Origin of the sequence: Acinetobacter cumulans (assembly GCF_003024525.3) — a bacterium.
GTDB classification, from domain to species: Bacteria; Pseudomonadota; Gammaproteobacteria; order Pseudomonadales; family Moraxellaceae; genus Acinetobacter; species Acinetobacter cumulans.
In genome coordinates this window covers 575,325-632,995 of record NZ_CP035934.2, presented here as the reverse complement: position 1 = coordinate 632,995, position 57,671 = coordinate 575,325, and the positions used below count along the sequence as shown (strand labels likewise).

49 protein-coding genes and 2 pseudogenes (2 of these 51 cut by a window edge) are annotated in these 57,671 nt (G+C 41.0%); 19 read left to right on the top strand and 32 right to left on the bottom strand.

The features are described 5' to 3' along the window. The 5 genes from C9E88_RS03025 to secF all read left to right on the top strand — a co-directional run. Window positions 1–273, top strand: the 3' end of a protein-coding gene (locus C9E88_RS03025) for a DUF4303 domain-containing protein (RefSeq protein WP_106984623.1). Its footprint begins 585 nt before the window's first position; only the last 273 of its 858 coding nucleotides appear in the window; the start codon falls outside the window, past its left edge; it ends in the stop codon at window positions 271–273. Window positions 274–390: 117 nt separating this feature from the next. Further along, window positions 391–1,521 carry a tRNA guanosine(34) transglycosylase Tgt gene (gene tgt / locus C9E88_RS03020; protein ID WP_106984622.1) on the top strand — a complete coding sequence of 377 codons (1,131 nt, stop codon included), beginning with the start codon at window positions 391–393 and terminating at the stop codon, window positions 1,519–1,521. A 104-nt stretch (window positions 1,522–1,625) separates the two neighbouring features. Further along, window positions 1,626–1,955: a preprotein translocase subunit YajC gene (gene yajC / locus C9E88_RS03015; RefSeq protein ID WP_106984621.1), complete on the top strand. Its 330-nt coding sequence runs from the start codon at window positions 1,626–1,628 to the stop codon at window positions 1,953–1,955. Between the two features lie 54 nt (window positions 1,956–2,009). Next, a complete protein-coding gene (gene secD / locus C9E88_RS03010; RefSeq protein WP_106984620.1) occupies window positions 2,010–3,908 on the top strand; it encodes a protein translocase subunit SecD in 1,899 nt (632 codons plus the stop codon). 7 nt (window positions 3,909–3,915) lie between these two features. After that, entirely contained in the window at window positions 3,916–4,890 is a 975-nt protein-coding gene (secF, locus tag C9E88_RS03005; RefSeq protein WP_171356329.1) for a protein translocase subunit SecF, read from the top strand. A 110-nt stretch (window positions 4,891–5,000) separates the two neighbouring features. Here secF and C9E88_RS03000 read toward each other — a convergent pair whose 3' ends face one another. The 5 genes from C9E88_RS03000 to cysM form a co-directional block, all read right to left on the bottom strand. Beyond that, window positions 5,001–5,612, bottom strand: coding sequence for a hypothetical protein (locus C9E88_RS03000; RefSeq protein ID WP_106984618.1), 612 nt, complete (start codon window positions 5,610–5,612; stop codon window positions 5,001–5,003). Window positions 5,613–5,780: 168 nt separating this feature from the next. Continuing rightward, complete coding sequence (locus C9E88_RS02995; protein WP_106984617.1) at window positions 5,781–8,087, bottom strand: RelA/SpoT family protein; 2,307 nt, start codon at window positions 8,085–8,087, stop codon at window positions 5,781–5,783. Window positions 8,088–8,104: 17 nt separating this feature from the next. Beyond that, on the bottom strand, window positions 8,105–9,520 hold the full coding sequence (gene rlmD / locus C9E88_RS02990) for a 23S rRNA (uracil(1939)-C(5))-methyltransferase RlmD (protein ID WP_106984616.1): 1,416 nt from the start codon (window positions 9,518–9,520) through the stop codon (window positions 8,105–8,107). Window positions 9,521–9,526: 6 nt separating this feature from the next. Beyond that, on the bottom strand, window positions 9,527–10,345 hold the full coding sequence (locus C9E88_RS02985; RefSeq protein WP_106984615.1) for a 3'-5' exonuclease: 819 nt from the start codon (window positions 10,343–10,345) through the stop codon (window positions 9,527–9,529). A gap of 21 nt (window positions 10,346–10,366) precedes the next feature. Continuing rightward, window positions 10,367–11,287, bottom strand: a complete 921-nt coding sequence (gene cysM / locus C9E88_RS02980) for a cysteine synthase CysM (protein WP_106984614.1) — start codon at window positions 11,285–11,287, stop codon at window positions 10,367–10,369. Window positions 11,288–11,440: 153 nt separating this feature from the next. On the opposite strand from cysM, the gene C9E88_RS02975 reads away from it, so the two are divergent. From C9E88_RS02975 to rsfS, 5 genes are all read left to right on the top strand, one after another. Next, window positions 11,441–14,254 (top strand): GacS-like sensor histidine kinase, encoded by a 2,814-nt coding sequence (locus C9E88_RS02975; RefSeq protein ID WP_106984613.1) that lies wholly within the window; start codon window positions 11,441–11,443, stop codon window positions 14,252–14,254. A 104-nt stretch (window positions 14,255–14,358) separates the two neighbouring features. Then, complete coding sequence (locus C9E88_RS02970; RefSeq protein WP_106984612.1) at window positions 14,359–15,147, top strand: crotonase/enoyl-CoA hydratase family protein; 789 nt, start codon at window positions 14,359–14,361, stop codon at window positions 15,145–15,147. A 34-nt stretch (window positions 15,148–15,181) separates the two neighbouring features. Further along, on the top strand, window positions 15,182–16,051 hold the full coding sequence (locus C9E88_RS02965) for an NAD(P)-dependent oxidoreductase (protein WP_106984611.1): 870 nt from the start codon (window positions 15,182–15,184) through the stop codon (window positions 16,049–16,051). Between the two features lie 46 nt (window positions 16,052–16,097). Next, window positions 16,098–16,886, top strand: coding sequence for a hydroxypyruvate isomerase family protein (locus C9E88_RS02960; protein ID WP_106984610.1), 789 nt, complete (start codon window positions 16,098–16,100; stop codon window positions 16,884–16,886). Between the two features lie 82 nt (window positions 16,887–16,968). Next, window positions 16,969–17,367, top strand: coding sequence for a ribosome silencing factor (gene rsfS / locus C9E88_RS02955; protein ID WP_106984609.1), 399 nt, complete (start codon window positions 16,969–16,971; stop codon window positions 17,365–17,367). A 55-nt stretch (window positions 17,368–17,422) separates the two neighbouring features. On the opposite strand, the gene C9E88_RS02950 is transcribed toward rsfS, so the two are convergent. From C9E88_RS02950 to C9E88_RS02935, 4 genes are all read right to left on the bottom strand, one after another. Then, on the bottom strand, window positions 17,423–17,674 hold the full coding sequence (locus C9E88_RS02950) for a hypothetical protein (protein WP_106984608.1): 252 nt from the start codon (window positions 17,672–17,674) through the stop codon (window positions 17,423–17,425). Between the two features lie 283 nt (window positions 17,675–17,957). Beyond that, on the bottom strand, window positions 17,958–19,412 hold the full coding sequence (locus C9E88_RS02945; RefSeq protein ID WP_106984607.1) for an NAD(P)(+) transhydrogenase (Re/Si-specific) subunit beta: 1,455 nt from the start codon (window positions 19,410–19,412) through the stop codon (window positions 17,958–17,960). 3 nt (window positions 19,413–19,415) lie between these two features. Next, a complete protein-coding gene (locus C9E88_RS02940; protein WP_106984606.1) occupies window positions 19,416–19,736 on the bottom strand; it encodes a proton-translocating transhydrogenase family protein in 321 nt (106 codons plus the stop codon). Window positions 19,737–19,747: 11 nt separating this feature from the next. Beyond that, a complete protein-coding gene (locus C9E88_RS02935; RefSeq protein ID WP_106984605.1) occupies window positions 19,748–20,875 on the bottom strand; it encodes a Re/Si-specific NAD(P)(+) transhydrogenase subunit alpha in 1,128 nt (375 codons plus the stop codon). An 889-nt stretch (window positions 20,876–21,764) separates the two neighbouring features. Here C9E88_RS02935 and C9E88_RS02930 point away from each other — a divergent pair. Then, the gene (locus C9E88_RS02930) at window positions 21,765–22,682 is read left to right on the top strand and encodes a DMT family transporter (RefSeq protein ID WP_106984604.1); all 918 of its coding nucleotides are present in this window, start codon (window positions 21,765–21,767) and stop codon (window positions 22,680–22,682) included. A gap of 43 nt (window positions 22,683–22,725) precedes the next feature. On the opposite strand, the gene soxR is transcribed toward C9E88_RS02930, so the two are convergent. Beyond that, the gene (gene soxR, locus C9E88_RS02925; protein WP_106984603.1) at window positions 22,726–23,226 is read right to left on the bottom strand and encodes a redox-sensitive transcriptional activator SoxR; all 501 of its coding nucleotides are present in this window, start codon (window positions 23,224–23,226) and stop codon (window positions 22,726–22,728) included. 69 nt (window positions 23,227–23,295) lie between these two features. Here soxR and C9E88_RS02920 point away from each other — a divergent pair, with 69 nt between their 5' ends. Both C9E88_RS02920 and C9E88_RS02915 read left to right on the top strand, forming a co-directional pair. Beyond that, window positions 23,296–23,721: a RidA family protein gene (locus C9E88_RS02920; RefSeq protein WP_106984602.1), complete on the top strand. Its 426-nt coding sequence runs from the start codon at window positions 23,296–23,298 to the stop codon at window positions 23,719–23,721. A gap of 18 nt (window positions 23,722–23,739) precedes the next feature. Further along, entirely contained in the window at window positions 23,740–24,933 is a 1,194-nt protein-coding gene (locus C9E88_RS02915) for an MFS transporter (RefSeq protein ID WP_106984601.1), read from the top strand. Window positions 24,934–25,005: 72 nt separating this feature from the next. On the opposite strand, the gene C9E88_RS02910 is transcribed toward C9E88_RS02915, so the two are convergent. After that, a complete protein-coding gene (locus C9E88_RS02910; RefSeq protein ID WP_106984600.1) occupies window positions 25,006–25,647 on the bottom strand; it encodes a HEPN domain-containing protein in 642 nt (213 codons plus the stop codon). 454 nt (window positions 25,648–26,101) lie between these two features. On the opposite strand from C9E88_RS02910, the gene C9E88_RS02905 reads away from it, so the two are divergent. The 3 genes from C9E88_RS02905 (at window position 26,102) to C9E88_RS02895 (ending at window position 29,314) form a co-directional block, all read left to right on the top strand. Further along, window positions 26,102–26,932, top strand: coding sequence for a hypothetical protein (locus C9E88_RS02905; RefSeq protein WP_106984599.1), 831 nt, complete (start codon window positions 26,102–26,104; stop codon window positions 26,930–26,932). 541 nt (window positions 26,933–27,473) lie between these two features. Continuing rightward, complete coding sequence (locus tag C9E88_RS02900) at window positions 27,474–28,157, top strand: hypothetical protein (protein ID WP_057049767.1); 684 nt, start codon at window positions 27,474–27,476, stop codon at window positions 28,155–28,157. A 20-nt stretch (window positions 28,158–28,177) separates the two neighbouring features. Continuing rightward, window positions 28,178–29,314, top strand: a complete 1,137-nt coding sequence (locus tag C9E88_RS02895; protein ID WP_227865852.1) for a helix-turn-helix domain-containing protein — start codon at window positions 28,178–28,180, stop codon at window positions 29,312–29,314. A 97-nt stretch (window positions 29,315–29,411) separates the two neighbouring features. Here C9E88_RS02895 and C9E88_RS02890 read toward each other — a convergent pair whose 3' ends face one another. The 7 genes and pseudogenes from C9E88_RS02890 to C9E88_RS17895 form a co-directional block, all read right to left on the bottom strand. Continuing rightward, on the bottom strand, window positions 29,412–32,516 hold the full coding sequence (locus C9E88_RS02890) for a type I restriction endonuclease subunit R (protein WP_106984597.1): 3,105 nt from the start codon (window positions 32,514–32,516) through the stop codon (window positions 29,412–29,414). 22 nt (window positions 32,517–32,538) lie between these two features. Then, window positions 32,539–33,444 (bottom strand): Kiwa anti-phage protein KwaB-like domain-containing protein, encoded by a 906-nt coding sequence (locus tag C9E88_RS02885; RefSeq protein WP_106984596.1) that lies wholly within the window; start codon window positions 33,442–33,444, stop codon window positions 32,539–32,541. Between the two features lies 1 nt (window position 33,445). Then, on the bottom strand, window positions 33,446–34,003 hold the full coding sequence (locus C9E88_RS02880; protein WP_106984595.1) for a hypothetical protein: 558 nt from the start codon (window positions 34,001–34,003) through the stop codon (window positions 33,446–33,448). Beyond that, window positions 33,984–35,384 carry a restriction endonuclease subunit S gene (locus tag C9E88_RS02875; protein ID WP_106984594.1) on the bottom strand — a complete coding sequence of 467 codons (1,401 nt, stop codon included), beginning with the start codon at window positions 35,382–35,384 and terminating at the stop codon, window positions 33,984–33,986. The genes C9E88_RS02880 and C9E88_RS02875 overlap by 20 nt, the downstream gene beginning before the upstream one ends. Window positions 35,385–35,386: 2 nt before the next feature. Then, entirely contained in the window at window positions 35,387–36,787 is a 1,401-nt protein-coding gene (locus C9E88_RS02870; RefSeq protein ID WP_106984593.1) for an AlbA family DNA-binding domain-containing protein, read from the bottom strand. Then, the gene (locus C9E88_RS02865) at window positions 36,777–38,507 is read right to left on the bottom strand and encodes a class I SAM-dependent DNA methyltransferase (RefSeq protein ID WP_106984592.1); all 1,731 of its coding nucleotides are present in this window, start codon (window positions 38,505–38,507) and stop codon (window positions 36,777–36,779) included. The genes C9E88_RS02870 and C9E88_RS02865 overlap by 11 nt, the downstream gene beginning before the upstream one ends. Before the next feature lie 243 nt (window positions 38,508–38,750). Next, window positions 38,751–38,939: pseudogene (locus tag C9E88_RS17895) on the bottom strand (hypothetical protein); the annotation flags it as partial. A gap of 196 nt (window positions 38,940–39,135) precedes the next feature. On the opposite strand from C9E88_RS17895, the gene C9E88_RS02855 reads away from it, so the two are divergent. Continuing rightward, a complete protein-coding gene (locus C9E88_RS02855) occupies window positions 39,136–39,915 on the top strand; it encodes a TorF family putative porin (RefSeq protein ID WP_106984591.1) in 780 nt (259 codons plus the stop codon). Window positions 39,916–39,960: 45 nt separating this feature from the next. On the opposite strand, the gene C9E88_RS17940 is transcribed toward C9E88_RS02855, so the two are convergent. The 7 genes from C9E88_RS17940 to kdpA all read right to left on the bottom strand — a co-directional run bounded on the left by C9E88_RS17940 (window position 39,961) and on the right by kdpA (window position 49,794). Then, entirely contained in the window at window positions 39,961–40,176 is a 216-nt protein-coding gene (locus tag C9E88_RS17940; RefSeq protein ID WP_106984590.1) for a hypothetical protein, read from the bottom strand. 10 nt (window positions 40,177–40,186) lie between these two features. Further along, complete coding sequence (locus C9E88_RS02845; protein WP_106984589.1) at window positions 40,187–41,602, bottom strand: glutamine synthetase family protein; 1,416 nt, start codon at window positions 41,600–41,602, stop codon at window positions 40,187–40,189. Window positions 41,603–41,798: 196 nt separating this feature from the next. Further along, on the bottom strand, window positions 41,799–42,512 hold the full coding sequence (locus C9E88_RS02840; RefSeq protein WP_010115588.1) for a response regulator: 714 nt from the start codon (window positions 42,510–42,512) through the stop codon (window positions 41,799–41,801). A 27-nt stretch (window positions 42,513–42,539) separates the two neighbouring features. Then, on the bottom strand, window positions 42,540–45,188 hold the full coding sequence (locus tag C9E88_RS02835; protein ID WP_106984588.1) for a sensor histidine kinase: 2,649 nt from the start codon (window positions 45,186–45,188) through the stop codon (window positions 42,540–42,542). Window positions 45,189–45,393: 205 nt separating this feature from the next. Further along, the gene (gene kdpC / locus C9E88_RS02830) at window positions 45,394–45,990 is read right to left on the bottom strand and encodes a potassium-transporting ATPase subunit KdpC (RefSeq protein WP_227865915.1); all 597 of its coding nucleotides are present in this window, start codon (window positions 45,988–45,990) and stop codon (window positions 45,394–45,396) included. A gap of 25 nt (window positions 45,991–46,015) precedes the next feature. Beyond that, window positions 46,016–48,058, bottom strand: a complete 2,043-nt coding sequence (kdpB, locus tag C9E88_RS02825) for a potassium-transporting ATPase subunit KdpB (RefSeq protein WP_106984586.1) — start codon at window positions 48,056–48,058, stop codon at window positions 46,016–46,018. An 11-nt stretch (window positions 48,059–48,069) separates the two neighbouring features. After that, window positions 48,070–49,794: a potassium-transporting ATPase subunit KdpA gene (kdpA, locus tag C9E88_RS02820; RefSeq protein ID WP_106984585.1), complete on the bottom strand. Its 1,725-nt coding sequence runs from the start codon at window positions 49,792–49,794 to the stop codon at window positions 48,070–48,072. Between the two features lie 313 nt (window positions 49,795–50,107). On the opposite strand from kdpA, the gene C9E88_RS02815 reads away from it, so the two are divergent. Beyond that, complete coding sequence (locus tag C9E88_RS02815; protein WP_004281622.1) at window positions 50,108–50,905, top strand: undecaprenyl-diphosphate phosphatase; 798 nt, start codon at window positions 50,108–50,110, stop codon at window positions 50,903–50,905. Window positions 50,906–50,960: 55 nt separating this feature from the next. Here the strand turns inward: C9E88_RS02815 and C9E88_RS02810 are convergent, their stop codons facing one another. The 5 genes from C9E88_RS02810 to C9E88_RS02790 all read right to left on the bottom strand — a co-directional run bounded on the left by C9E88_RS02810 (window position 50,961) and on the right by C9E88_RS02790 (window position 55,670). Then, on the bottom strand, window positions 50,961–51,896 hold the full coding sequence (locus C9E88_RS02810) for a recombination directionality factor (protein ID WP_106984584.1): 936 nt from the start codon (window positions 51,894–51,896) through the stop codon (window positions 50,961–50,963). Between the two features lie 195 nt (window positions 51,897–52,091). Then, the gene (locus C9E88_RS02805; protein WP_106984582.1) at window positions 52,092–53,150 is read right to left on the bottom strand and encodes a YqaJ viral recombinase family nuclease; all 1,059 of its coding nucleotides are present in this window, start codon (window positions 53,148–53,150) and stop codon (window positions 52,092–52,094) included. A gap of 175 nt (window positions 53,151–53,325) precedes the next feature. Further along, entirely contained in the window at window positions 53,326–54,357 is a 1,032-nt protein-coding gene (locus C9E88_RS02800; RefSeq protein ID WP_106984581.1) for a DUF932 domain-containing protein, read from the bottom strand. Window positions 54,358–54,379: 22 nt separating this feature from the next. Beyond that, window positions 54,380–54,658 carry a hypothetical protein gene (locus tag C9E88_RS02795; RefSeq protein ID WP_106984580.1) on the bottom strand — a complete coding sequence of 93 codons (279 nt, stop codon included), beginning with the start codon at window positions 54,656–54,658 and terminating at the stop codon, window positions 54,380–54,382. A gap of 103 nt (window positions 54,659–54,761) precedes the next feature. Further along, on the bottom strand, window positions 54,762–55,670 hold the full coding sequence (locus C9E88_RS02790; RefSeq protein WP_106984579.1) for a YagK/YfjJ domain-containing protein: 909 nt from the start codon (window positions 55,668–55,670) through the stop codon (window positions 54,762–54,764). A gap of 463 nt (window positions 55,671–56,133) precedes the next feature. On the opposite strand from C9E88_RS02790, the gene C9E88_RS02785 reads away from it, so the two are divergent. Beyond that, on the top strand, window positions 56,134–57,030 hold the full coding sequence (locus C9E88_RS02785; protein ID WP_106984578.1) for a hypothetical protein: 897 nt from the start codon (window positions 56,134–56,136) through the stop codon (window positions 57,028–57,030). Window positions 57,031–57,341: 311 nt separating this feature from the next. Here the strand turns inward: C9E88_RS02785 and C9E88_RS17730 are convergent. Next, window positions 57,342–57,467: pseudogene (locus C9E88_RS17730) on the bottom strand (tyrosine-type recombinase/integrase); the annotation flags it as partial. 47 nt (window positions 57,468–57,514) lie between these two features. Beyond that, a protein-coding gene (locus C9E88_RS02775; protein ID WP_227865850.1) for a hypothetical protein crosses the window boundary here: on the bottom strand, window positions 57,515–57,671 show its 3' portion. It continues 1,013 nt past the right edge of the window; only the last 157 of its 1,170 coding nucleotides appear in the window; the start codon falls outside the window, past its right edge — the gene reads right to left on this strand; its stop codon occupies window positions 57,515–57,517.

Here is a 57,671-nt window from a genome sequence, read left to right as displayed (position 1 = left end):
CAAGCCGATAAAGACATGCTAATTGATATTGCACAGCTGGTCGAAGTTGAACCTTATGACTATCTACAAGTTGCACAAGCGGCCTACATGCTGACGCTTGAGCCTCACTTTATCGACACCAATATTTATATACAAAAGTTAGTGCAAACCATTGCCGCTATGCCATCTGGTGAACGCGGGAGCTGTGAAATGCCCAAAAAAGAGATTTTGGCACGCCTGAGCCAGTTTTATCATTTGTCAAACTTTGCTCAACACCCAGCAGATTCACTCTAAGAAAATTACATCGACTAAACGATGCAAAGCTGGTGTTTAGTTGCAGAATCAAGGAAAATAGCGCGTTTTAGCATTAACAATCAGCGAACTGTTTTTTCGCCTTGATTTGGAACACCTATGAAGTTTGAAAAATTAGCGCAGTCGGGCCGTGCCCGTCGTGGTCGCTTAACCCTAGAACATGGCGTCGTTGAAACGCCAATGTTCATGCCTGTAGGTACTTACGGTACAGTTAAAGGCGTGTTACCACGTGATATTAAAGAAATTAAGTCACAAGTTATTTTGGGTAATACCTTCCATTTATATTTACGCCCTGGCTTAGAAGTGATTAAGCAACATGGTGGCTTACATCAGTTTATGAAATGGGATAAACCTATTTTAACTGACTCAGGTGGCTTCCAAGTCTTTAGCCTTGGCGCAATGCGTAAGATTAAAGAAGACGGCGTAACCTTCCGTTCTCCAATTGACGGATCTAAAGTATTTTTATCACCAGAAATCTCAATGGACATTCAACATACGTTGAACTCTGACATTGTGATGATTTTTGATGAATGCACGCCATATCCAGCAACACATGAAGAAGCGCAAAAATCTTTGCAGCTTTCACTTCGCTGGGCTAAACGCTGTAAAACGCAACATCACGAAGTCCTCAAAAACCGTAATGCCCTATTTGGTATTATCCAAGGCGGTATGTATGAAGACCTACGTGATGAATCTTTAAAAGGTTTACTCGACATTGATTTTGACGGCTATGCGATTGGCGGTCTTTCAGTGGGTGAACCTAAAGAAGAAATGATCAAAGTATTGGATTATCTTCCTGAGAAAATGCCAGCAGACAAACCACGTTACCTGATGGGTGTGGGTAAGCCTGAAGATATTGTGGAAGCTGTACGTCGTGGTGTCGATATGTTCGACTGCGTAATGCCAACTCGAAATGCACGTAATGGTCATTATTTTGTGACCGATGGTTTGGTGCGTATTCGTAACAGCCAATATCGCCATGACCAAGGTCCACTTGACCCATATTGCGATTGCTACACATGTACCAACTTCACTCGCTCGTATTTATTCCATTTAGAGAAATGCGGTGAAATGTTGGGTTCAATGCTCGGCACCATTCATAACTTACGCTATTACCTGCGTTTAACTGAAATGATGCGCGACGCACTCGACAACGGTACATTTGATGAATTTGTGCAAGACTTTTATGCCCGCCGTGGCCTAGAAGTACCGCCTTGTCCTGAAGATTAATCCTTCAGCATTTGCGCTAATGAAAAAGACAAGGTAAATTGCAGAACAAGCCAATTTATTGTCATGTAATTGATATACAATTTTATTCGTTTTAGGAAATACAAATGAGCCTTTTTATTTCTACCGCTCACGCAGCTGGTGAAGCAGCACAACAACCAAGCATGATGGCAAACTTGCTCATGATCGCTGTGTTTGTTGCTATTTTTTACTTCTTGATCTGGCGTCCACAGTCTAAACGTGCGAAAGAGCACCGTGCACTAGTTGATAGCTTAGGTCTAGGCAGTGAAGTTGTTTTTGCTGGTGGCCTCATGGGCAAAATCGTTAAAATTGAAGGTGATTTTGCAGTGGTTGAATTGAGTCGCGGTGTCGAAGTGAAAATCCAACGTGCAAGCGTGATTTCAGTTCTACCTGAAGGCACTTTAAACAACCTTTAATCAAAAAAACAGTCGTGCATTTGCACGGCTTTTTTCATTTTAAGAAGAAAACAGATGCGTTACCCAGCATGGAAATATCTGCTGATCATCGTTGTTCTCGTGATCAGTACATTATATGCCCTGCCAAGTTTGTATCCAGATGAACCTGCCGTTCAAATTTCGGGTGCCAAAGCCGGTACTCAGATTGACCAGAGCATCGTGCAAAAAGCAGAGCAAATATTAAAAAGTGACAATATTGCATCGCATGACAATAGTTTCACCAACAATGCTGCACTCTTACGTGTAGATTCAAGTGAAGCACAATTAAAAGCAAAAGACGCTCTACGCCGTGGTTTAGGTGATGACTATGTTGTCGCACTGAACTTGGCACCGACAACACCAGAATGGCTACAAAAAATTGGTGCTAAGCCAATGAAGTTAGGTCTGGACTTACGTGGCGGTGTTCACTTCCTGCTTGAAGTTGACATGAACAAAGCCATCTCTCAGCGTATGGAAACATCAGCTGCAGATTTGCGCCGTCAATTGCGTGACAATAAATTAAAATTCAATAGTCTGACTCTGAACAATAATTCGCTTACTTTGCAATTTGCAAACAATGACGACCGTTCAGCTGTGATGGATTTTCTACGCCGTAACGGTAACGAATATACACAACAAGCGATTGCCACTGATAATGGCTCAACTTTGCGTTTGACGTATACCGATGTGCGTAAGCAAGAAATTCAATCTTATGCAGTAAACCAAAACTTAACCACACTCCGTAATCGTATTAACGAGTTAGGTGTGGCCGAAGCATTGGTGCAAACCCAAGGTAGCAACCGTATTGTGGTTGAATTACCAGGCGTACAAGATACTGCAGAAGCTAAACGTGTTTTAGGTCGTACTGCAAACCTCGAGTTCCGTTTAGTCTCTGATCAAAATGATCAATACATTGATCCGTATACGGGTCAAGCAAAAGGCTCAGTTCCACCAGGCACAGAAGCATTTGCTTATGAGTCTTTAGATAGTGGTCGTCAATTACTACTGAACCGTAACCGTATTCTTACGGGTGAACGTGTACAAAATGCCTCTTCAGGCTTTAGCCAAGACACTGGTGGTGCTGAAGTAAACATTACCTTAGATACTGCGGGCGGTAAGCTCATGTCTGAGGCAACACGCGCTGCCGTTGGTAAACGTATGGCGGTTCTGTTTATTGAAAATAAACAAAAAATTAGCTATGTAACAGATCCTGCTACAGGTGTTCAAACAGAAGTTCGTACACCATATACTGAATCTGTTGTGATTAATGCTGCAACGATTCAAGCGGTATTAGGCTCACAATTCCGTATTACAGGTTTAGCATCACCACAAGAAGCAGCAGAGCTTGCATTAATGCTACGTGCTGGTGCTTTGGCTGCACCAATGTACTTTGTTGAAGAACGTGTTATTGGTCCAAGTCTTGGTCAAGAAAACATTGATAAAGGCGTGCTATCTACACAAATCGGCTTCTTGCTTGTTGCCATTTGGATGGTGGTCTTCTTCCGTCTATTTGGTTTAATTGCCAATTTCGCCTTGGTGGTGAACTTAGCGATGATCTTGACAGTTATGTCATGGATTGGTGCTTCCCTCACCCTCCCAGGTATTGCAGGTATTGTCATTACCATTGGTATGGCCGTCGATGCCAACGTGTTGATCTGTGAGCGAATACGAGAAGAAATGAAATGGGGTGCCTCACCCAAGCAGGCCATTATGGCCGGCTATGATCGTGCCTATAACACCATTTTCGACTCGAACCTCACCACATTCTTGGTTGCATTTATTCTTTTTGCCATCGGTACGGGCCCAATTAAAGGTTTCGCCGTAACACTGATGATTGGTATTGTTTGCTCAATGTTTACTGCTATTACAGTAACACGTGCAATCGTACAGCTCATTTATGGCAAAAAACGTAACTTAACCAAGCTGAGCATTTAGGAGATCGATCATGACTGACAATACTCAATTGGATCCTAAAAAATACGGCCGACCAGACAATGAACGTGTAATTCCGTTCATGAAGATTTCAGTGCCTGCTGCCATCATTTCAATTCTGCTCACCGTTGCCAGTGTTTTCTTTATTACGACCAAAGGTCTAAACCTCGGTTTAGACTTTACGGGTGGTGTATCTGCGGAACTCAACTATAGCAAGCCTGTGCAAGCTACGGATGTAACAGCTGCACTTGCTCAGGCTGGCTTCAAAGACTCTGTAGTACAGACATTAGGCTCAAACCGTGACCTTATGGTCCGTATGCCTGTACAAGAACATGCAGAAGCAGCTGATTTAACCAAAGAGATTACAGCAGCAGCACAGTTACCTGGTAACAAAGCTGAAGTGCATAAAGTAGATGTCGTGGGTGGCCAAGTTGGTAACGAGCTTTATCTACGTTCGGGTGGTGCTGTTGCACTTGCTCTGTTGTTAATGCTGGTTTACGTCACGATTCGTTTCGAATTCAAACTTGCAATGGGCGCAGTGCTCTCTTTGTTTCACGATATTATCGTGACACTGGGTATTTTTGCCCTCATGCAGTGGCCATTCGACTTAACAGTATTGGCGGCAATTTTGGCCATTATCGGTTTCTCTCTTAACGATAACATCGTGGTATCAGACCGTATCCGTGAAAACTTCCGTAAGATTCGCGGTGCTGAGCCTGTTGAGATCATCAACATTGCCTTAACTGAAACTTTACGTCGTACAGTTCATACCTCAATGACATTATTATTGGTTGTTTTAGCCATGATGTTCTTGGGTGGTGATGGCCTTAAATGGTTCTCTGTTGCGATGTTTGTTGGTGTATTTGTGGGTACTTACTCATCTATTTACATTGGTACGGCTTTCGCTTTATGGCGTGGTCTCAACCGTCAAGACTTTATCGTACAAGTTAAACCTGAATTTGATGAAGAAGAAATTCCTCACTAATTGAGCTAACCACATAAAAAGCCCATCTTCGGATGGGTTTTTTATTGCGTTATTGCAATCCTATCAAATATTTTACAGCCCTAAAAATGGCCAATATTACTATGCCAATTTCAATCAGAACGTGTATAAATCATAACGATTGGATCGATATGTCGCACATCAGCACAGGCAAAACTCACCGCTTTTTTCTGGTCTAAACTTTGAAAATAATGCTCTGTCGTGGTCGTTCGTACAAACTGTAAAAATAAACATAACTCATTGACCAATTTTACACAGACCCAATCCTGTGCCTGCGCGTCTAAAGCCCGATTACACAGCACCGTCCAGCCTGCATTTAACATGGGGGCATAATCCGAGCCCGTAATACCGATCTGATATAAATCCTTAGAACTTTTCCCATGTAAGTCTACATTTGCGCTGAGTACATCCGAGCTTATTTCCAAAGCGAAAACCTGCGCTTGCACACTCGCCATTGCATAATGCTCAATTTTTTGACCAATGCTTATATGATGTAAAGGTTGCGATACTTGTACCTGCTGAGTGCAGTATTGAAGCATTTCCTCTAAATCTAAAGCCCCCTCAGCCAACTGCAATTGCTGCTCAAGCAAGCGTGCTGTTTTTTGTGAAATCGGTCGGTGGCTATTTAACATTTGAGAAACTTCAGCCACACTCAAACCATAATGCTCACAAATGGCTTTTCCGGTTTGAAACTGCGTTTGCATTAAATATTCAAACCACTGATTTAGATTATCTCTGCGTCGTTCTGAAAGCGTCATAAATCGCAATATGTATTGTTTTAATGATCATTGATAATACATTACATGAAAAAACCCGCATTGACATGCGGGTTTTTTCATCAATTTATGAAGCTATTATATTAAATGAGAAGCTTAATTCCCTTGAACTAAACGTCGTGCACTAATAATGCCAGGCTGCTGCTCAAGTCGTGCGAGTAGACGTGAAAGCTGTGCCAAACCCTTAACTTCAATTAACAATTTCATGTTGGCAATACCATCAGACTCTGAAATGGTATTCACCTGACGAATGTTAATTTGGTCTGAGAAAATCACCTGCGTTAAGTCTTTCAGTAAACCACGGCGGTCGTATGCTTCCACCACAATTTGTACGCTTTGACCACGCGTTGGTTGCATTTCCCAATCTGCTTCTACTGCACGTTCAGGCTCTTGCTGAATCATACGCATGTAGTCAGGGCATGCAACTTTATGAATACTCACGCCACGATTAAGTGTGATATAGCCCCCAATCGATTCACCATGTACAGGCTGACAGCACTGAGCCACATGTAGCTCTACATTGTCTAAACCATCAATTAAAATACCATGTGCAGACAGTGTATGGCTGGCACGCGGGTTTAATGTCGGCTTCAGCACCAGTTCAGGCTCATCCTGATCTAAGTGCATGTGACGGTTCACCTGATTAATCAGCGCATGCAGGCTAATATCGCCACTCACCAATCCAATCAGAATATCTTCGCCCGTTTTGACATTGAAGTGACTGCAATAGTCATTTAGATCAATACTTTTCGGGTGAATCGCCAAACGTGCAAGTTCTTTATTTAGAATCTCACGTCCAACTTCTAAGTTCTTACTTCGATCTTGTTGGCGGAACCAATGACGTAACTTATCACGCGCGCGGGCAGTTTTAATGTAACCCAGCGAATTGACAATCCAATCACGGTTTGGTTCACGGTCTTTCTTGGTTAAGATCTCAACTTGCTCACCTGTTTTTAAAGTGTAAGTGAGAGGAACATAACGCTGATTGACCCGTGCGGCATAACATTTATTGCCGACCTGCGTATGCACGTGATAAGCAAAGTCTAATACAGTTGCGCCACGAGGTAATTCTTTAATGTCACCATCACGACTAAACACATAAATTTTTTCAAAGCCTTCGAAGTCTTGAATTTGCTCAAAACTTTCTTCACCTTCTTCATCTTTATGTGCACTAGCATCATTACGTTCTTGATAATGTTCTAAAACCGAACGTAATGAATGTAAACGATGGTTAAAAGAATGGTCGGTGTTTTTCGACCCTTCTTTGTAGTTAAAGTGTGAACACACACCCAATTCAGCTTCTTGGTGCATAGTTTGGGTACGAATTTGCACTTCGAGTGATTTATTTTCAGCAATCACAGCCGTATGCAATGAACGGTAACCATTGGCTTTCGGATTGGTAATATAGTCATCAAATTGATGTGGAATATGACGCCAGATTTGATGAACAATCCCTAAGGTGTGATAACACTCTGGAACGCTCTTTACCAATACACGCACGGCACGAATGTCGTAGAGCTGATCAAAACTCAAGTTCTTGCTTTTCATTTTTCGATAAATCGAATAAATGTGCTTCACTCGGCCGTTAATTTCCGCTTCGATATCATGATCGAGCAGTTCTTGGCGCAATTTATCGGTAACGAATTGAATATATTGTTCGCGCTCTAAACGCTTTTCATTCAATAAGGACGCAATTTCTTTATAACGCTCTGGTGCCAGATAACGAAAAGCCAGATCTTCTAGCTCCCATTTGAGCTGAGCAATGCCTAAGCGATGCGCCAATGGCGAGTAAATTGTTAAAATTTCACGTGCAACACGTTCCTGACGCTCTTTTGAAGAATGCGCCAATTCACGTAAAGCATAGGTACGTTCTGCCAACTTAATTAAAACAACTCGAACATCTTCCGTCACGGAAATCAGCATTTTATAAATGCCAGTTAAGTGTTCACGTTGGTTATTATTAAAATGATCTTCCAGACGTTTATTTTGTTCAATCAGCTCTGAAAGCTTACCCATGGCCAAAGTACCTTTGACCAAGGCGAAAACTTGTTCACCGAATTTTTCATGTACTTCATCCAGCGACATAACACCTTCACGTACGCCACGGTAAAGCATCGCTGCCGACAAGGTATCTTCGTCTACGTGTAAATGCGCTAAGATATCAGCCATCTCAATACCTGTATAAAAGGTATTGGAACGATGATGAATCGTCGACTCAAGCTCTTTTTGTAGCGTTAGATGTGCAACTTCTTCAAGCTGTGATAATGATTCACCATCTAGTATGCCACGCACACGATCTAGCCATTCGTCTAGATCATGTAGTGCTTGATCGGCATGTTCTACAGTCGTTTCCTGAGACAACTCATTGAGACGCCCCGGGAGCTGTTCACGTACTGTGACCATACCCTACTCCTATTTTTTTACTCTTCATCACTTCTTACATCGTCAATCTGAGTGGTTGGTTCAATCTGTTCAAATAACGCGATAGACTCTACGTGCCCAGTATGCGTAAACATATCCATAACACCTGCCCGGCTCAGCTGATAACCCTGCTGTGCTAACACACCTGCATCGCGTGCGAGTGTTGCGGGATTACATGAGACATAAACTATTCTTTTTGCACCAAACTTGGGCAGATAATGCATAACCTCTTCTGCACCTGAGCGTGGAGGATCAATCAATAATGCATCAAATCCCTGATTTGCCCAAGTTTGATGCGAAAAATCTTTTGTTAAATCTTGTGAATAGAAGCTCAACCAAGAAATTGCATTGTTTTTTGCATTTTCTGTACCTCGAGCGACCATTTCTTCACTTCCCTCAACCGCTACCACTTCACCTTGTGCACCAACACAGCGCGCCAAAGGTAAAGAGAAATTACCCAAACCACAAAATAAATCCAAAACACGCTCACCTGGCTTCAATTGAAGCAAATCACATGCCAGCTTCACCATTTTCGGGTTAACACTTGAATTTACTTGAGTAAAATCTAATGGACTAAAGGCAAAAGTCGTATCAAATTCTTCTAATCTGTAATGCAAACGCATTTCAGTCCCTTGGCCGTCCTCTCGAACTAAGCTTTCAGGCCCTGCTGCTTGTAAATAAAGTTGCCACTGTTTCTGTAACGTAAATTTTCGTAATTCGTTGACATCTGCGTCACATAATTTATCGGTATGACGAATCAGCAAAGCAACTTCAGCATCCCCCATCGCTAATTCTACATGACCGATGTCAGCTTTGCCTTTTAGACTTTGGAGTAATTGTTTTAAACGTGTAATCGAACCAAATTGCTGATCTAAGACCATACATCGGTCAATAGAAGTCAATTTATTGCTGGCATTTTCACGAAAACCCACCACCAATTTATCTTTATGAGGCAAATAGCGCACACCAATACGTGCTTTACAGCGATAGTCCTCACGACCTGAGCGTAAAGGCGAAAGCCATTCTTTCGGGCTTAATCCTGCAAAATGGGTTAAATGTGATTTTAGTACATCTTGCTTTAAACGAATTTGTTCGTCTGGGTGAATGTGTTGCATATTACAACCACCACAAATCCCAAAGTGCGGACACGGCGCAGGCACACGCATTGTAGAGGCTGCACTCAGAAGCTCTAGACTATCCGCTTCTTCTAAACGCTTTGCGGTATGAGTAATCACTGCGCGTACAGTTTCACCAGGTAAAGCATAACGAATAAAAACTTTTTTACCCTGTTTTTCAATCGGATGCTCAGGGTGTGAACCATAATGAGCAATGCCACGCCCCTCATGTGACAGCGACTCAACTTGAAAAATATAGCTTAGTGCTGGTGCTTTTGGGGACTTGGCTTTGTATTTCATGTGAACCTAATGTGTGGAAGATGGGAAATCAAATTGGGTAAAATCGGTTTGTTTCGAATTTTCTCGCCAAACCGCTAAAAATTCAGCCTGTTGTGGCTGTGTCGCTAAATACTGAATGGTCGATTGCACCAAGTGTTGATGATCGGAGGCTAAAATTTGCCCCTTCAACAATTGCCAGCGCAAATAAATCAACCATGTATTGAGCACATCACCTTCGCAATAGCTGGTCAGCTGTTGCCACTGTTCAGTACGGACATATTCAGGCACATGATATGCCCCATCACCACGCTTACCAGGAAAACCCAATAAATGTGCAATGTCATCCAGCTTTTGAAAATGACGACCATTAAACATCGCCATGACATCCATTAAATCGACATGACGGTGGTGATAGCGATTTTGGTAGTTATTATAACGCTTTTGTGAATCAATCTCGCCCTGATCAAATAAACTTGGCGCAGATAGACCATGATACATCGCACGAAATAAAATCACGGGGACATCAAATTGCGAGCCATTCCAACTTACCAATGTCGGTTGGCGTTTATCAAAAATAGATAAAAAGCGCTTTAAAATTTCAGCTTCACTATAGTTTTCACGGCTAAATGAAAACAGTTTCATGCCATTTTCATCTAACCAAAAACCTGAAATACAGACAATTTCATGCAAAGCCAAACGCTGAAAGTCTGTACCACTTTCTTGGCGTCTTAACTTTGCCAAAGCCGCGTCTAAATCGGCTTCGGGTAAATCGAGTCCGTATAAATGCGCACCTGATTTTAAATCAGTCAAAGTTTCAATATCGAAAGTTAAAATAGGTAAACGCATAAAGACTCTTCAACCCCGAAATTATTCAGCATCAACCACAGAGAATAAACCTGTAGATAAATAGCGATCGCCACGGTCACAGATAATGCAAACAATCACAGCATCTGGATTCTCTTCAGCCAATTTCACTGATGCCCATACTGCACCACCTGAAGATGTACCTGCACTAATGCCTTCAACACGTGCCATTTTACGGGCAGTTTTTTCAGCTTCAATTTGCGGAATATCCATAATACGGTCGACACGACTCGGATCAAAAATCGTCGGCAAGTATTCTGTAGGCCAGCGGCGAATACCTGCAATATTTGAACCTTCAGAAGGCTGTAAGCCAACAATTTGAATCTCTGGATTTTGTTCTTTGAGGTATTTTGAAATCCCCATGATGGTGCCTGTGGTGCCCATCGCGCTCACAAAGTGAGTAATTTTACCGCCTGTTTGCTCCCAAATTTCTGGGCCAGTGGTCAGGTAATGTGCTTCTGAATTATCTGGGTTACCAAATTGATTAAGAACCAAGCCCACGCCGTCTGCTTGCATTTGCGCGGCCATATCACGCGCTTCTTCCATGCTTGCAGATTCAATTAATTCTGCACCGTAGGCACGCATCGCGTCTTTTCGTTCTTGGCTTGAGTTGGCTGGCATAATCAGCTTCATCTTATAACCACGCATGGCAGCAACCATTGCCAATGCAATACCTGTATTTCCGCTTGTCGCTTCAATTAACGTATCACCCGGCTTGATCTGTCCACGCTTTTCAGCTTGCATAATCATATTATATGCTGGACGGTCTTTGACTGAACCTGCTGGGTTATTGCCTTCTAACTTGGCCAATACAGTTGCTTGAGTGTGACATGCCAGACGCTGTAAACGCACCAACGGAGTCTTTCCGACATAATGGTCTAACAAAAAATCGTCTGCTTGGAAATCAGGGGTTGTATTACTCATTATTTGTACCTATATCGAGGTGCGCCTATTGTATGAAAAAATGACTGCGCCTGCACCCATTTGCAGGGCTTTTTCGTGAAAGTGATTAAAGCGCAGTCAGTTTCAAATAAAGCATGCTAATATGCAGTGCATAAGGAATAAACTGCTTGAATCATGTCAAATATCAACAAAAAGCTTTTTAAACGCCTACACTTAAATCATGCCTATGGACAGCTCATTGCGTTAATTTTTGTGCCCATTACAATTTTGGCATGTGTGGGTGCAACCTTGGTCATTAGCGAAACTTCCAATGCCGCCAAAGCACAACAACGCCAAATGGCGATTGCGATTTTGACGCGTTTTCAGCCTGCATCCGAAGATGCGCTCAACTTATTGGCACAATATCCATGGCAATTCGATCAAGCACGAAATGCCATGCAAAATATGTTTAGCGAAAAACATTTGATTCGTGCTGCAATCTTAGACAGCCAAGAAAAAAATAGAATTAGTTTTGGCTTCCAAGATGATGCGCCATGGCCAAAGCTTGCAGAGAACAAAAAATCAGAGTTTATTGGGCCTATTCGTTTAAATCACAGTAATGTGTATGCCACACAAATTCATGATGAAATGAATACGCCTTACTGGCTGGTGATTGAGCTCGACAACCAACCTCTAGAAATTGCACACTATCGCGTGCTGATGGTGTTGGTCGCAACAGGTTTACTGACCCTACTTTTATTATTGTTATGCCTCAATTTCTATTCGCGTCGCTGGATTGCACCGATGTACGAAATTCGTATGCAATTACAACGCCTCAATGCTGACACCTTAGATCAGCACATGATTATTAACAGTACAGGTGAGCTTCGCCTTTTACAGCGTGACATTGCCAACGTGGTCAATCGTCTGCATTTTAGTTTTTTAGAATTACGCGAACATACAGAACAAACCGAAGACGATTTACGCCGTACGCTCGATACTTTAGAAGTGCAAAATATCACTTACCGTCAAGCACGCGACCAAGCGATTCATGCCAATCAATCTAAATCGGTTTTTTTAGCCAATATTTCCCATGAACTCAGAACACCCTTAAACAGTATTGATGGCTTTATTCATCTGTTACTGCGCCAAGGTAATTTGAGCAATGAACAAAACTTATATTTACAAACCATTCGCAAATCTTCTGCACATTTGCTGGCACTCATTAACGATGTATTAGATTTTTCTAAAATTGATGCCGGAAAACTCGAACTCGAAACTGCACCTTTTGATCTAGAAGAAGCCGTTTTTGATGTTATGGACATGCTTTCGCCTTTAGCGGCACAAAAGCATATTGATATGACCTTTTACTATGCGGACAACGTGCCCGTGCATGTGATTGGTGATGCCTTACGTTTTAAACAAATTTTGACCAATTTAATTTCTAATGCGATTAAGTTCACCCCTGATGGTGAAATTATTGTTCGTGTGCGAATGGAACATGATGATATTGGCCAGTGCCTACTTCATTTTAGCGTACAAGACAGTGGTATTGGCCTAAGTGGCACAGACCGTAAAAAGCTGTTTGAATCCTTCTCACAAGGTGATGCCTCCGTTACACGTCAATTTGGCGGTACAGGTCTTGGTTTGGCAATTTCTAAACAATTGGTCAACCTCATGCATGGTCAAATTGGCTTTGAAGACAACCAAGAACGTGCACCGACCGAAAAAGGGTCAACCTTTTGGTTTACCGCAATGTTTAGCGTGAATGAAGATGAAGAAGTCATCCATCCACAATTTGAACATTTAACTGTGGTATCATATTTAGCACATCCTGCTACAGCCAATGTACTACGCCACTACCTTGAAGATTATGCTGTACAACACGTCGAAGCACAGTCGATTTTAGATTTATTTAGCCGTCTAAATCAGTTTGAACATGCTGAAAATACTTGGCTCATTTTAGACCATAGTGGCGATACCGAAGCCATGCTCAAAGAAATTCGCTCACGTTATCACGGCAATTTGGCGATTTATGGCTATCAAATGCTACTCGATCCAAGCATGCTAAATGAATACCGTGCTCGTCCATTACATCAACCGCTGAGTCGTAGTGCATTGGCACAATTGTTGGGTAATGAGCCCTTGTTTGAACATGACGCCATGGATAACTTTGATGGCCAAGGCTTACATATCTTAGCGGTCGATGACCATCTACCCAACTTGATTGTATTAGAGGCGCTCTTATCTGAACTTAACGTGACCACCACCAAAGCACTCAGCGGTCAAGAAGCCTTAGATATTATTCAATCTCGCCATGCGCAAGGGCTCAAAGATTTTGATTTGGTCTTCATGGATATTCAAATGCCCGTAATGTCTGGCATTGATACCACGCGTGCGCTGCGTTCATTAGAATCCACCAAAGAAGAACAAAAACGTCTGCCGATTATTGCGCTCACGGCACATGCACTTTCGGATGAAAAGCAAAAGCTGTTGCAAAGTGGTATGGATGATTACGTGACTAAACCGATCCAAATGGAACAGATTATTCAAATCTTGACCCATTGGACCGCTGAAAACTTTAAAAAGCCTGTTGCTGTAGAACGTACTGCTGTTATTGATTCACTCGACAGCAATATTTTAGATTGGCAACAATGTCTTATGCTAGCGGCCAATAAAGAGGACTTGGCGGTCGATTTGCTCAAAATGCTTACTGACAGTTTCGAAATAGAAGTGAATGAAATTGAACAGCTGATTGAGCTTGAAGATTTCCCACAACTCGAACATGTGCTCCATCGTTTATACGGTGCAACTCGCTATGTCGGCACACCCAATTTGCAAAATGTTACGGGTAGCTTTGAGCAATTTGTTTCAACCTTACGTAAAGAACGCCGCAGAGCCGATGATGCCTTCATTCAAGAAGTCCACAAACGCTTTGATGAAATGAAAGCCATCATTGCGCAAGTTGAACTGGCAGCCCAACATATTTTAAGTCAGCACAATACTTAAACAGGTCGTCATGCCCGATTTAAATAGAAGGATGACTGAGCTGTCATGCATGCAAGATAAGCTCATGCTATGCTCGTCGCAAAGAAACAAAAAGAGTGTACAACATGGCTTTGGTCAAATTTGAAAATAACAACGGCATTGCAACCGTTAGCCTAAATCGCCCAGATAAACGCAATGCCATGAGTTTTGCCCTGCTCAAAGAGCTGGTAAACATTGCCAATCGTATTAAAAAAGACCGTACGATTCGCTGTGTGATTTTAACTGGCGAAGCACAAGTATTTAGTGCAGGCATTGATTTAAGTGATTTAAACAACCCGAAAAACACCGCTTATGCTGCATGGGAACTGATCCGCCCTGGTCAAAGTCTTTTTCAAAAAGCATTTTTGATTTGGCAAGAACTGCCTGTTCCAGTGATTGCCGCGATTGAAGGCTATTGCTTTGGTGCAGGTATGCAACTTGCTCTGGCTGCCGATATTCGTATTGCACATCCAGAAACACAAATGTCGATTATGGAAAGTCGCTGGGGTTTGGTTCCAGATATGGGGCTCAGCCGTTCGCTTAAAGGCATTATTGGCTTAGATTTGGCGAAAGAATTGACACTTACTGCCCGTATTTTTGACGCCAACTATGCCAAAGATATTGGTTTGGTCACGCATCTCAATGCAACACCGCTTCAACAAGCTCAAACACTCGCTGAAGAGATGCTTGGCCGCTCACCTGATGCCTTAACCGCAGCCAAACGTGTACTAGATGCTATGGAACATCAACCAAGTAAATCTTTACGTTTAGAAAAAATTTGGCAACTTAAATTATTGCTCGGCAAAAACAGCAAACTGGCACGTAAAAAAGACAAGAACCCTGAAGTTCAATTTTTACCGCGCCAATTCCGCTAAGCTTAAAACAGTATGATCATCTAATGGAACACGCATGAACTTCGACCTTCAAACTAAAATTGCATTTTTGGGCATGGGACTCATGGGAAGCCGTATGGCAACTCGTCTCTTGCAAGCTGGCTTTGCAGTCGCAGTTTGGAATCGTAGTCCGAGTGCTTGTGATGCCCTGATTGAACAAGGTGCAACTGCACTCGATTTGAGCCAACTTGGCCAATATCCTGCCATTTTAACCTGTTTGGCCGATGATCATGCTGTGCAAAATGTCTTTAGCTTAATTCAACCACACTTAAGCAAAGGGCAAATTATTGCAGATTTTTCAAGTCTATCCGTAGAATGTACAAAGCAACTTGCTCAAGCAGCACAGCAACAAGGCGTCAATTGGATTGACTGCCCTGTCTCTGGTGGAACAGCTGGTGCCGAACTTGGCACTCTGGTTATTTTTGCAGGTGGTGATGCACCAAGCATTCAACGCCTAGAACTGATTTATAATGTGTTATCACAGCGTGTTACCCGCATGGGAGAAACAGGCGCAGGCCAAGCCACAAAAATTTGTAATCAGCTCATCGTCGCAGCCAACAGCACCCTCATTGCAGAAGCTGTTGCACTGGCCGAACACGCGGGTGTCGACACAACACTTCTCGCACCTGCTTTGGCAGGTGGGTTTGCTGACTCAAAACCTTTCCAGATCCTCACACCTCGTATGGCGAGCCAAAGCTTTGAACCCGTGCAATGGAAAGTACAAACTTTATCTAAAGACCTAAACAATGCCTTAAAGCTGGCAGCTTCATATCAATTGCATATTCCTGTTGCCATACAAGCCCTTGATCAATTACAACAACATCAAGCCAATGGTTATGCCGAGGCAGACTTATCTACCATACGTTTACAGGTCAAATCTAACTAACTGTGTGCTGTCATCATTTTTCGCTTAATTTCAGAGGGTGCCAACCATGATTAAATTGGCCGTTAATCTGTCCATGATTTTTACCGAAGTGCCCTTGCTTGAGCGCTTTGCGCTGGCACGTGCTCATGGTTTCGATCATATTGAAATCCAATTTCCATATGAGCTAAGTATTGAGCAAATTCAAACCCAACTCACCATACATGACTTAAGCCTATGTTTGATTAATGCGCCTGCAGGTGACTTGATGACTGGTGGCAATGGCCTTGCTGGTATTCCAGGTCAAGAAATTGAATTTCATCATGGTTTAGAAAAAGCCATTCGCTATGCCAAAGCATTACAAGTACCTAGCATTAATATCCTTGCGGGTAAACAACCCCTAGATGCAGATTTACTACCCTGCTTAAAAACCTTGGCGACCAATTTAAAACTGGCATGCCACATGTGCAGTGATCACGATATTCAACCAGTATTTGAAATGATCAACGGCACCGATATGCCCCGCTTTTTGGTGCAAAACATTGCTCAAGCACAGGAAATGCTTGAGGCTGTACGTCACCCTGCCTTAAAAATGCAATTTGACTGCTACCACATGGCCATGATGGGCGAAAATTTATTGGAAAGCCTACAAGAAAATATCGATGCGATTGGTCATATTCAATTTGCAGACAATCCAGGTCGACATGAACCTGACACAGGAAACATTGATTATGCAGTCATTTTTGATTGGCTCAAACACAGCCAATATACAGGTTTCAGTGCTGCCGAATATCGCCCACAAAATTTGTCACAAAATTCTTTTGCGTGGAAAGACAAATACTTCTCATCAATAAACTGAAGAGATCAAGGTGCTGATTTGAAATTCAGCACCAAAACCGCTATATTAGATGATGAATAATTGTCTGGAAACCATACCCTCCATGAATTTAGAACCATCGCCCGGCGCTTCAAACTTTCAAGAACCTGCATTAAGTTCAAAAAAAGACGTACAAGCTTGCTTAGAAGTGGTACGTGAAGCTCTCGAAGATGTAAAAGCGAAAGAAATCGTCGAAATTGATGTTAGCGCGATCAGCAACGTTGCAGATGCAATCGTGATTGCATGCGGTACATCAACACGTCATCTCAAATCCCTTGCAAACAACGTTGCTGAAGAAGCACGTAAAGCTGGCTTCCGCCCGATTGGTGTTGAAGGCGAGCGTGATGCAGAGTGGATCTTGATTGACCTCGGCTTTGTCGTTGTTCATGTTATGCTTCCTACAGCACGCAAATTCTATGATTTAGAAAGCTTATGGCGCACAGCACCTGAGTCTGTGGCATAACATCTTTATCAATAAAAAAGCGGTCAATAGACCGCTTTTTTATTGCCTATAATATTTACCACTCACGCTGTTCTAAACTGGTCAAAGCCCGCAACATTTGACGCATAATATGGCGACGGCAGTGCTTCAAATCATCTGTTTCACAAACATCATTTAAAAAATGATTCAATGCATATACCGGCTGATTGCTATAACGTTGCTCCCAAAGACTTAATGCTTCTTCTAAAGCTACACTACTGATATAAGGCTCTAAGCTGCTGGCAATTGCAGATCTGCGGTTCTCAATATTTAATCGTTCTGTACTCATAGCGTCCCCCTGCTCAAATCAATAAACATGCCTTTCACTACGGTTATAAACTGCTTATTACTTATAGTTTTGCAAGAAAAATGCCAACAATATAAAACATAGCAATCATCAGGCTTTGCTTATAACACTCCCCCATTTGCCTACAAAAAATTGTCAGCTTGCGACCAGTTTTAGAGAATAATCTCTCAATATGTAGCAATTTTTGCGCATTACAGCATAGCTATCTTTTTTCATTTTCCATAAAAAACCGCCCGAAGGCGGTTTCTCATCAAAAGTTTGAGTCTTAATGACCGCCACCATTGATTGCTTTTGTCATATCTTCTACAACTTTCTTCGCATCACCAAAGATCATCATAGTCTTGTCGTTATAGAACAAGTCATTATCTAGGCCTGCATAACCTGTTGCCATAGAACGTTTGATCACCATGATCGTACGTGCTTTATGTGCTTCAAGAATTGGCATACCGTAAATTGGCGATGTTGGATCATCTTTGGCTGCAGGGTTTACAACGTCATTCGCACCAATCACAAGTACAACGTCTGTTGCTGGGAAGTCTGAGTTGATTTCGTCCATCTCTAAGATGTCTTCATACGCAACGTCCGCTTCAGCTAAAAGTACGTTCATGTGACCTGGCATACGACCCGCAACTGGGTGAATCGCAAAACGAACCGTTACACCTTGTTCTTTTAAGATTTCACACAATTCTTTCACTGCGTTTTGAGCACGACCTTGCGCCATACCATAACCTGGTACGATCACAACGCTGTCCGCATTTGACATTAAGAAACCAGCATCGTCTGCCGAACCTGAACGGTAATTACGTTGAACTTGCTCACCTTTGTCTGCAGATGCAACTGCTGCACCACCCATTGCACCACCAAACAAAACGTTGATGATTGAACGGTTCATAGCTTTACACATAATGTAAGACAGAATCGCACCAGATGAACCTACAAGTGAACCCGCAACAATCAGCATGTTGTTTTCAAGTGTGAAACCAATACCTGCTGCAGCCCAACCTGAGAAAGAGTTCAGTAGTGAAACGACCACTGGCATGTCACCGCCACCCACTGGCGCAATCCATACCCAACCAAACGCAAGTGCAAGTGCAGTCATTGCCCAGAATGCATTCATGTTACCCGTCGTAAAGAAGTAAACACCACATGCCAACATTGCAATAAACAACAATGCTTGTACTGGTTTTACCCAACCGCCTGAAATGGTTTTTGCCCATTTTTTGGCAGCCAATTTACCATAAGCAAATACAGATGCAGTAAAGGTAATCGCGCCTACAAAACAGCCCACAAACAATTCAAATAAATGAACACTACTCATGTGCGCATGCTGTACGCCAGCAGCTGTTAACGCCGCTTCGTTTTCTGCAAATAAAGCAGTTAACTGGTTGTTATGCAAAATGGCTGCTATCGCAATCAATACCGCAGCTAAACCCACCAATGAGTGCATCAATGCAACAGTTTCAGGCATTTGCGTCATTGGAACTGTACGTGCACGTGCAATACCCACGACTGCACCCAAAACCATCGCGCCACCAATCATCCAAACTACAGGATGATCTGCTACAAAGAATGTGGTAATCACGGCAATCGCCATAGCGATCATACCGTAGCGGTTACCTGCGATTGCAGTTTTCGGGCCAGATAGACCGCGTAAAGTGAGAATGAAAAGGACCGCACCAACAAGGTAGAACCAATCCGCATATTCTTTAATGAATTCCATGGATTAGCCCTCTTTTTTCTTTTGTTTTGGCTTAAACATTTCGAGCATACGTGCAGTTACTGCGAAGCCACCAAAAATGTTAATACTTGCCAAAAATACTGCTACTGCACCCAATACGCTCACTACGTTCACGCTTTGGAATTGTACGCTTGCTTCTAATACCCCAGGAATACCTACGGTTTGTAGCATTGCACCTACAATAATAATTGAAGACAACGCATTGGTTACTGCCATTAAAGGCGTATGTAAAGCCGGCGTTACACCCCAAACAACGTAGTAACCTACGAAGATAGCGAGGACAAAAATCGTAATCGTTTCAACCATGACAAGTCTCCTTAGCCGCGCTTCAACAGCACTTGACCGCTGTGAGTGACCAATAGGGCTTTTTGAATTTCTTCTTCTGGATTAATCGCGAAGTTTTTCTCAGCATCAAATAATGTGTCTAAGAAATTCAAAACGTTGCGTGCATACAGTGCCGAAGCTTCAGTCGAAACTGTAGAAGGAATATTTGGAATGCCTAAGATTTTTACACCGTTAGCAGTCATCACATTTTCACCACACACAGAACCTTCAACGTTACCGCCAGTTTCAACCGCCATATCTAAAATGATTGAGCCTGGTTTCATTTTGGCAACTGTTTCTGCTTTGATTAAACGTGGTGCATCACGGCCTGGTAATAAGGCAGTCGTAATCACGATGTCCGCATTTGATACAGCTTTATCAACAATAATCGCTTGATCACGGATGTATTCTTCACCCGGCATCCAACCATAACCATTCTTCGCAGCATCTGCCGCTTTTTGCTGTTCTTCTGGTGACATTGGTACGTCTAACCATTTACCGCCAAGTGATTCAACTTGATCACGTGCCGTTGGACGTAAATCTGTTGCTTCTACAACTGCACCTAAACGTTTTGCTGTTGCAATCGCTTGCAAGCCGGCAACACCCACACCCATAATCACTACACGTGCTGGTTTTACTGTACCCGCTGCAGTCATGAGCATAGGGAACATACGTTGATATTCAGCAGCAGCTAACAATACAGATTTATAACCTGACAAGTTGGCTTGAGATGAAAGTACGTCCATGTTTTGCGCACGAGATAAAGTACGTGGCAATAGCTCCAACGCAAATGCAGACACTTGCTGTGCAGCAAATTGGTCCAACTCCGGATTACGGTATGGGTCAAACATTGCAATGACTGCGGTATTTGGCGCAAGCTTTTGAATTTCGTCACCCTTCGGCGCACGTACTTTCAAAATAATTTGACTGCCGGTATAGGCATCATCTGTAATTTTGGCACCAACCTGTTCATAAGCACTATCGATATAAGCAGCGTTTACACCTGCTCCACGTTCAATAACGACATTATGACCAGCGCTGATCAACTTCTTTACTGTCTCTGGCGTCGCAGCGACGCGATGTTCACCGACAACAGTTTCGGCTGGAATTCCGATCTGCATGAGCGTTCCTCAAGCTAATTTTTCTTAAGTAAACATCGTAAAAACGATGCTTCCCCTCAGGATGTTCTTTTGTTGAATTTTTGGATTCTAATGGAACTTTTTTAAATTACCACCCAATATTTAGTTAATAAATACCCATATTTTGAACTGGTGATTCATAAAAAATATGATGCGATAAAGCAGTTATTCATTTTTATTTTTAATGGTATGAATCTTTTTTATACAAAATAATGCTGTTTTTAAGTTTTATTAAGCTAATTTAAATCTCAACTTATTGCTTATTGATCTAAATGACAAAAAAACATTCGTTTGATATTTATATTTTTAGTTGTGAAAGCCTTTAAATGCCATACATAGCAACCTATTTTAAATATCCCAAAAACAACAGTTGACCTTGCTGACAAATTTTAGGATTTTTAAACTCAAATAAATTAAGCTGTTTTTGAAAGACTTGTACAATTATCACCCCACATAAATTCTTTGATTAAATTGGCGTGATCGACAGCATTTCCCCTTAAATTATGCCATTTATGGCATTCGCCTTAAGTCTATAGATCGCATTTTTTGCTAAAAAAATAATTTCTGCGACATTTTGCACCATGATGAACACCTCACAATTTGGCGAATTTGGCTCTTTTATGCACAATATTGGTGCGTTATGAAAAAATTGATGTATTTCAAGGCCAAACAATCATTTTTTACCGCCATCGTATTAAATTTGATATTTCACACAATTCGTCAACTCAGAATTCCTGTGCTGAGCTATGCCCATTCCAAATGAAGCATTCCATTTGGGTATCGTGCCCATTCATTTTTTTGCATTTAATCTTTGTCTGTAATTTTCTTATAATCATCTTATATTCTTTTCTCTCCCAGCCATTGCATCGCCATGCCTACGCTCAGTCTATCCCCACGTCAAATGGGCGCACTTTGTGCTATTTGTGCCGCTTTTTTATTTAGCACTAAAGCTATATTTATTAAGCAAGCTTATGCATTATCCCCTCTGGTGGATGCCACCGTATTAATGGCACTCCGCATGGGCAGTGCTTTGCCCTTTTTCTTGATCATGTGTTGGTTTAGCCGTCGCTCTTACCAAGATCTAACAGCTCGTGATTGGGGCATGCTTATCCTTGCAGGTTTACTTGGCTACTATCTTGCGAGTTGGTTAGACTTCATGGGTCTGATGTACATTAGTGCTTCGCTGGAACGAATTATTTTGTTTTTATATCCTACCCTGACAGTTCTAGCATCTAGTGTTATTTATAAGCAAAAACTCAGCACCAAAACTTACCTTGCGATCCTATTAAGTTACGGTGGTACCGTACTCGTCATGCTACAAGAACAAAGTAATACGCCGCAGGATGGTAATTTTTGGATTGGCGCGAGCTTTGTTTTTGCCAGTGCCGTGGCCTTTGCCTCTTATTTACTGCTTACCCCTAAAATGATAACCAAATTTGGCTCATGGCATTTTAATGCCTTAGCGTTAAGCATTACCTGCTTAGGCACGCTCATTCATTATGTTTTATTGGTACCAGCACCAATACAACTCATTCAAAATCTGCCACCCGCAGTCTGGGGCTATGGGATTGCCATTGGGCTATTTGTGACTGTACTCCCAACGGTACTGATGATGCAAAGCATTGTTCGATTAGGTCCTGGCCACTCCGCCATGATTGCATCCATAGGTCCAATCTTAACGATTTTATTGGCAGTAGCCTTTTTAGATGAACACCTAAATTCTATACAGTGGCTGGGCTGTTTGCTCAATATCGTGGGTGTGTTGATGATTAGTCTATCCAAAAAATAACATTAATCATTCGCCTCATGACGGTGCTCGAACACCATGCATATTAGGATGTTGAATCATGATCAATCCCAGATTCAGTAAAGCGTTCTAAATGCATCAAGATGTGCTGAAAATGTGCGCCAGCCGATTGCTGGGATAGTTGGTCATCAGGGTTACGCAATGGACATTGTTGTAAAGATAGGCAACCACAACCGATGCAAGAATCCAACTGCTGGCGTAACTGTAATAAATACATAATTTGCGCATCTAATTGCTGTTGCCAACGCTGTGACATCTGTTGCCAATCTGCCTTAGATGCCACTTGATGCTTTGGCAAAACCTCAAAAGCTTCATAAACCTGTTGTAGGCTAATTCCAACTTGCTGAGCAATTTTAATAATTGCAATACGGCGTAACATTGCACGTTGATAACGACGTTGATTTCCTGTGGTTCTTGTACTCCAAATAAGTTGTTTTTCTTCATAAAAGCGAACAGTAGGTACGCTGACACCACTACGCTCAGCAAGCTGACCAATACTCAGCCATTGCTGTTTAGATTCTTGCATATTTATTCTTGACCTCAAGTTAACTTGAGCTTTGATACTAGCAAGACTTTAAGCGCTAAGGAAATTGCGATGCAACAAAACCTGCACTCAGTCATCCACCTCATGAACCCAGATACGCTGTATAATCCCACTCCGTTTGCTTATAGCCACATTGCGCAAGTCAACATTCATCAGTTGAATCGTATTGTGCATATTTCAGGTCAAGGAGGCGAACAGCGCGACCAAACTTTGGCAACTGACTTTACAATACAGTTGGCGCAAGCCATGCATAATGTGCAATTGGCTTTAGAGGCTGCAAAGGCCACGCTATATGATATTGCGATGTTAAGAATTTTGGTCTGCCAATATGATCAACTCAAACATCAGTTGATTATTCAGCACCTAAAAGCACTATGGCAAGCACATGCATTGCCAGCCTGCACACTGATTCCCGTACCATGCTTGGCACTTCCCGACATGCAAATCGAAATTGAAGCCACCGCCTACTGCGCTTAACCACACGTAAGGAAATCTATGAACCCCAACGTTGATATTAGCCAAAATAAAACCCTACTTTGGCTTATGGCAATTGCATGTGGTCTATGTGCGGGTGCCAATTATTATTGCCAACCGTTAATCGCCTCGATTCAACAAAGCTTTCAAGTAGCGCAATCACAAGTGGCGCTTACGGTCACTTTTGCCCAAGTGTCTTATGCCTTAGGGTTACTGTTTATTGTACCTTTGGGGGATATTGTCAATAAAAGCAAATTTATTCCCTTACTTATGTTTGGCGCAGCAGTAGGTCTAAGTATTTGTGCACTTTCGAATAGCTTAACGATGCTATGGATTGGCACCATTATTACTGGTTTATTTTCTGTGGCGGCACAAGTTCTTATTCCACTGGTCACCCTTGCGGTACGCCCTGAAAAAACAGGTGAAACTGTTGGCTTTCTAATGAGTGGCTTATTGGTGGGGATTTTACTATCGACCAGTTTGGCTGGGCTTTTATCTAATTTATGGCATTGGAATATTATCTATGTTGTAAGCGCTGTGCTCATGCTGGTACTTGCAGTGCTACTTAATCGTCAATTGCCTATGGTCAATACCAGTACACTTAGATATGCACAAATTTTTGCATCTATGGCACAGCTACTGCGCCAAGAGCGTCGCTTGGTCTACCGCTCCCTCATTGGTGGCTGTGCTTTTGCCTCGATGAGTATTTTATTTTCCACGATTGCCATGCTACTCACTGCACCGCCTTTTTCACTACCTGATGTGTGGGTGGGAATCTTAACGCTGGTGGGCGTATTTGGCGCGCTCTCGACTCAGTGGATTGGAAAATGGGCCGACCGTGGACATAATTTAGTCCTCACTTGGATGGGCTGTGGCATATTGGCAATCAGTTGGGGACTGCTGTATTTAGGTGGCCAATCTCTAATGAGCTACGCTTTAGGCTATGCAGTCATTAACCTTGGCTTAGCTATGGTACACAGCTGTAACCAAAATGTGATTTTTAAACTTAACCCGAATGCACGCTCACGCATTAACTCTATTTATATGACACTGTACTTTATTGGTGGTGCGGGAGGATCGGCTTTAGGGGTATATGCATGGCACCATGGTGGCTGGCCAGCGGCTTGCCTAACAGGGTTTGGATTAGTATGTGGTGCATCGCTTATGGCCTTAATGGATCAACTTGGGCAAAAGCAACCAGCGACAACACACTAAGTTTTCACTGAAACCAAAGCATGGGCATAGCCTCTCGCTTTGGTTATATGCTCTCACCAGTCTAGGTCTGTCTTAGCTGACTTGCACCACTGGATAAAACGGTTTTCCCAAATCTAAACTTTGTGCATTTTCCAAAAGTACTAAAATAAATACAGGCAGTAATACCTCTAAAATACGGCAAGCATCCTTTAATTGTGAACGATTCACCGAACTGTTATAAGTTGCCCCGCCATGGACAATTTGATTACGCAAAGTATATAAGCGGTTAAACAGCACCATTAAAATATCGACCGAATCTTTATGCCCCAAAGCATTCAATACTTTTTGCTTTTCCGCAGCCAAGCCAGTTTTACAGGCCTCTAAGCTAATCTTTTCATTTTGATAGTCCCAAAAACCTTGGTAAATATATTGGTTATCAAGTAGCACTCGAATGGGCTGGCTATATTTCTCCCATAAAATATTATAGATCTTATCTTCTTGGTCTTTTTGGCAAATTAAATGTAAAAACTGTCTTAAGCTTTGCTTGTCCTGACTTATCAGCAAATCTTGTGCATAAATGGCATTGAACGAGACCCATAAAGCAATAAATTGTAAGTCCAACTCTTGGTCTAATTGCTGTGCTTTTTTTAGCCAACTGAGTCCACGATGTATCCGCAAATTAAATTGGTCACTATTTTCTGCTTTTTTGTCCTTAAAAATTTCTTCTAACATCATTGTCTAATCTCCCCCAAAAAATTGTTTATTATTCTTCTTTTGCAAATTAAACAATTTATCCACAGAACTCAATCAACATGACTGAGTATTTCACATCTATTGTGTCAGCTTTCAGTGCCCTTCAATACTTCTCTAAATAGCCCTAATCCAATCCCCCCTTACTTAGGCTTCACTTTTAAGAGATGGCTCAATTTTACAATTCAATTTAGCCCGACCCCATTCGCCAAAATTATTTAACAGATCTTCACAAATATAAGAAATCCCAGTCTTTTCGACAAAGCCTATACCTCCTATTAATTCACGCTAAATTTCGTCAACCTTTCAATTTATTAATCAAAATATATTTAACTTATTGATTTTCCATTCATCTTAAAAATTATTTTTTGCTTTAATTTTAATTCATAGTTTAGCTAGCATTAACAATAATCATAAAAATAAAAGCTTCATATCAATAATGAAAACTCGATTTAAACCTGTTGCACTGACCTTCCACGGCAGTAGTTTTAAAGTGACACATCCAAAGCAATTTGGTCTTTTAAATATTCCTTTACCTACTTCAGCTTTAGAGCAAGTTTTAGAATTTAGTTGGAAAATGACCTTTGGCAAACAAGGTCAACATCGTGCTTATCGCACAGGCGGTTCAGAAATTCGTACGGACTTAATGGTTTTTCGTGATGTCTATCGGGGCAAATTAGGCGAAGTTGCTTTTTACTATTACTGTCAGCAGCGCCCTCGTGTACAACAGCTGTCACATATTGATTTTAGCTGTAGTGGCAAGGGTATTTGGGACTGTGCAGATTTTATTGTGAATGATGAACATCATATTTCAATTAAGACCACCAAAGACTTTGGAAATCTGTTGTATTTAGAAGCCAAAGACTGGGAAATAGACCTACTTCAGCACAAAGCGATTTATAAGCCGAACCAACATGATCAGAGCAAGAATCGTGGAATCTATGATTATTTTTTTCTGTGCCGAGTAAAATCCAATATTGATGCGATCATTCATCAAATTAGCCAAGAGCCACAGCCTGCGACCCTAGATGATTTAAAACTCAAATTGTTTCGCATTTTAAAACTGCAAAAACCTAAATTAGACATTGCAGGCTACATCAGCAATAGTGATTTATATCAGGTCTTACAACAAGAGACTTTCTTGCTACAAGCAGGCACCTTTGTTGGCAAAAGTGCTAAGCCACAAGATGCCGAAAATTATTATGTCCAAAGTGGCTGTATGCGCCCACTTATGCCGTGGGGCTCTCGACCTATACAACGTAGTGCTTAGCAGTTTCTTGCTTAAATTTCACACGCCACAAAGTCTATTTAAAATTGTGCTAATATAGCGCCCAATTTTGAAACGTTGTTTCAATGGTGCATCACATGACTCAATGTGTGCAATCTAATTTCTCTCCTAATTTCCATCTTTGTTTGCCAAGGCCTGATGTTTGATGACCGTAATCAATTCTACTGAAAATAAACTCGCACCTCGAATCAGCGTGGCGCCAATGATGGATTGGACATACAAATAAAATTAAATATTTATTATCAATAATTTAGTTTAATGTAAAAATATTGTGGCGTAAAATTGGTGTAAAAATGCGAAAGTAAATTTTTAACTGTTTAATTCATAATACTTTTCCCTCTCCATTAATTATTCAAAATTCAGTTTCAATTCATATATTCTAGATATCAATATTAATTCCTAACTGTATACATCTTGAAACAATTTAATTTCTATTTTTTACACCAAAAACTATGTTTATTTCTATTTTTACTACCAAAATCTATGTATGCTAAGCAAATGATAATTTACTAGATCGAACTTTATGCAACCATTATATTTAACAATAGATGATCCATTTCAAGCTAAGAATAGAATCAAAGAAGTTTTTGGGTTTGACCCGAAAATCTTGCTTGGAGTTATAGAGGATAGCTTCTCAGCTCGTAATGAAACTACAAACAATCATCCTAAAATTTATGGTGGTTATAGAAATTTTGCTGAAGGAACAGCTTTTTTAAGAGAGCGCTTGTTATCAATGGGTTATTTAAAATATACCCAAGGAAACTCAGAATGGGTTCACAATGAAAAGCTTGGAATTCTAATTAGTTTTATGACAGGTAATGCATGTGTTGGATTGAAAAACCAAGTTCCGTCTAATTCAGCGAGTTTGAAAACTGAGAAAATTGCTCGAAACCGAAACCCTAAGGGGAGCATGTTTTCAAGAATCGCCAATGCCCAATTACATGGAGATATGCTAACGACACAAGCTACTACCGATACTTGGTGTTGGGTGCTAATGTATTATATTGATTATAAAAATAAAATAATTCGAAGTGAACTATCATGTCCATCAAAACTGACTGAAGATGGTAAGTTTTTTACAGAATACCATGAACGAATTATTTTAGAAGAAATCAGTTTCGATCCTGAGTCTGAATTTGATACTATTCTTTCCCCTGCACCAACTCCCGCGCCAATTGATTTTGAGATCAAGCGCAAAAATGCTTAAGAGGCAATACTATGTTCAATATGGGTCGTTTCGATCTCGCTCGTCAACGCCGTGGTTTGACTAAGAGAGAATTGGCTCATCGATTAGAAGTAACCGATAGAACTGTTTCAAATTGGTATAATAACCAACAAGTTGATGAAAAAAATTTAGAAAAAGCTGCTGAAATTCTTGATTTTCCAATCAACTTCTTTTACGGACGTGAAGTAGAAAAAATTCAAGCTGAATCTGTAAGCTTCAGAGCGCTAACTAAAATGACAGCTAGAAAAAGGGATATGGCAATTAGCCAGACTATTTTAGCTGAATTGATTAGCGATTGGATTGATCAAAACTTTGATTTGCCACTTCCTAATGTACCTGATTTACATGAATTAAGAAGTGACTTTTCAACTGCGACTATTGGTTCATTGGATGAGACAGATGAAAATGATGTTAGATATTATCTTGAATATTCTTATCCTGAGGCATGTGCTGACACAGTAAGAAAAGCTTGGGGATTAGGCGAGCAACCTATTCCCAACCTGATTGCACTTTTGGAATCTAAAGGTATTCGTGTTTTTTCTCTCACAGATGAAGCACAAGATGTTGATGCTTGCTGTAGATGGACAAGTGGTCGTCCTTTTATTTTTTTAAATACTTCCAGAACTGCTGAAAGGTGTAGATTTGACTTAGCTCACGAGCTAGGCCATTTAGTTATGCACAAACATGGCATAATAGAAGGAGTTCACGTAGAACAAGAAGCAAATGCTTTTGCTTCTGCATTTCTAATGCCGCGCAGAAGCTTACTAGCAGATCCTTTACGGATTCCATCCTTAAAGAGTATTTTGTCCAAAAAAGTAATATGGCAAGTTTCTGCTGCTGCTTTGACCTATCGTTATAATAAGCTGGGGATTATTACTGACTGGAATGCCACAAGTATTTATAAACAGTTAGCCCAAAGAGGACGAAATAATGAGCCTAACCCCCTCCCTCATGAATCCTCTCTCTTATTAGATAAAGTTTTCCAAGCTTTAGCCCAAGAAAACTTTGATTTTTCTAAAATGACAAATGATCTATGTCTCAATCTAGTAGAAGTTAATAATCTTACTTTCAACTTAGCCTCTAAATACCAAAATTTAGATGCATTAAGGCGTCGAAGTGAGTTAATAGTTTTGGATTAAATCAAATTTAGAAGAGAACATTTAAAGTTCTCTTTTTTCTTTAAGTACATGCTATTTTCTTTAGGATTAAACATTTACCCCCCAATAAGCAATCGTGCTAGTTGATAGTCCAAGCATTAGACAAAGTCTCCGCCTGCTTCATCACCAACTCAATCGCTTCAGCTGCTTTATCAGGCGGGTACTTCCAACGCTGCAATGTACGTCGCACAAGAATTTTAAGCTGAGCACGTACACTGTCCCGAACCTGCCAATCCACTGTAGTTGACTTCCTAAGCTTCTCGGTAATTTCGCGGGCGATCTGCTTCAGAGTATCGTCTCCAAGCTCTCTGACCGCACTTTCATTATTCGCCAAGGCATCGTAGAAAGCGATTTCATCAGGATTCAAACCAAGTGCAGCTTCACGCTGCATTTCTGCCTGAAACTCTTTTGCCATTTGAATGAGTTCTTCAATGACCTGAGAAGTTTCAATCGCTCGGTTATTGTATTTCCTCAAGGTTTCCTGCAAACGATCAGAGAAGCGTTTTTCCTGCACGACATTGTTTCGTGTCTTTGCTTTAATGCCGTCATTCAACAACTTTTCCAGTAGTTCAACTGCCAAATTACGATATGGCATCTGCCGTACATCTTCTAAGAACTCATCTGAAAGCAAGCCAATGTTTGGTTTATCTAAACCACACATTGCAAAGACATCTGTTACGCCATCAGCAATGACAGCATTATCCAGAATCTGTTTTAGCGTACTGTCCTTTTCCGCTTGCGACAGTTTACGATCCACAGAGGTATGCTTGCTAATGACCGCTTTAATGGCTGAGTAAAAGGCAATTTCTTTGTGCAGGTTCTTCACTTCATCCAAGGTGCTGCATAAAGAGAAGGCTTTATTGATTGCTAAGACTAAATCAAGAAAACGCTTTTTACCATCCTTTAAGCTCAGCACATAGTTGGCTGCGGTGATAATCAGTCGGTGTGCCTGAGTTTCATAAGCACTTAAATCCATGCCTACCTGTTCATTGGTTTTGGCAAACATTCCCCGTATCGCATCCATCTTTTCAGCAAGAACCGCATAGGCTTCTTCTGCACGTAAAGTCGGCTCACCTTTACCTTTGGCATCGGTATAGGTTTTTAAGGCTTGCTTCAATTCATTAGCAATGCCGATATAGTCAACAACTAGTCCACCCTGCTTATCTTTAAAGACACGGTTCACACGTGCAATGGCCTGCATGAGGTTGTGCCCCTTCATCGGTTTGTCGATATACATGGTATGCGTGCATGGTGCATCAAAACCTGTAAGCCACATATCGCGCACGATCACTAACTGCAAAGGATCATTCACATCTTTAAAGCGTTTCTCAAGACGTTTTTTGACTTGCTTGTTATAAATGTGTGGCTGTAACAATGGTTTATCTGAAGCTGAACCTGTCATCACAATTTTGATTTTGCCTTTTTCAGGATCAGGGTCATGCCAATCTGGACGTAAGGCAATAATCTCATTGTAAAGGTGGACACAGATTTCGCGGCTCATGGTCACAATCATGCCTTTACCCGCCGTGGCTTCGGTACGGGCTTCAAAGTGTGCGACTAAATCCGCAGCAATCTGTTTCAGCCGTGGTGTGGCACCCACCAGCTTTTCTAGTCGGCTCCATTCGCTCTTAGTCTTTTCTCGGTTACCAACATCTTCTTCATCTTCTACAACCTCATCGACTTGATCAGATAACTCTTCAATCTCAGTCTGATTAATATCTAGCTTTGCCAAGCGTGATTCGTAGTAGATTGGGACGGTTGCACCATCATCGACGGCATCCTGAATATCATAGATGGAAACATAATCACCAAAGACAGCTCGGGTGTCTTTATCCTCACTCGAAATAGGGGTTCCAGTAAAGCCAATAAAAGCAGCATTCTTTAAAGCATCTCGCATGTGCTTGGCATAGCCAAACTTGTACGTGCCATCATTACCTAGTTTTGCTTTCAAACCATATTGGCTACGATGTGCTTCATCTGACATCACCACAATATTGTGGCGTCCATTCAGTAATGGATGCTCACTCTCACCTTCCAGTAATGCAAACTTTTGCACTGTGGTAAAGATGATGCCACCTGACTCACGTTCAGCTAAAAACTTTCTCAGCTCATCACGGTTATTGGCTTGAACTGGCGTTTGTTTTAATAAATCTTGAGCATTGCTAAAGGTTTCAAACAACTGTCCATCTAAGTCATTACGGTCAGTGACGATTAACAAGGTTGGATTGTGCATGGCAGGCTGCTGTAATAGCTTGCCTGCATAGCAACACATAGAGATACTTTTACCTGAGCCTTGGGTATGCCAAACAACGCCTGCTTTCTTATCCCCATTCGGATTGGCTGCCGCAATGGTCGCTTGTACGGCTTCTCTAACCGCATGGAATTGATGGTAGCCTGCAATTTTCTTAATGATCTTTTCGCCATCTGTTTCAAACAGCACAAAGAATCGAATGTAATCTAGGAACAATTCTCGGTCAAAGAAGCCTCGAATCACCGTTTCTAGTTCCCATTCTAAAGCGGGTTTATCATCTTCATTCTTGATGGTACGCCACGGTAAAAAGCGTTCCTGATTTGCTGTCAGTGAACCGACACGTGCTGTTACGCCATCACTTACAACTAAAGCTTCATTAAAGATAAATAGATCTGAAATTTCTTCTTTATAGGTTTGCAGCTGGTTAAAGGCATCCCAGATATCCGCGTTTTCATCGGTTGGGTTTTTTAGCTCCAACACCGCAAAGGGAATACCGTTAATAAAGCAGATGATGTCAGGGCGTCGCGGCTGCTTCACACCTAGAATGGTAAATTGATTGACCGCAACAAAACGGTTTTGCTGCACATGGTTGAAGTCCACCAAGAAGGCATGGTCATGTACCCAATCATCCTGTTTCTTATACGTGACAGGTACACCTTCCAATAACATACGGTGGAAGGCGCGGTTATTGGTCACCAAATCCAGACTTTCAGGTTTGCTCAGTTTCAGAAAAACTTGCTCAAAACAGCTCGTAGGAAGGTGCGGATTCAAGCGTTCAAAAGCAGCCTGAACATCAGCTTCTAATACAAGCTGTTTATAGTCTTTGCGTAAAGGGTTACTGCTGTCAGGCGCAATATCAATACCATGAACAACTTCCCAGCCATTTTCGGAGAACCAGTCAAGGCATAAGTTTTCGAGTTGTGTTTCGTTCATGGATTCAATCTCAATCTTTTATTTATAACTTACTTCGGCTTGATGCTTTGAAATTTTCAGCTTGACCGTCGATTAACTCTAAACGGTAACGACGTCGATCTAGAACCTCTAAAAAACCTAGTTCATGCCCTTCATTCACAAAGATTTTCCCATTTTGAATATTTAAAGAAACCCCTGTATGTTCACATAACAGTTTCAAACGATCTTTATCAATATTCTTAGTTTCAGCTTGTGATTTAATAGATGCAATATATCGAGCTGCACGAGGCCTTTTTTCAGCATAAGCCTGTATGCTAGTAAAATTGACATAAACGAGATCAGCTGCAATAGATGAAATGTTTGTAGGCACAGCTTGTAAAATAGCTTCTTGCAACTTACCAGCAAACTCAAAAGCACTCGGCCGAATTATGTGAATATTAGAATTATCAATTAAAAAATCAAAGTCAGCATCCAGTTTAAATACCTTTTCCTCAACAATTTTTAATGTGTCATCACATAAACTAATAAGTTTATTTTTCAAGATCCCCTTAAACTGAATAGCTCTGCGTAAAGCAGTTAGCTTCTTACCAGATTTATCTGTAAATCTTGCGAAATAGCAGAAAACTTCAGTTGGACTTTTTAATACTTTAGCATTCATGGCTAAGTTAGTAGCTTCATGCAAGTCTTTCATTGTTTGTGCCATTTGATCAGAAATTGGCAAATACAAATACTCAATACCAGCATGCTTTTCTGATGGTTGATATAAATCAGGACTAGGACTGTTTTTATTCATGATCTCAACAGTTGCGTTAGCCATCTCAACCAATGCTTTCTGAACACTCACATCTACAGGCACAGCCTCAAAAAACTGTTGATTTTGATCTTCTGATTCTCTCCCCACCCCAAATTCAATATTCTCAATATTATCAAAGTCAAAATCCACAACCACACTAAATCTCCCAAAAAACTGTATTACTTAATCTATACGCCACAATTTCATCACCATTAAGCACGATAGCTCTTTTTGTAATTAATACCTGAGGTGTTTTACCACTGATGGAATTATTATCTTCTGGCGGACAAATTGTAAAAATTCGATAGCCTTGTATTGCAAATAAAATATTCATGTAATGTAAATTTAAATGCAAAAATAAGAAAACCACAAAAATCAAGGCAACTAATGTCGTCCCCGCATCTCGCAAACTCTCTATACTGACAGAATAAAATGGCAATAAGGTAGCAAACAAATAAACTAAAATGTGATCCTTATGATCATCTGCAGTTCCAACTTTTATTGTACGTTTGTCATTTTGTTTCTTAGCAACGGCAATTCTTCGCCATAAAAATAAATTAGGAACAATGACAAATAAAGCACAACAGGGAATCAAGTATAAATCGGATACCTCTTGATTCCCTCTTAAAGCCCACAAAATAAATAATGGTGAAAAACTACTTAACACCATCATTACACGTATAAAACCTAGTGATTCATTCTGTTGAGTACTCATATTCTGTCTCACTAGCTAGAGTAGATACATCAATATCACCAGATATTAACTTTGGTAATAAAGCATCCCTAGTATCTGTTAATATTTTTATTTCTTTTAAATTTTTTATTTGTTGAGCAAGCATCGATTTTATTACTTTATCGAAGTTCACTACGAGTTTTTGGGTTGGTAGAATTACCGGCATAGATGCTAATAATTTTGTAGTCAAACTTCCTCTACTACTATGGGAGTCTGATAAAGAACGCATTTCATCATAGCGAGGCTCTAAGCAATAGTATAACCAATAGGATGAAACTTTATCGTTTGCTCTCAAGGCGACAATTGATTGATTAATATAGCACTCAATCGCGTTAAAAGAGGTTTGTCCTCGAGTATGCCCTTGCCCAGCACTCGCAATTAAAATATCTCCAAAAATTGCTAACTTTGTCGAAGATTTTTTAACTGCTATTTCAGTTATAGATTTTTCAGTGGATACAATAATTTTATTTCTGGTTTCCCCAGATGATAGCCACGGTATTTCACCATTCCAGTACGTCATTTCTTTCGTTGAAGGAGTACCTCCACTAAATATGGAAGCTGTTACCGCATTTATGTTTGTAATCTCCCACCCCTTCGGTACTTCCCCTAGCTCAGTCTCTACTAATTCATCAGGAAACAATGAAGCCGTTTCTTGTAACTCAGCAAAATCATCTTTTGCCATTTGCTGAAGCTCTACTTCACTTTTACCGCTAATAACACACATAGCAGCAAGCTCAGGGTCTTTACCTTCCTTCTTAGCTGCAATTTTGGCACGTACAGGGTCAAAATCAATAAACCAACTTTTAAAAAAGGCTTGAGCGATAAATTCTAGAGTTTTATTAGTTTGATAATTTAAAAAAATTTTTCCATCTAGATCCGACAGAATTCCAGCTATTTTCTGCTGTATTAGAAAATCTGGTATATTCAACTCAAAATTTAATAAATGTGGAACTTTAATACTAGGTTGTGCAGAGCCAATATTTAACCCTTGAAAATAATTAAAAACTTCCTTTTGGCTTAAATAATAATAAATAAAATCACTACAAACATTTTCTTTAAGTCTTAATCCAATTAAATTTTGTGTTATACAACCTCTATTTTCATTCATTAAAGAGATGGAACCAACATTATTACCTACTGTAATAATTAAAAGATCTCCCTTACAAGGATGACCATTTCTAAACCAATTTTTATAAGTATTATTATCTACATACTTTTTGACTAGTGAATAATCAGGATATTTTTTACTACCAGAAATACATCCGGTTTCAATTACTTCTATACCTGAAAAACTGTATTTTGGATTTTTTCCACGATTATCAATTATTTTATCCACTAAGTCTTTTAAAAAAACTATTTCCATATCTATTTCCCCCTCGATTCTTTATTAATCGCCCAATAGCCACGTGTTCCACCCACACGCTCAAGCCAGCCTGCATCTTTTAAGTTATTCAAATGCTTTTTCACTGCTGACTCATTAATAGCAAGTTGCTCTGCCATAGCACGATAGGAAACTTTCGGATTTTGTTGAATCAAAACCAAAATCTCTTTTTGACGATCTGTCAGCATCTCTTCTTGGATTGAGCCACCTATTGAGCCACCTATTGAGCCGCCTAATTGCTCAATAGGAGGACGGTAAAATTCCCAATCGACAAAATCACCTTGTGCTTTCAATTGAGGTTCGGCATTGCCTGCTTGTAAACAAAGATCTTTAATACGGGCAATACCACTGCCCCACTGCTCGATATAACCCAGCTCTTTAAACACACGCGCCAAAACACGGTTACGGATCTCAGAACGACCTTGAGCCAAATCTTCTTCTGTCAGTCCATTTGGCAATCCACCTGGCGATACGATATTCAGAATGTCATCATAAATGCCAACCTTAATATCACGCCCTGCATTGCTATAGTCACGATGTAACACTGCATTCACCAAGGCTTCACGAATAGCAGGAATAGGGATCTCATAGCTTTCTGTACGTTGCAACCCTAAAATTTCTGCTCGTAGATGCAGATGATTCTTGATGAATTGCTCTGTTTGCTTCAACTGGCTAAACAAGTCTCCACGGTATTCTTTTTTATCCAAAAACACCGTCATCGTCGTGCCTTTAAAGCGGCTACATTTAATCTCAACCTGCTCATAAAGCCCCAACAAAATGAGTAACCCATGACTTGGGTAATCCTGTCCATTCTGCTGAATGATCAATTTAAGATTACGCATTTTCTGCAAAGACAATTCTTTACCCACCCCAGTAAAGGCTTGTTGTAAAGGTTGTAAATCGATGTTATCTAAACTGTATTGCGGATTCGGCTGCTCATCAAAAGTCTGGTTCAGACGCTGCAATTCGAGTTGCTGGATATACTCAGGCGATGCCACACGATTACTTGCACCCAAACGGATATAGGTTCCCTGTGCCTTGCCTTGTGGTTTGAGATAATAAGGCAATAACGAACCACGGCTGACTTCAATCACCAGCAACTCTATGCCTTGGATATTCTCGATATAGATATACGGCAGAATGTTTGGCATACACAATTCATTGATCATCGAAGTGATCTGATCTTGCAGCTCAAAAATATCATCTTGAATACCTACGAGTTGGCGATCATCACTCACCCCCACCACCAATTTACCACCACTGGTATTGGCAAAAGCAATCAGGGTCTTTGCGACCTGTTGCCCTTTCGGTAACTGCTCTTTAAATTCAAGGGTTTGACTTTCACCCTTCTGAATTTCTTGCAATAAAGGATGATCAGAACTCATAGCCCAAGCCCTTTAGGTTCTTTTTAATCTCACTTTCCAACACAGCACTTTCAGCAAATTGTTCTTTGAGCTGAGCAGTCAAACGCAGCATTTTCTCAGCGAATGGCTCGCCATCATCTTCCTGCTCGACTGCACCCACATAACGTCCTGGAGTCAATACATAGTCGTGCTTTTGTATATCTTTTAACTCAGCAGAGAAGCAGAAACCTTTCTCATCTTGATACGCTTCGCCTTCAAAATTTTCGCCTTGTTGCCAAGCATGTAAAGCATTGGTGATTTTAGCAATATCTGCATCGGTAAAGTCACGCAGTACGCGATCTCTCATATAGCCCAAATTACGGGCATCGATGAACAGAGTCTTGCCTTCACGGTTGGCTTTCTTTTTATCCAAGGATAAGCCGTTCTTTTTATCTTTGGTCAAGAACCAAATACAAGCTGGAATTTGCGTGTTGGTAAACAGTTGTCCCGGTAACGCGACAATACATTCCACCAGATCGGCTTCGATCAAGTTTTTACGAATCTCGCCTTCATTGTTGGTATTGGAACTCATCGAACCATTGGCAAGTAAAAGTGCCATACTGCCTGTTGGTGACAGATGGTGCAGCATGTGCTGCATCCAAGCAAAGTTGGCATTACCTTGTGGCGGTATACCATATTTCCAGCGCACATCACTTTCTAGAGAAGCATGCCACCAATCCTTGATGTTAAAAGGCGGATTGGCCATGACAAAGTCAGCACGCAAGTCTGGATGCTGATCCTCTAAAAAGCTGTCTGCATTCTTTTTACCAAAATTAAAATCAATCCCACGAATCGCCATGTTCATGGCGGCCAGTTTCCATGTGGTCGGGTTGCTTTCCTGCCCATAAATAGAAATATGCTTTTTCTGTTCGGAGGCTTTGTAATGCTTTTCCTGAGCATGTTGTTCAATAAACTTTTCACTGGATACAAAAAATCCGCCTGAACCCATTGCAGGGTCATACACACGACCTTTATAAGGCTGCAACATTTCAACAATTAAGGTGACGATACTTTTAGGCGTGTAGTACTGCCCACCTTGCTTCCCTTCAGCCAAGGCAAACTGTCCCAAAAAGTATTCGTAGACGTGCCCAAGGATATCTTTACTGTGCAGACTGAGTTGCTCACCGTTATATTCTGGATTAGTAAAACTAGTGTCAGAAAAAGTATTGATCAGATCAAGTAACTTGTCATTGTCCAGCTGGTACTGTCCAATACGATTCAGAATGCCCTTAAGTTTTGGATTGGCTTTTTCAATTTCATCAAAGGCATTGTCAATCAGCCAGGATACAGAGCGTAGTTTGACATCTTGCCCTTGTTCATCCTGCCAGATGATAGAACCAATCGCTTGTGCTGCTGCATTACGGATACTTAACCAACGTGCTGCTTTTGGCACCCAAAATACGTTTTTTTCTTGGTAGTAATCCAGTATTTCTAGTTCATCAGCAATAGCCTGTTGGTATTCTTCTTCGCTGTCGTACTGATCACGCGGCATGTAATAGATGTTGTGGTCGTCTTTTTGTGCAAACAATTCTTTGAGTTCAGATTGCCGTTCATCAAAAGCATCTGATACGTACTTTAAGAAAATCAGCCCTAAAACAATATGCTTATAGTTAGCAGCATCCAGACTACTGCGTAATTTATCGGCGGCTTTCCAAAGCTTGTCATCTAAGTCATTTAGAAATTTTTGTTCCAATGAATGCATTTTATTTCCTCAATCCAAGATCAACCGCTTTGGTTTTATACTTAATGTTAAACAATGTTGCTAAGTTAGCATATCTGCGACCTATTAAAAGTCATGCACTTACCAAAAAAAATAGAGATTAATTAAGGCTTGTCATTTTAACGGGATAACTTTAGCTAAAATAGTCCTTTAACAACTGCTACGTCTTATAATGTCGTAAAAAAAAAGAGCAACCTAGAAAGTTGCTCTTTTCCAACCAATCGATTAATTGACGGGTCTTACTGATCGCTGCAACCCTTGCTGAATACCCTGCACAAACCCTTCAGGCGAAGCTTGTTGCTCCACCGTACGGTTTTGTTCTTGTTCAGGGTAGTATTCCTCCAGCACCTCTAACCCTTCCTCTATATCCGTTTCAAACCGTGCATTGGCAAAACCCTTCCTTGCGGTAAAGTCTAATGATTCTATGAATACACCTAACTTTTTCAACTAACTACAAATGTGTTGCACTTGGGATTTGAATCTGCGACTTTAAAAAATATTCATCTTAAATTTTATACTTATTTTACGCAAAATTTACGATAATTTTATTATATATCAATAAATTAAACCATAACATACATTACTTCAATGACTACTAATTTAAAGTGTTATGAAAAAATTATACCATCTACTTTTTAGCCTTATACCGCTCTATTCAAGTTATGCTTTTGCTACTGGAGATGAAAGCTCTCCCGCTTTAAGCTTTTCAGGTAATGTATCATTGGCCAGCGACTACCGCTGGCGCGGCCAAACGCAAACCCAGAATGATCCGGCCTTGCAGGGAAACTTTGTTTTAAGCCATGCTTCAGGATTTTATCTTGCTGCATTTGCATCGAATGTTGATTTTGATGACGAAGTAAATTTAGAACTGGATCCCCAGATCGGCTATACAGCGCCAATCGCGCTAGGTTCAATCCATCCTGCAGTTGATCTAGGCATGCTGCGCTACAATTACATCGGCAACAGCGATTTAAATTATAATGAATACTATTTCAAAATGATCTTTAATGCGTTGCTGCATCAGAACGATAGCTTTACACCAAGCATAAGCTATACCTATAACTATGGCGGCAAAGCTACCAGTGACAGTATAGGTAAAGATATCTCAAATTGGTATTTTAATGTCTTATATGCTACACCGATTGCTCAAACTAATTTTGGCACAAATGTTAGCTTAGGTTATTCCAAAGCAAATCAGGACATTTATGGTTCTGAAGCAAAAGACCATTTTTTTGATTGGAAAATTGGTGCAACTTACCGCTATAAGCCAATGGGAATAAATGCAGAATTAGCAGCGGTTGGTAGTAATTTAAAAACCAAAGACTTTACAAGTCAAAATAAAAAAGGGGTAAAAACTGAAGCAGTATTCACCCTGACTAAATCTTTTTAAAAGTTAAATGCCAATAGTATCAGCAATTCTATTGGCATAATTATTTTACTTGAGTGATTTCAATATATGATCTATCTCACTTCGATTAAAACCTCTTTCTTTAAAAATAGTATGAATTATTTTTTTCATACTTTTTGACGCATACTGGTATTTCTTTACTAAAATGTCAGAATCAATTTCCTGTAAACTATACTTCAAATACAATTCTTCATTGAGCTTCTGATTTCTAGCATCATGTTCATTATTTATCGTGTTATACATTTTTAAGCAGTTAAATATCCCAATGTTGTTCGATCAAAGTAATTTGGCTGTACATATACTGATGCTCAGCACGTTTAACTGCACACCATAATTCCATAAATCTTTTGCCGAGATATTTTTGCAAAACAGTATTCCGGTGAAAAAATGTTAAAGCATCCAGCTGATTCGTACTTAAAAAGTGCGGCTGATGTTTATTTTTTATCTGAGTGGCTTGCTGTGGAATTTCCAGATTCTGTGTCAACCCATGCAGTGTGCCGATCAAAATCAGGGCTGCAGTTAAATAAGGATTGCAATCCGCACCTGCAACACGATATTCCAAGCGTTGATTTTCATTGTCCGAACATGGTATGCGAATGGCCACATTGCGGTTATTCACGCCCCAATTAGCTTCTAAGGGCACATGGTTTCCAGCTTTAAACCGGCGGAATGAGTTTACATTCGGGGCAAGCACGGCCATGGACGGCGGCAGCAAGACTATCAGCCCGCTGATCGCCTTTAATAATTGCCGTGACGGTAAAGGATTCTGCTTCATGCTGAAAATATTCTGCTGGTCTTGATTTAACAAACTCATGTGAAAGTGCATGCCGCTGCCCGCTTTATTCAGATCAGGCTTAGCCAAAAAGCTTGCATGTAACCCATGTTCTACAGCGACTTGCTTAATGGTGCGCTTTAGCATCATGATCTGATCGCATAGCTTCAAAATATCACCGCTATGCTGAATATTAATTTCGTATTGCCCGGAAGATGATTCCGAGACTAAGCCTGTAATCTGAATCCCCTGCAAAAGGGCAATCCGTTCAATTTCATCCAGAACGTCTTGATATTTATCTTGCGCATTCACATCAAAACATTGATTTAAATAAATCTGATTGGAGCCAGATTTTTCATTGCTGTCAAATAAATAAAACTCCAATTCTACGGCCATGCAAGGATAAAAGTTTTGATCATGCAGCGCTCTTAAACTTTTTTTTAAAATATTGCGCGGTTCAACTTCGCAATCTTGATGATTGTCATCTTTCATGGTTAGGAATAACTGTGCCTTGGACTCTGGATTTAAAGCGCAGGGCTGCAGGCTTCCCAATATAGGTTTACATAAATAATCCGGCTCACCGATCGATTTTCCTAAACCCGATTCTTCAATCACTTCTCCATCAAGACTCATGGCATAAATAGACATTGGGAAATAACAGCCTTGTGCAATATTTTTTAGACCGACAATATCTATGCGCTTGCCGCGGACATGACCATTCAGATCGTGCAGGCAAATCTCAACATGACGGGTATTGGGATAGCGCTGCAAATAGTTTTCGATTTCTTCTGAAAATAGAATATCTTCAATATCGCAGCATTGACGCGCAGATGGCATGGATTCAGGGACCGCTTCTACGTCAGCTATATTATGTCTAGCCATGAGTAAATTACTCATTATTTTGTCCTGTTAAATATTAACAATGATCAAAATAAAACAAGTTCTACCGAATGTAACGTAAATAAACCGTAAAAAAGCACCCAACTAATATGATTATTTTTTAAACTATTAAAACCACGAAAAAGCTAATTTAAAATAAGTTAAAACATAAAAATAACAATAGACTCATGTAAAATAAATGGCATATTTAATATTAATAAATCTTCAAAAATCGCAAACCCACTCCCGGTTCAGTAATAATATATTTAGGCTGCACAGCATTATCATTTAACTTCACTCTTAATTTAGCTACCAGAATCCTTAAATAATGCGTATCTTCTTGGTGCGTTGGCCCCCACAGCTCTTTCAGTATTTGCGGCTGGGTAATCAATTGGCCTTTATTTTTCGCCAATAAATTCAGCAGCTGATATTCTTTGCGCGTTAAGGAGAGCAATTGTTGATTTAAAAAAACCTGCCGTTTGGAAAAATCGATTTTTAATACGCCATCATCAAAAATTGTCGTATAAACAGTACTATGCTGATGCTGCCTAAGCAGTACACGAATGCGCGCCATCAGCTCCTGAACACTAAACGGCTTGGTCACATAATCATTTGCGCCAGCATCCAGAAGCTTCACTTTTTCTTCTTCATTTGCCCGCACAGACAGCACTATCACTGGAACGTGCGACCATGTGCGAAGCTCAGACAAAACCTCATAACCATCCAAATCTGGCAAACCCAAATCGAGGATCACTAAATCCGCACCTTGCAAAGCTAGGAGTTCCAAGCCCTTTTGGCCATTTTCAGCCAAAAGCGTTTTATAGCCTTGCGCTCTGAGTGCTATATCCAAGAATTTTCGAATCTGATTTTCGTCATCAATAATCAAGACATTGGTCATGGAGCTGGCTGATTCATTCTGTTCTGGCATTTTCCCACCTAAAAGCTGCTAGATGCTTTAAGTAATTTGCTGAATAGGAAGCTGTATGCGGATACATGTTCCTTGATTGTTCTTGCCTGATGATGCCATGATTTTCCCCATATGCGCACCCACAATCGCTTTCACAATCGTCAAGCCCAATCCTGTACCATATTGCCCGCGGTCACCGCGCTGCATGGTATAAAACATGTCAAAAATGCGTTCCCGCTCACCTTCCGGGATACCCTGCCCCTTATCAGTTATGGCAATTTCGATCTCATTTTCATTCACCTGCTGCACCTCAATCATCACAGCTTTATTCTCTGGTGAAAATTTTGCGGCATTTTCCAGCACATTAAAAATGGCCTGTTCAATCAAGGCGGCATGTACAAATAAACTCAAAGATTCTTGAGGCGCACGCACTTCAACCAATGCATCTGGCATATAACGGTTTAAACGGCGCACTGCTGAACCGATCAGTTCATCAACTCCAATCCAGTCCCGCTTCAAGCTTAAGCCTTCATGGCCTAAACGGGTCATATCCAGTAGGTTTTGAATATAGCGGTCTAAACGCTCCCCCTCTAAATGAATCGCTTCCAGCAAGCTGTCCTGATCATTTTCATTCATGGAATGGCGGTAAGTGCTCAAAGTATCCGCTGCTCCAATCATCGACGCCAAAGGCGAGCGTAAATCGTGCGATACGGATGATAATAATGCCGAGCGCAATTTTTCCGTTTCAGAATTCACATTGGCTATTTCCAAAGCCTTGGTCAGCTGGGTGCGGAAAATCGCCTGCGCAAGATACTCTACCATGAGTTCAGCGAGCTGTTTTTGCTCCGTATTGATTACTGCTTGCACATCTTTAAGTTTCAACCCCACCACGCCTAAGCATTGCTTGGAAGCCAATAAGGGCAAAAACCACCACTCATTTTCCGTCAAGGTTTGGGTAAAGCGACCGGACGGTTGATGGTTTTTGAATGTCCAATCGGCTGAAATTTTTTCTTTATTACTCATGATAGTGGATGATGCTTGAGTTGCTGCAGTATCTGGGAAATACAGCCAGACATCTGCATTGAGATTTTTACTCAGGCTATGTTCAGCAATCTCCTTGATTTGTGCCAAATCTAATGCTGTGGACAGCTTCTGCCCTAAATCCTGCATAATGCTGTTATAACTGTTCGCCGTTTTGAGTGCAGTCACCTGCTCTTTCAAACGTGACGCTAATCGGCTCGAAATTAAAGCCGCGCCCAAAAATGCAATCACGGTGACAATCCCCTGATGTGCAGAAATTTGAAATGTAAATTGCGGGGAAATAAAGAAAAAATTATAAGCTAGAAAGAATAGGATGGCTGAAAAAGCTGCAGCCAGCATCCGTGTTTTTGATGCCACAAAAACCACAGCGGTGATAAAAATCACCGAAAGATCTTCAATCCCTAAATACTTTTCCCCTAAGCTTGCAATCACAATGCTGATGACCGTGGTGGCTAGTACGTACTGTATTTCTCTTAGCGACAAGAATGCCCTTTGAGTGAAAAAGGACAGATGCTTATTCTCTGCAATAATCGGCACAATACTGAGTTCAAAACTGGGCCGGTATTGCAACAACTGATCAATCAAATTGAGCCTTAAATTCAGAGAAAACTTTTGCGGAGCCGCTTGCGCTAAAACTAAGGTTGAAATGCCGCGGTCCATCACATAATCAAATAAAGTTTTAGCATGTTGCTGGCCGTGAAGGACTTCTGTCATTCCGCCCATTTGACGCGTTAAGTTTAAAGCCCGTTCTATTTCACGGCTTTGCGAGTTTTCCTGTTTATTCATGATTTGCGTATCATGAGAAAAAGCAACAACCGTCCAGTTTGCCACACGATGCTCGGCAATACGACATCCAGTCCGAACTAAAGCTTCAGAATGCCCTTTACCATCAATCATAATTAAGACATGATTTTTTAAGGGGATTTGAGCAAGCCCTTGAATGGCGAAATTTTCGCGTACATCATTATCAACATAATTGGCAACGGTTTGCATTGCCAGTTCACGCAGTGCCGTTAAGTTGGAGCTGTTGAAAAATCGCTGTAAGGCCTGTTCCGCCTGCTCAGGCACATAAACCTTCCCTTGGTTTAAGCGCTCCAACAGCTCATTCACAGGCAAATCAATTAAGCGGATATCTCTAATCCGTTCGAACACCCGGTCTGGCACGGTTTCAGTGACACGAATCCCAGTGATTTGATATACCACATCATTCAAACTTTCCAAATGCTGAATGTTCATGGTGGTAAAAACATCAATACCAGCATCTAATAATTCATTGATGTCTTGCCAGCGTTTTTCATGACGGCTGCCGGGCATATTAGTGTGGGCAAATTCATCCACCAAAACAATACTGGGCTTTTTATCCAAAACGGCATCTAGATTCATTTCCTCCAGATGCTGCCCTTGATATTCAATAGCCTTGCGCGGAATTATATCTAAACCAGAAATTAAATTTTCAGTTTCTCTACGGCCATGCGTTTCTACATAGCCAATGACGATATTAATACCCTGCAGCGCCAGTTCATGCGCACGAACCAGCATGGCAAAGGTCTTTCCCACGCCCGGAGCTGCGCCTAAAAAAATCGTCAGCCGCCCAGACTGATAACGCTGTGTATGTTGCAGCAAAACATCGGCTTTATTGGTTCGTGGATCAGTCATAGAAGTAATCTTTATTTATTGCTTTAAAAGATGTTTTTAAATTCATTTAAATGCGTCTAAAGTCAGCTTGGCTATTGCTGGGCAATATGGATGCCACCGTTGGGCGGAGGTATAGAACATCCCCTCGCCCAACAATCGTATATAACTTAATTCAGATTATTCAATAGCTTTCAATCACTATATTTTAATCATCAAGCCATTCATATCACTTCCCGCCCCGATCCAAAGCCAAATTCAATTCAAGCACATTGACACGTGCCTGCCCTAAAATCCCAAAAATCGGCTGAACCGTATGCGACTGAATCAGTTTTTCGACATTCTGTTCAGGCATATGCCGTGCATGGGCAATCCGCTTCACTTGAATCATGGCTGATTGCACGCTAATTTCAGGGTCGATGCCGCTGCCTGAAGCGGTGACCAGATCCGCAGGAATTTTAGATTTTTCAATCTGTTCCTTCGCTGCGATTCGATTCAGCCGTTCCTCTATGGCTTTCTGCAGTTCAGGATTGGTTCTCGCCATGTTGCTTCCGGCCATCGCCATAGGATCATAATTTGCGGCAGATGGACGCGGATGGAAATATTGAACTTGGACAAAAGGCTGTGCCACTAAGCGTGAACCGATCACTTGATTATTTTCGACAATCAAGCTGCCGTTGGCTTGTTTTGGAAAGAGCATTTGTCCTAAGCTGGTTGCAGCAGCACTATATACAAAGCCGCATAAGCCTAGAGCAATGATGGTCATTCCAAACGAAGCGCGCAGTTTCTCACCCCATGATGAGTCTGCCAATTGATGATTTTGCATATTCACTTTGTCATCCTCAAAAAATTTATAGGGCCAAGATTGGACTGATCAGCAGATCAATCGCTTTAATGGCAATAAACGGTAGCAGCACCCCGCCCACACCATAAATCAGCATGTTGCGGCGCAATAATTGGGTAGATGTCGAAGGTTTGAATTTCACACCGCGCAGTGCAATTGGAATCAGCAGAGGAATAATGATCGCATTAAAGATCAGCGCAGACAGGATGGCACTTTCAGAACTGCCTAGTTGCATGACATTTAACACATGCATTTGCGGAATTGCCGCGACGAATAATGCCGGCAAAATTGCAAAATACTTTGATACGTCATTCGCCAAGGAAAAGGTGGTTAATGCACCGCGAGTAATCAGCTGCTGTTTGCCTATTTCAACCACAGATAGCAATTTGGTTGGATCAGAATCTAAGTCCACCATATTGCCTGCTTCTTTGGCTGCTTGCGTTCCCGAGTTCATGGCTAAGCCAATATCTGCTTGGGCCAACGCCGGTGCATCATTAGTACCGTCACCGACCATCGCTACCAAATGTCCTTTGTTTTGCTCGGTTCGAATGCATGTGAGTTTATCTTCTGGTTTCGCTTCAGCGATATAATCATCCACACCAGCCTCTGCTGCGATGGCCGCTGCTGTGAGCGGATTATCTCCGGTCACCATCACAGTTTTAATGCCCATTTCACGTAAGCGCGCAAATTTTTCTTTAATGCCTTGCTTAATCACGTCTGATAGTTCAATGACACCCAACAAATTCTGGTCTTTAGCCACGACCAGCGGCGTTGCCCCTTTTGAAGCTATTTGTTCTACGCGCGCTTTCAATTCGGCATGATTTTCAAGGTTTTGCGAAGCGAATTTAAGAATGGCATCCATAGCGCCTTTACGCGCTTGATGACCATCCGCCAAGTTAAGGCCTGAAATGCGTGTGGACGCATTAAAAGCGATAAATTCAGCCTGTTCAGGCTCGGCCACTCTTTCACCTTGCTCTTTGGCCAAAGCAACCACCGATTTACCTTCTGGCGTTGGATCGGCCAAAGAAGTCAGTACCGCCGCTTGGCGAAGTTCAGACTCCGTCACTCCTGTTAAGGGATAAAAAGCAGTCGCCTGACGGTCACCGTAAGTAATAGTTCCGGTTTTATCGAGTAGTAAAACATCTATATCGCCTGCAACTTCAACCGCCTTGCCTGATTTGGCAATCACATTGGCTTTGAGCGCTCTGTTCATCCCTGCAATTCCAATAGCTGGCAATAAACCGCCGATGGTGGTTGGAATTAAGCAAACCAATAGCGCCACCAATAAAATCGGGCTGATTTCAATATGCAGGAAATGTCCAATCAACGGCAGGCTGACCACGACGATGATAAAAGTCACAGTCATCACGGTCAGTAAAATACCTAAAGCTATTTCATTCGGTGTTTTTTGACGGTTTGAGCCTTCGACCAAAGCAATCATTCGATCAAGGAAACTATTTCCCGCCTCTGCCGTCACTTGAACGATGATCCGGTCGGTTAAGACTTTGGTTCCCCCAATCACCCCTGATTTATCCGTGCCCGCTTCACGCAGTACCGGCGCAGATTCACCTGTTACAGCAGCTTCATTGATCGTAGCAAAGCCTTGAATGATCTCACCATCTGCGGGAATGAACTCCCCTGCACGCACTTCAATCAAGTCATGCATTTTCAATTCAGCCGCTGAAATCTGCACCCCATCCATATCATCTTTAGAATGGATCCGGCGCGCCGTCAAATTTTGACGCGCTTGACGCAGGGATGACGCCTGCCCGCGGCCTTTAGCTTCGGCAAGGGCTTCAGCATAATTGGCAAAGAGAACAGTCACAAATAAAATCAATGTCACCAATAAGCCAAAAACCAGACTGGCTTGCCCCAAAATTGTACTAACCAGTGTAATCAGCGTCCCAAGCCAAACGATGGCCATCACCGGATTTTTAATCACATGCTGCGGTAGCAGTTTAATAAAGGCATTTTTCCATGATTCAGCTTGAAATAAGGTTGAAGCGATAGTGTTTTGCTGTGTTTGAACAGTTTGTTTTGAATGATTCATTGTACTCACCCTTAACCTTGAACCAATAACAGATGATCAGCAATTGGCCCCAAGACCAGGACTGGCATAAATTGCAATAAGGTCAACATCACCACAATGGCGATTAAAGTCAGTGCGAATGTTGGCGTTTCGACTTTTAAACTGCCGCTGCTTTCAGGTGCTTGGCGTTTGGCAGCTAAACGTGTAGCGATGATTAAAGGAATAATTAATGTCGGGAAACGGCCGAGCAATAAAGCAATACCGCATGTGACATTCCACCACACGGTATTATCTGATAGCCCTTCAAAGCCTGAGCCATTGTTGGCAAATGCAGACACATATTCGTACAGCACTTGAGAAATGCCGTGGTATTGCGGATTACTGTTGCCCGTCAATTCAGGAAAAAATACAGTTATTGCGGTTAAACCAAGAATGACGATGGGTTGGATCAAAATCACAACAGCGAGCAGCTTGATTTCACCGGCTTCAATTTTGCGGCCAAACAATTCTGGGGTGCGGCCGGTCATTAAGCCTGCAATAAAGACTGCTAAAAACAGATAAATAATGAATTGCTGTAAACCACAGCCAATCCCGCCCCAAATGGCATTGATCAGCATATTGGACAATTGCACCATACCTGTGAGCGGTGCAGATGAATCATGCATCATATCCACTGAGCCGTTATTGACTTGGGTGGTGACCGCTGACCACAAAGCAGATGATGCCTCGCCAAAACGCACTTCTTTACCTTCCATGGCGGAAAGCAATGTCGAAGTCGATGAAAGGCTTTCTGACCAGATAGCGCTAGTCGCAGAAATGATCGACATCAGCAGCATTGAAGCAAAGACCAAGCCTGCGAATTTGGCGCGTTTGGTGAAAAAGCCCAGCATAAAAATCACCGAAACAGGGATCAGTAAAATCGCAAGCATTTCCAGAAAGTTTGACAATGGTGTAGGATTTTCCAAAGGTACACTGCTGTTCGGACCATACCAGCCACCACCATTACTGCCCAATTGCTTAATTGCTACCATGGGCGCAACAGGGCCTAAAGGTATTTTTTGCGTTGTTAATTCGCTGCTTTGGTCGATGACTTGAACTTCTGGGCCGCCTTGAAAAGTCGATGGTACGCCTTGGCTAGTGAGCAATAATGACCAAACCATGCATAAAGGAATCAGAAAGCGGAACGTCGGACGAATCACATCGGCCCAATAGTTGCCGATATTAATTTGTTGCACTTTATGCTTAAAGCTGGTCTGTTGATCGGTTTCAGAAAGTGCATTGGATTGTTTGTAGAACAGTGCTCGAACTGTAGCCACCACCATCGCCAGGCCCATCATCGGCGTGATGATCTGCAAGCCGACAATGCCGACCATTTGCGATAAATATGACAGTTGCACCTGTCCTGAATAGTGCTGCTGGTTGGTATTGGTCAGAAACGAAATCATGGTATGCAGCGCCAAATCCCATGACATATTCGGTGCATGGTTTGGGTTCAACGGCAGGCTGGCTTGAACCATAAATAGAGTCCAAGTCACTAAACCGATCACTGCACAGCTCATGATAAAATTGAATGAATAGGTTTTGACATTCATCCCCCGTTTGGGATTGATTCCTAAAACCGCGTAAATGGGCTTTTCAATCCAATTGAATAGAGGATCAATTTTCATATCGCGGTTGTGCATAATTGCTGCGAGGTATTTACCCAAGGGATAAGCCAGAACAAAGACGATGGCTAAAAGCAAAGCAAACTCTAACATGGCATTTCACTCCTATGTTTCAGAGCTGAAATCTGCTTAAAGAAGTTGAAATAAGATATATTTTGATTGTTTTGTACAACGCAATTTTTTTGATGCTGTACCTGCTGATGCGCGTGAATGACCGCACTCATGTTTTTCATCCTAAGTATTGGGATATTCCACTATCTAGTATGAAAAATAAAACCGTAAAGTCTCTATCCATAACTTTGGATGCCGCGTAAAGAAAGCGTAAAAATTTGGCTCAGTGAATTTATAAATGCAGAAAAATATCTTAAAAGTGATGGCTATTATTATTCTGTGACTCACTTTATTTATGGATATAATTTCAGTACTTAAAGCCTTATTTTTAGGTTTTATAGAAGGTTTAACGGAGTTTTTACCCATTTCCAGTACTGGTCATTTAATTTTATTTGGCCATTTAATTGATTTTCATTCAGACTCAGGCCGTGTCTTTGAAGTTGTCATTCAACTGGGCGCAATCTTAGCCGTTTGTTGGCTCTACCGTAAAAAAATTATTAATCTACTACATGGTTTTATATCAGGTGATTACCATGCGAGACGTTTTGCGATAAATGTCTTCATTGCATTTATTCCTGCAGTAGTGATCGGAGTTATAGCTGTTGATTTTATTAAACAAGTTTTATTCAGTCCTTCGGTTGTTGCATCTGCACTGATTATTGGTGCACTGTTAATTTTTGCTGTAGAAGCTAAAAATTTTAAAGTCCAAACCATTGAGGCAACCAATATTGGATTCAAACAGGCCATTGTTATTGGTTTGGTTCAATGTCTTGCGATGATTCCGGGGACTTCACGGTCTGGTGCAACCATTATTGGGGGGATGTTGGCGGGTTTATCACGTAAAGCAGCTACTGAATTTTCTTTTTTCCTTGCCATACCAACAATGCTTGGTGCCGCTACTTATGACATATTTCGCAACGTTGATGTTTTAACTTCAGAAAATTTATTGAATATTTCCGTAGGCTTTGTAACCGCATTCATCGCAGCTTTGCTTGTGGTAAAAGCCATGGTTAAATTTGTAGAAAAACATACTTTAAAAGTTTTTGCTTGGTATCGTTTGGTATTAGGTTCAATCATCTTATTTATTTTTTAATACAAGCAAAAAAATAAATAAATTAAAGAGAACTCGCTGTTCTCTTTAAGTTTTTTTAATTTACAACCCGTACATTCTGCTGCAAGCTTTTCTGAATCTCTTGTACAACACCCTCTCCCTGATGGAACTTAGGCCCTGATTTAGATCCCTTTTTGGTTCTAGTTTGCAGGGGTTCAGATTCAATAAGTTCATCTATATCAAACTCCTTAACTACCTCCAAGCCTTCCTCCATGTCTACGTCCATCCTTCCATTCCCAAAACCCTTCCTTGCCGTAAAGTCCAAAGCCTCCTGATAAAACCCAGCCTGCTTACTCTGCTCATCCATTTGCTTCGCTTGCATAATGGCTTCATTCAAGCTAATCCCCTCCCTTAAAGTTAAATCCACGTAATACACTGGTTGACGATAACTCTGTGTCGTACTCTTGCCCCGCAATATCAACTGCAATGGGAGGCAAGACAACAAACCATTTGATGCCGCATGGTAATAACTCAGCCGTGCAGCCAAAGTTCGAATGCTGTTAAAACCCGTGGTTCTAAAGATAAAAGTTCCAAATTCATCCGATTCATCCAAGTTCACATGCAAACGCCCGTAGGGCTTGCAGCTCCCTCCTTGAGCCAATGGACATAAATCAGGGGATGGACAGGGATGTTGCTCCACGCCTTGATTGGTTAAACGTTGGCAGGTTTCTCCATTACCGACACAGACGGGACGACCGGTCTGTCGGTCAAATAAGGTGTATTCAGCGCGTAAGTTCAGATCAGGATCATTGAAGATCATTCTGACGGGGATTGAGCGTAGCTTTTGATTCGGAGCATTCGCTCGGAGCTGTTCATCCAGTGGATGCTTCACCCAGCCTTCTTTGCTTTGAATCTGAGAAGTAATGGTGAACTGGTCATCTTTTTCAGGCAATCGCTTACCATTCTTTTCGATCATACGACCGATACTGATACGCCCCAGAATTGGTGGAGTAATAGCTAAACCTTTAATCATGTTGATATTCCTTAATGTATTACCTTACAAATTTGGGTCTATGTATGTAGGTCAGAACAAGGACCAAATAAGTTACCCAAAGAATGTAGAGCCAGATAAAGTGCTACAGAAATCGCGACCGATTTGCTCTCTACCGAAGGGTAGAGAGCGGGGAGCGATTTTTGTGAATTTTCGATTGGGTGCTGTGGATCGGGCTTAGTCGGTATAGATGTTGAATCGACGACTGCCCTGCTTTTGAAGTGGATAAAGCTCGATGAGTTCAGGCTGGTGCTGAAGCAATGCTTTGGTATTGAGACTGATAGAGTCCTTAGCTTTCTTCCAGACTACTGAGCCATTTGCAAAGACTGCCCTTTCCTTGTCTTGCATCATCATCTGGATTTCATGTTTAAGCTGGTCAAAGCTTTCCTGCTGATTCTGAATCTCTTCCTTCATTTTGATGAGCTGGTCGAACATCAAATTGGCATTTTCATTTTGCGAGAGATCCTCTACGGTTAAAGGTACATGCGCTGGATAGAGTTGTTGAATCGCTTTAGCTGCGGATTCACTTGCATCCACGGATGGTGGTGTATCCTTTTCCACGCATTCCCAGAAATATCGTTCTGCTTGAACAATATGTTCAATCACGGATTCTGATCGTGTCACTTTGAAGATCTTGGTTTCATGCCCACAGATCAAGACACAAACATGCGCTGCCTGTTTACCAGTCACTGCCAGTTGATGTTGTACCTGACAAAGCACATATAAAGGCACACCATCACGCCACAATTTTGCTCCATGCTCACCTGCTGTTTTGCATTCCAAAATTTGGACTTCATCGCTACCGACTACGCTGTAATCCAGATTGGCTAACATAAAGTGTTTATCGGGATCAGGATGCTGAAGTACTGCATTGATCCGTCGCACCTTGTTATGGGTGCGCATGCTATAGAACTCTGCCACCAAAGGTTCTAGCTGCTTGCCCCAATACAGCGGTGCTACACCTGAGCTTTCATCTTCTATGGATTGAGCCTGTCGTCCGGTTTTGATTAACCAGAGTTCCAGCATCGACATATAGGGATTGAGACCACAGGCAGTCGCGGCATCACTGCTGCCAATGCCTTGCCTACGAACTTCAAGCCAGTCCTGATATTCCATCCCTTTGGTATTAACCAATCGCTTGGCTGCTGTTGAGCGTTTGGTGGTGATGCTTGGATTGACTACAATCTTTGATCCTACCGTCGTAGACTGATGGGAAATAGATACAATTTGATTCATGGAATTATCCTTATAAATTCTGATCTCTGTAAAAGAAATGCATAAAAAAGCCATACCCGACACGAGGTCGGGCATGGCGATTTGTTTGCTGTTTTAATTGAGGGGGTTACATGAGTGCTATGACTAGCATTTGTTTGGGGGTGACTTGATTTCGACATAAGTGAGTCAATTAATTTCAGGCGATCAAAGCAAGTGCTTGCTCCAATCCTCGTTGTTTCAAACCCGCACCTGCACCGAACCAAGCTGAATCAAGACGGTGATCTGTACTCATGGCACGTCGTTCATGATCCACAAATTCTGTGATCGAACACAGTAAACCATAAGCCGTATCTTTAGCTGATGACAATTCAGCACCGCGTCCTTGTCCATTAAACATCTCTAAAGCTTTATTCATGGCACGACCATTCGGTTCAGGCTTTTTCTCCTGAACTTGCTGCGCGACATTACGATAAAACTGAATGATGTTTTCTTCAGGATCGGAAATTGACATGGTGCTATTATTAAACACGGCATCAAAGTAAGCTTTGGCTTCCTGCTGACTCACCTTACGCTGTGTGAGTTGTTTCATTTCATACATGTGCTCATCCCAGGCACGAACTGAAATACCCAATTGCTGCTTCACTTTCTCTGCATCAAACTTGGTACTATGTGGAACCTTCACTACACCTGCACTACTGCTCTGTCCACGTAGAGCAATGGCTAAAGTGTTGTTACAGACCACCCTAATACTTGTGAATTGTGCCGTCGTTGCCAACGTGCCGTCACACGCAGTAGCCAGCAAGATATAACCATTACTGACATCCTTAGACTTTAATGCAGTGCTTTGCCCGGTACGTGCCAAAGCCCAGAACTTCTTCCCACCTTTCAAAACCCCTGCGGTTTCCAACTCAAAGCCTGATTGTTCAGTCAGATCACGATAGAACTCCAAAATCTCTTTGGGTTGTACTTCCTGATAACGCTGACTGACCACAGATAACGGTGCATGAGTATCTGAGCGATACAGTACACGCTGTTCCTCAAATGGCATGATAATGCTTTGACCACGTTCATTCTGAGCCATGTAACTGACATCAGATGATTCGATGCGCCAATCCATCCCTGCTTGCTGTGCCCAGACTTCCAGTGGTTGATTCGGACTTAGCTGATTTCCTAAGCCATGCCAAGGTGTTTCGCCAACATAGGCTATTTGTTCAATTTGATGTGCCATTGCTTTGATCTCCTATGCTAACTCAACGAAAGTTTTGCTGACATTGATTACAGTGATAGTAGGTCATGGTGATAGGCTTTTTCGGCTCATCAAACACACTACTGAATAGACCACCAATGACTACACCTGCAAGCCCGCCAAGCAGTAGTGATACAGGCAAAGGTAAACCCTTTGAAATGGATGCACCGATGGTTGCGAACGAAGCTGATGCTGCTAGACCTGTAGAATCAGAACCACTCACCTGCTGATTAACCACTTGAATAACCTGATCGGAAAAACAATAAGGACAATTTAAACTCATAATATATACCTCTAGAAATGACAAAGGCTCACCGATTGGTAAGCCTTGCAAAGTTAAAAACCTCGTTTTCATCTAGATAATGTATATCTGAGATTATTTTCATTTAGCGTCTATCATACTGCACTCTTAACTGACCTTTACCAAATACTCTTCGTCCTTTTGGCTTTACACGTAAGTATTGAAGAGTACGTTTGTGATGATCAGCAATGTATTGCATTGCCTCAATGAAATTTGTCACTTGGGTTGAATCACGACGATAAATCACACCGATCCCTAGCTTATTCTCTCTTCGAAGTTTCGCTATACGTTCACGGTTCCAGCAATTATAGCCTTGACCAAAATCCCTAGTAATATCCCTCCATAGCTCAATAATTTCATTTCCCCAATATGCTGCGCTTCCATCACGATAGGCATTATCATAAATGATTGCTAAGTGACAGTGAAAACCTTTACTTTTACCGCCTTGCTCCACTCCCCATATATACCCGATCACATGTTTAAATATGCCATCTTTATTTTGGATACGGTTAAGCAGTATATCTAAGTCCTTATAAATATCTTCAACTCTAATTCGACTAGAATATTCTTGCAAATAACCCAAGTCTACACGAGCAACTAATATTCGACTGCATTTATTAAGTATTGAACTACAATATTCCTGCACTTCAATTTTATTTTCATCTTTCTGTTTTTCAATAGTTTCATAATCTTTCTTGAAAAGCTCAAATAAATCTAAAAACCATTTTCTCATCTCTCTGTACTCAATTATCTTTAACTCGTCCATAAGTTCAAGATAACCAGAGTCTATTCTCTGTAAGTCATATCTCAGAATTACAAAGAATTTAAGATAACCTGTGTATTCATCATCAGGATCATAAATATCATTAAAGTCTAATAACAGATTAGTAAGCTGTGAATAGAATCCATCCCATTTTGTACGTTCTCTTTTTAAACGTTTTAAAAATTTCTCAATCTCAAGTGTAAGTTTTTCCTGATTAATTAAAACTCTCATGTTTAAACCTATGTGTGTGACAGTTACATAAGAGATAGGGAATTCAGTATATATATACGTTTACTTTACAATAAAGTGTTACCTAATAAACGATTAGATTAATAACCAAAGCTTTAGGGAGTCCAAATTCCTCCTGTAGTACAGTACCTATTCTCCACATGAAAAACTTTTCCTCCCTGCTTTAAGCTTAAATTCATGCAGGCTCTAGTCTCAAAAAAGCTAGAATTAAGGAATAAAATGAATTTTAGACTATATCGTTTTAGTACCTAATTTTAGTTATAAAAAAATTAAATTAAAAACTTATATTGCCTAAACATTGTTTATTTATACCCCCCTTATCCCTTAGTAGAAAGCTTTTAAAAATATAGTGCAAAACAAGGGGAAATAGAGCGAAAAACTTAGTAGAAGGTATTGTTTTTATTGCCTAAAGTATGACGTAAGCTTTTTAGAAACAGGATACAAAATGCGCAATTCTGAACTAGACAATCTTAAATCATTCCTGACACAACTTCGAGATGAAGATCTTATCTGGGTACTGTATGTCTATCATCGCCCAAATATTGATAACAATCGCAGAATACGGGAGAGCAACGATGCTATAGAAAAAGACATCGCAAAACTGAACAGCCTAGATAAACTCAGGAACATAAGTAAATTTATAATTGATGAAATGAATAATAGTAGTGATGATGATATCTATTATTTTTTACGTGATTTAAAGGATTTTCAATCTAGAATCACAATACATTCTTTTGACTTTAATAAAATTAAAGATAATCAAAGATTCTTACAATTTGCATGCAAAGTCTTGAATGAAAAAGAAGGAGATCGCTTAATTTTAGATATAAAAAATCTATACTTCCAGCTCCTTTATCTGGCTTATACAATCCCTTTTTATTATGAAAATTCTAGATCAATTGAAAATATATATTATCGATTTGACAAAATATACACAAAATTCAACAGTCATTTTAAATCACCATGCTCTGATTTTTTTGTATGGGCTAAAAAGCATATTAATGAAAACTCAGAATTTAGGAGATACAGAAGAGATGCATCACATGTATCTGAATATGAGACTTTAATTAATTCAATATTTGATATTATCTATTATGAAGATGAAAATATTCACTATGCTCTAAGAAAAAAATTATCTAATGCGTGGTATCAAAAAAAGCACCGTGAGGAGAAAAAGGTGAAAAAACCTAACTATTACGCATTAACCAAAAGAGCTAGAGAAGCGTTGCTTACATTAGCTTTCAAGAATGGTGTGTCCGAAGAGCAAATGATCGAAAGACTCATCAATGAAACCTATGCCAAAGAATGCTGTTCAGTCGATGGAGAAAACCTATATTTGTAAAAATAATCTTTCCACCAGTCACACCCAATCTAGTCCATTATATAACTAAGATTGGGTTTGTGCGTGCAGACCTAATGAAAATAGGTATCTTAATAAAATTTTATTGATTTAAGCTCATATTCACTTTGCTTAAAGCACTTTTAAACGGCTTTGTTGCACAAAGATTTCATAACTATATGATTTAAAAAGTTTTGATTATTTTTTGATCCAAAGTTAAATTTATTTAAATCAGATACTTACATATTTATACAACAAAGCCTCGGTAGTGTAAAAATGACCCCCTAACGGCATTTAAAAACTGACCCCCTTGGTTAATATTGCGCTCGGTTATATGCCGAGCGAATTCTGTTCTGTGACACATGAGCAAGTTGCCGTTCAATGGGATCGGGATTAAACAAATTTAATTCGTTCACAACTGGACTGAATAGCGCTCTCAAACAGTGTTTGTTCATTCAACCTGTATAAATAAGCATGCTCTAATATTTTAAAGTTTAGCCTTAGCTGCTTGTAACTGCTTCTTGAAGAATGCATTAGAATTCGGATTATAGTAAAAATCATGAATAAAAACTCTTTCGTTCATTCCATACATTTTTTCTTCCACCAAGCACTCTATAGTTATACGTATAAGCCTGTAAATTTCA

Bases quoted from the DNA above. Each gene is read 5' to 3' on its own strand.
- C9E88_RS02855 (WP_106984591.1), top strand. From the start codon at position 39,136: ATGAAAAAATTATACCATCTACTTTTTAGCCTTATACCGCTCTATTCA.
- C9E88_RS02785 (WP_106984578.1), top strand. From the start codon at position 56,134: ATGCGCAATTCTGAACTAGACAATCTTAAATCATTCCTGACACAACTT.
- C9E88_RS02870 (WP_106984593.1), bottom strand. From the start codon at position 36,787: ATGAGTTCTGATCATCCTTTATTGCAAGAAATTCAGAAGGGTGAAAGT.
- C9E88_RS02805 (WP_106984582.1), bottom strand. From the start codon at position 53,150: ATGAATCAAATTGTATCTATTTCCCATCAGTCTACGACGGTAGGATCA.
- kdpA (WP_106984585.1), bottom strand. From the start codon at position 49,794: ATGTTAGAGTTTGCTTTGCTTTTAGCCATCGTCTTTGTTCTGGCTTAT.
- C9E88_RS02945 (WP_106984607.1), bottom strand. From the start codon at position 19,412: ATGGAATTCATTAAAGAATATGCGGATTGGTTCTACCTTGTTGGTGCG.
- C9E88_RS02895 (WP_227865852.1), top strand. From the start codon at position 28,178: ATGGGTCGTTTCGATCTCGCTCGTCAACGCCGTGGTTTGACTAAGAGA.
- C9E88_RS02950 (WP_106984608.1), bottom strand. From the start codon at position 17,674: ATGAGTACAGAACGATTAAATATTGAGAACCGCAGATCTGCAATTGCC.
- kdpC (WP_227865915.1), bottom strand. From the start codon at position 45,990: ATGCAAAATCATCAATTGGCAGACTCATCATGGGGTGAGAAACTGCGC.
- C9E88_RS02795 (WP_106984580.1), bottom strand. From the start codon at position 54,658: ATGAGTTTAAATTGTCCTTATTGTTTTTCCGATCAGGTTATTCAAGTG.
- kdpB (WP_106984586.1), bottom strand. From the start codon at position 48,058: ATGAATCATTCAAAACAAACTGTTCAAACACAGCAAAACACTATCGCT.
- C9E88_RS17940 (WP_106984590.1), bottom strand. From the start codon at position 40,176: ATGTATAACACGATAAATAATGAACATGATGCTAGAAATCAGAAGCTC.
- C9E88_RS03000 (WP_106984618.1), bottom strand. From the start codon at position 5,612: ATGCAAACGCAGTTTCAAACCGGAAAAGCCATTTGTGAGCATTATGGT.
- C9E88_RS02905 (WP_106984599.1), top strand. From the start codon at position 26,102: ATGAAAACTCGATTTAAACCTGTTGCACTGACCTTCCACGGCAGTAGT.
- cysM (WP_106984614.1), bottom strand. From the start codon at position 11,287: ATGAGTAATACAACCCCTGATTTCCAAGCAGACGATTTTTTGTTAGAC.
- C9E88_RS02970 (WP_106984612.1), top strand. From the start codon at position 14,359: ATGGCTTTGGTCAAATTTGAAAATAACAACGGCATTGCAACCGTTAGC.
- C9E88_RS02965 (WP_106984611.1), top strand. From the start codon at position 15,182: ATGAACTTCGACCTTCAAACTAAAATTGCATTTTTGGGCATGGGACTC.
- rsfS (WP_106984609.1), top strand. From the start codon at position 16,969: ATGAATTTAGAACCATCGCCCGGCGCTTCAAACTTTCAAGAACCTGCA.
- C9E88_RS02930 (WP_106984604.1), top strand. From the start codon at position 21,765: ATGCCTACGCTCAGTCTATCCCCACGTCAAATGGGCGCACTTTGTGCT.
- C9E88_RS02845 (WP_106984589.1), bottom strand. From the start codon at position 41,602: ATGAGTAATTTACTCATGGCTAGACATAATATAGCTGACGTAGAAGCG.
- C9E88_RS02975 (WP_106984613.1), top strand. From the start codon at position 11,441: ATGTCAAATATCAACAAAAAGCTTTTTAAACGCCTACACTTAAATCAT.
- C9E88_RS02915 (WP_106984601.1), top strand. From the start codon at position 23,740: ATGAACCCCAACGTTGATATTAGCCAAAATAAAACCCTACTTTGGCTT.
- C9E88_RS02890 (WP_106984597.1), bottom strand. From the start codon at position 32,516: ATGAACGAAACACAACTCGAAAACTTATGCCTTGACTGGTTCTCCGAA.
- C9E88_RS02815 (WP_004281622.1), top strand. From the start codon at position 50,108: ATGGATATAATTTCAGTACTTAAAGCCTTATTTTTAGGTTTTATAGAA.
- C9E88_RS02875 (WP_106984594.1), bottom strand. From the start codon at position 35,384: ATGGAAATAGTTTTTTTAAAAGACTTAGTGGATAAAATAATTGATAAT.
- soxR (WP_106984603.1), bottom strand. From the start codon at position 23,226: ATGCAAGAATCTAAACAGCAATGGCTGAGTATTGGTCAGCTTGCTGAG.
- C9E88_RS02960 (WP_106984610.1), top strand. From the start codon at position 16,098: ATGATTAAATTGGCCGTTAATCTGTCCATGATTTTTACCGAAGTGCCC.
- C9E88_RS02880 (WP_106984595.1), bottom strand. From the start codon at position 34,003: ATGAGTACTCAACAGAATGAATCACTAGGTTTTATACGTGTAATGATG.
- C9E88_RS02810 (WP_106984584.1), bottom strand. From the start codon at position 51,896: ATGATTAAAGGTTTAGCTATTACTCCACCAATTCTGGGGCGTATCAGT.
- C9E88_RS02840 (WP_010115588.1), bottom strand. From the start codon at position 42,512: ATGCCAGAACAGAATGAATCAGCCAGCTCCATGACCAATGTCTTGATT.
- rlmD (WP_106984616.1), bottom strand. From the start codon at position 9,520: ATGAAATACAAAGCCAAGTCCCCAAAAGCACCAGCACTAAGCTATATT.
- C9E88_RS02910 (WP_106984600.1), bottom strand. From the start codon at position 25,647: ATGATGTTAGAAGAAATTTTTAAGGACAAAAAAGCAGAAAATAGTGAC.
- C9E88_RS02800 (WP_106984581.1), bottom strand. From the start codon at position 54,357: ATGGCACATCAAATTGAACAAATAGCCTATGTTGGCGAAACACCTTGG.
- yajC (WP_106984621.1), top strand. From the start codon at position 1,626: ATGAGCCTTTTTATTTCTACCGCTCACGCAGCTGGTGAAGCAGCACAA.
- C9E88_RS02865 (WP_106984592.1), bottom strand. From the start codon at position 38,507: ATGCATTCATTGGAACAAAAATTTCTAAATGACTTAGATGACAAGCTT.
- C9E88_RS02940 (WP_106984606.1), bottom strand. From the start codon at position 19,736: ATGGTTGAAACGATTACGATTTTTGTCCTCGCTATCTTCGTAGGTTAC.
- C9E88_RS02790 (WP_106984579.1), bottom strand. From the start codon at position 55,670: ATGAGAGTTTTAATTAATCAGGAAAAACTTACACTTGAGATTGAGAAA.
- C9E88_RS02835 (WP_106984588.1), bottom strand. From the start codon at position 45,188: ATGACTGATCCACGAACCAATAAAGCCGATGTTTTGCTGCAACATACA.
- C9E88_RS02995 (WP_106984617.1), bottom strand. From the start codon at position 8,087: ATGGTCACAGTACGTGAACAGCTCCCGGGGCGTCTCAATGAGTTGTCT.
- C9E88_RS02985 (WP_106984615.1), bottom strand. From the start codon at position 10,345: ATGCGTTTACCTATTTTAACTTTCGATATTGAAACTTTGACTGATTTA.
- C9E88_RS02935 (WP_106984605.1), bottom strand. From the start codon at position 20,875: ATGCAGATCGGAATTCCAGCCGAAACTGTTGTCGGTGAACATCGCGTC.
- C9E88_RS02920 (WP_106984602.1), top strand. From the start codon at position 23,296: ATGCAACAAAACCTGCACTCAGTCATCCACCTCATGAACCCAGATACG.
- tgt (WP_106984622.1), top strand. From the start codon at position 391: ATGAAGTTTGAAAAATTAGCGCAGTCGGGCCGTGCCCGTCGTGGTCGC.
- secD (WP_106984620.1), top strand. From the start codon at position 2,010: ATGCGTTACCCAGCATGGAAATATCTGCTGATCATCGTTGTTCTCGTG.
- C9E88_RS02900 (WP_057049767.1), top strand. From the start codon at position 27,474: ATGCAACCATTATATTTAACAATAGATGATCCATTTCAAGCTAAGAAT.